The organism is Streptomyces sp. NPDC048523 (genome assembly GCF_043199815.1).
Lineage (GTDB): Bacteria > Actinomycetota > Actinomycetes > Streptomycetales > Streptomycetaceae > Streptomyces.
Genome location: NZ_JBICWQ010000002.1, coordinates 737,915 through 795,445 on the forward strand (window position 1 = coordinate 737,915; position 57,531 = coordinate 795,445).

The following is a 57,531-nucleotide window of genomic DNA, read 5'->3' on the forward strand; positions in this document are numbered from 1 at the left end:
TCGTCGCGGTCGCGGAGGCGGTCGAGGAGCCAGTCGGCGACCACGGGACCGAAGCGGCCGTGGCGGTTGCTGCCGATGACCAGGGTGACGCGGAGAGGTGCGGTGTCTGTCTGCATGAGGGACAGCCTGATACCTCGACCAAAGTTGAGGTCAAGGGCGGACCGCGGCCGGTGGGTCACCCGTTCACACGCGCACCCTGCGCCCTTCGGGTTCTCTTCCGCGACCTGCCCGCCGCACGCCGATGACCTGCTGAAACTCCGGCCGACCCGGCCCGGGGCACAGCGATCTGACACCCATTCACCGCATTTCTGACGCCCCCTCAGGGAGCGGACTCGGCCCACTGCCACTTACCTCGAAGGCACAGGGACCCTCCGAGAGCTCGAAGGAGCACCATGCGCCCCACCACCCGCCTGCTGACCGGCAGCGCGCTCGCCGTCGCCGCCGCGGGTCTCGTCTGTGCGCCCGCGTACGCCGGGGACACGGGCGGGCTCGAGGTGTTCCCGTCCTCCGTGGTGCCGGGCGGGCAGGTCACCGTGAACACGGCGGCGTGCGGGGACGGCGGTACGGCGGCGGGGGACGCCAGCGCGGTGGGCGCGGGCACCTTCACGCTGGCGCCCGGCACGCACGAGGGTGACGCGATCGGGCAGTTCCGGGTGCCGCCGAGCGCGCAGCCGGGGACGTACGAGATCGTCGCGACCTGTGCGCAGGGCGACCGGCGGGTGACCGGCGACCTGGTGGTCACGCTGACGTCCCAGCGTCAGCCGGTGTATCCCAGGGGAAGTGTGAAGACGGGGGTCGGTGGCGCTCTGGGCCCCGATCCCGTGCAGACCGCGGCCGGCGTGGCGGCTCTCGCCGTCGCCGCCGCGGGCGGTACCTGGCTCCTGCATCGCCGGGCGAGAGGCGACGGGATCTGACGGACACCCTCCGCTGTCCGTCCGCCGGTACCGCATGTCCCCTCCCCCTCCGGGTCCGACGCCCCTCGCGGCCCGGAGGGGGACGGGCCGGCCAGCCGTAGAGGAGGCTCCTGTGCGCAACCGCAGCTTGGGCAACACCGCCATAGCGGGCGTCACCGTGGTGGCCCTGTGCAGCGGCGCGTGGCTGCTGCGCAGCGGCGCCGAGACGCACCCCCCGCCGCAGCCGTCGGCCGCCGAGGCGCACACGGACGGGGACAGCGGGCGGTCCGCCGCGCCCGCCCTGCCGCCGTCCCCGCCCGACCGTGTCCGCATCCCCGCGATCCATGTGGACGCGCCGCTGACGGCCCTGGCCCTGACGGCGAGCGGCAGCCTCGACGTGCCGCCCGCCGCGAAGAAGAACCTCGCCGGCTGGTACGAGGCCGGCACCACCCCCGGTGAGACGGGCACCGCGATCGTCGCCGGTCACGTCGACAACGCCGAAGGACCCGCCGTCTTCTACGACCTCGGTGCCCTGCGCAGGGGCAGCGCGATCGAGGTGGACCGGCGCGACGGAAGCGTCGCGGTGTTCACGGTGGACGCGGTCGAGGTGTACGACGCGAAGGACTTCCCCGACGAGAAGGTGTACGGCGCCGCGAAGCGGCCCGAGCTGCGGGTGATCACCTGCGGCGGGGGCTACTCGCGCTCGACCGGCTACCGGGGGAACGTGGTGGTGTTCGCGCACCTCACGGGGAGCCGCTGACGACCGCCTCGGCGATGATGCGCGCGCAGTCCGAGGACCCGGTGCGGCTGGTGTCGACCTCGATGTCGTAGACCACGCCCTGGTGGACGCTCTCCGCCTGCTTCTCGGCCATCCCCGGGACCCGGTCGCCCCGCGCGAGCTCGCGGCCCGCGGCGACGGCGGCCTCGCAGCGCACACCGACCCACAGGACCTCCAGTTCGGCCAGGGCGTGTCGCCAGCGTTCCTGGGAGTGCGGGCCGCCGAGGAAGACGTCGTCGACGACGACCCGGGCACCCGCGCGGGCGGTCGCGGCGAGGCCCGCCATCCAGGCCGCCTCCAGCCGCGTGAAGTCCGCCCCCACGCTCACCCCGCCGTCCGCCGTGATCTCCAGGCCCGCGTCCCCCTCCTGCAGGGCCGGGGGCATCGAGTCGACGAAGTCGTCGATGCTGAAGGCCAGCCACGGTTCGGGCAGCACGGTCTGAAGGGAGCGGGCGATGGCTGTCTTGCCCGAGCTGGAGCCGCCGTTGAGCACGATCACCTGAGTCGTCACGGCGTCACGGTAGCGGCAGGGGAGCCGTTGTTCGTACGCAATATCCGCGACTTGCGCGAAGACGAGGGCCCCCAGGACGGCCGACGCGGCGGCCGGCTGCCACCGGACGGCGCCCGGTCGAGCGGATCTCGCCGGTGTTCCCGCGCCGGTCCGGCAGCCGACGTCCCCGGCGGCCGGGAGGCCGGGCAGCGGGACCGGATCGCGGTCAGCGGCCCGTCGGGCGTGATCGCGGCCCCGGACGACGGGATACATGCAGGTCCCACCCACCCGGCCCGCCCGGGGGACGGAGTCCTCACAGCGCACCCCCGCCGCGCGCCCCGAACCCTCACACCCGCCCCCGGCCCCAGCTGAGGGCAGCGTTCCTCGCGGGAAACAGAGGTGATGCGGTCGGGTAACACCCGCAACGCACGCTCGTGGACATGACCTCGAATACGCGTGTGGTGGTGATCGGCGCCGGGCTCGCGGGCGTCCGGCTCGCCCGGCGGCTCGGCGAGCTCGGCACGCCCGTGACGCTGATCGGCGAGGAGGAGCACCGCCCGTACAACCGGGTGCTCCTCGCCGAGGTGCTGGCCGGGCGGTACACCCCCGACGTGATCGCGCTCCCGACGCCGGCCGCGCTGACCCGTGCCCGGGTCACCGGCATCGACCGCGGGGCACGGACCGTCGAATGCGCGGACGGTTCGAAGATCGCATACGACCGGCTGGTCCTGGCCACCGGCTCGAACCCGGTACTACCGCCGCTGCGCGGGCTGTTCACCGCCGACCACGAGCTGCCGCGGGGCGTCCACGCCTTCCGCACCATGGACGACTGCCTGGGTCTGTCCGAGGCGGTCCGGCCGGGAGTGAAGGCGGTCGTGATCGGCGGCGGCCTCCTCGGGGTCTCCGCGGCCCGCGCGCTCGCCCAGCGCGGCGCCCAGGTCATCCTGGCCCAGCAGTCCGAGCGGCTGATGGAGCGCCAGCTCGACCCGAGCGCGTCCAAGCTCGTCCGGCGCCACCTCGGGGACCTCGGCGTCGAGGTCCACACCGATCTGCGCGTGCGTGACGTGCGCTGTGTCGGCGGCGCGGTCCGCTCGGTCGAGATGGCCGACGGATACGCGCTGGACGCCGAGATCGTGGTCCTGGCCTGCGGGGTCCACCCCCGTATCGGCCTCGCGCAGACCGCCGGCCTCGACGTCCGCAAGGGGATCGTCGTCGATGACGAACTGCGCACCTCCGACCCGCACATCCACGCGATCGGCGACTGCGCCCAGCACGACGGCAACGTCTACGGGCTCGCCACCCCGGCTCTGGAACAGGCCGACGCACTCGCCGAGTTGCTCTCCGGCCGGACGAACGCCCGCTACACCGGCACCCGTTCGCTGACCCGGCTCACGCTCGCCGGACAGACCGCCTTCGACCTGGCCGCGTTCGGCGAGACCGAGGCGCTCCCGGGCGACGACGTCGTCCAGCTCACGGACGCCACCCGCGGCACCTACCGCAAGGTCGTCGTCCGCGACGACCGCCTGGTCGGCGGGGTCCTCGTCGGCGAACTCGGCACCGTCGGCGCGCTCGCCCGCGCCTGGGAGGGAGCAGAGCCGCTGCCCTCCGCCGGCGGACCGCTGCTCCACCTGCTCACCAACGATGGAGGCTCCTGATGACCGCCAGCCCGGAGGCCATGGAGGCCACCCCCACGATCGTGCTCGTCGGCCACGGCATGGTCGGCCAGCGCTTCCTCGAAGCACTCGCCGAGCGCGGCATGACCGCCACGCACCGGGTGGTCGTGCTGTGCGAGGAGCCGCGTCCCGCGTACGACCGCGTCGCGCTCACCTCGTACTTCTCGGGCAAGACGCCCGAGGAACTGTCCGTGACGGACATGGAGTTCATCGAGACGCACGGCATCGAGCTGTACGTCGGTGACCCGGCCGTCGCGGTCGACCGCGAGGCGAAGAAGGTCACCGCGAGGTCCGGGCAGGTCTTCGCGTACGAGACCCTGGTCCTCGCCACCGGCTCCTACCCCTTCGTGCCGCCGGTCCCGAACAAGGACGCCAAGGGCTGCTTCGTCTACCGCACGATCGAGGACCTCCTCGCCATCGAGGAGTACGCGAAGACCCGCACCACCGGTGCCGTGGTCGGTGGCGGTCTGCTCGGTCTGGAGGCGGCCGGTGCGCTGAAGGGTCTCGGACTGACCTCCCACATCGTGGAGTTCGCGCCGCGGCTGATGCCGGTGCAGGTCGACGAGGGCGGCGGCGCGGCCCTGCTGCGCACCATCGAGGAGATGGGCCTGAGCGTCCACACCGGAGTGGGCACGCAGGAGATCGTGGTCGACGAGGCCGGTGCCGTCACCGGCATGAAGCTCTCCGACGGCAGCGAACTCGCCACCGAGCTGGTGGTGTTCAGCGCCGGTGTCCGGCCCCGCGACCAGCTGGCCCGCGACTGCGGCCTCACGGTCGGCGAGCGCGGCGGCATCGCGGTCGACGAGCAGTGCCGTACCGTCGCCGACCCGCACGTCTTCGCGATCGGCGAGTGCGCGCTGGCCGCCGACGGCCGGGTGTACGGCCTGGTGGCCCCCGGTTACGAGCAGGCCGAGACGGCGGCGGCGACCATCGCCTCCGACGAGGCCGCCTTCCTGGGCGCCGACCTCTCCACCAAGCTGAAGCTGCTCGGCGTGGACGTGGCGTCCTTCGGTGACGCGCACGGGGCGACCGCGGACTGCCTGGACGTCGTCTACTCCGACTCCCGCGCGGGCCTGTACAAGAAGCTGGTCATCGGCCGGGACGGCACGCTGCTCGGCGGCATCCTGGTCGGCGACGCGGAAGCGTACGGCACGCTGAAGGCGTTCACAGGTTCGGTCCCGCCGGTCAAGCCCGAGTCGCTGGTCCTGCCGGCCGGGGCCGGGGAGTCCGTCCAGCTCGGCCCGACCGCGCTGCCGGACGACGCGATCATCTGCTCCTGCAACAACGTCCGCAAGGGCACCATCCGCGCCGCGGTCACCGACCACCAGTGCACCACCGTGCCCGAGGTGAAGAAGTGCACCAAGGCCGGTACCACGTGCGGCAGTTGCGTCAAGGTGCTCGGCCAGCTGGTCACCGCGGAGCTGGAGGCGTCCGGCGTCGAGGTCGACAAGGGCCTGTGCGGCTGCTTCTCGCAGACCCGCGAGGAGCTCTACGAGATCGTCCTCGCCCTGCGCATCAACACCTACCAGGACCTGCTGGACCGCTACGGCCGCGACGGTGCCAAGGGCGGCGACGGGTGCGAGATCTGCAAGCCGGCGGTCGGTTCGATCATCGCCTCCCTCGCCCCGACGATCGGCGCGAGCAACTACGTCCTGGACGGCGAGCAGGCCTCCCTCCAGGACTCCAACGACCACTTCCTCGCCAACATCCAGAAGAACGGCTCCTACTCGGTCGTCCCCCGCATCCCCGGCGGTGAGATCACCCCGGAGGGCCTCATCGTGATCGGTGAGATCGCCCGCGACTTCGGTCTCTACACGAAGATCACCGGCGGTCAGCGGATCGACATGTTCGGCGCCCGCGTCGAGCAACTCCCCCTCATCTGGACCCGGTTGGTGGACGCGGGCTTCGAGTCGGGCCACGCCTACGGCAAGTCGCTGCGCACGGTGAAGTCCTGCGTCGGCCAGACCTGGTGCCGCTACGGCGTCCAGGACTCGGTCCGCATGGCGATCGACCTGGAGCTGCGCTACCGCGGTCTGCGCTCCCCGCACAAGCTCAAGTCGGCGGTCTCCGGCTGCGCCCGCGAGTGCGCCGAGGCCCAGTCGAAGGACTTCGGCGTGATCGCCACGGCGAGCGGCTGGAACCTCTACGTCGGCGGCAACGGCGGCGCGACCCCGCGCCACGCGGACCTGCTGGCCCAGGACCTCACCGACGCCGAACTGATCAAGCTGATCGACCGGTTCCTGATGTTCTACATCCGCACGGCGGACCGGCTGGAGCGCACCTCGACCTGGCTGGAGCGCATCCCCGGCGGCCTGGACCACGTCCGTGACGTGGTCGTGGAGGACTCCCTCGGCATCTGCGAGGAGTTGGAGTCCCTGATGACGGCCCACGTGGCGCACTACGCCGACGAGTGGGCCACCACCATCAACGACCCCGAGAAGCTCGCCCGGTTCGTGTCCTTCGTGAACGCCCCGGACACCCCCGACCCGGTCGTCGGCTTCGTCCCGGAGCGCGAGCAGATCAAGCCCGACCTGCCGCTGCTGACCATCGGCCACCGTCCCCTGGAAGGAAGCGCCCAGCGATGACCCTGGCACTCGAGACCACCGACCTCAAGGTCGAACTCCAGCTGAACGGCGACTGGTTCGCGGTCTGCGAGCTGGCCCGCCTGCTCCCCGGCCGCGGAGTGGCGGCCCTGCTGCCCGACGGCCGGCAGGCGGCCCTGTTCCGCGACCGCGCGGGCAATCTGTACGCCATCGACAACCGCGACCCCTTCGGCGGCGCGGCGGTCCTCTCCCGCGGCCTGACCGGCACCCACCAGGGCCGCCCGTTCGTGGCCTCACCGCTGCTGAAGCAGCGGTTCGACCTGGAGACCGGGCAGTGCCTGGACGACGAGTCGGTCAGGATCACGACGTACGAGGTGCGGGCGGCGTAACCGGGCGGAGTTCGCTCCCGCCCGTATGAACACGGAAGGGGCGGTCACCTTCGGGTGACCGCCCCTGTTCTCATGCTCCGTGCCGTCTCCGTCCCCTCAGGACGGCGGCGTCTCCCGGACCATGAGCGGGCCGACGATCGCGTCCAACTCCGCGTCCGTGAGGGGGCCGCCGGTGCCCAGGCCCTCCCAGCGTTCCATTTCCCGGAGGCGTTCGACCGGGACGTGGTAGGCGCTGAAGAAGTGGACCATGAGCTGGAAGACCTTGAAGTCGTCCCCCATCTCCCGCATCACCCAGCGCGCGGCCTCGGAGGCCGGACGGCCTTCCTCGCCGAGCCGGCGCAGGCCGGCCACGATCGCGGTTCGGTCGGTCACCTTCTGAACACCACCTTCACCGCTGTGTACTCGCCGGGCGAACCGACGGTCGACTCGATCTCCACCTTGGTGAAGCCGTACTTTACGGCCATCTTCCCGGTGAAGGTCGCCCGGGCGGCGTCCTCCGGGGAGAGCATGTTCTGGATGCCGGCGTTGAAGCTGTCGAGGTTGTCCCGAAGCCCGCTGTTCCAGGTGCCCCGGACCCCTTCGGCGTCCTTGGCCAGGGCGTTCATGGCGTTGACGAACATCTCGCCGCCGGTGGGCGCCGTCGCCTCCGTGCCGTCCTTGACGACCTCGACAGCGGTGTTGAGGATGCCCTTGCTGTCGATGGAGGCGAGGATCGCGGTGCCGTTCTCGTAGATCTCGGAGTACTCGCCGCAGGTGTTGTGCACCAGGACGTCGAGGTCGGTCGCGTAGTAGGTGTGGTCGGCCTCCACCTCGAAGTTGAACACCTCGGCCGGACCCGGCAGTTCGGAGACGCCGTCCACGGCGACCGTCGTACCGTCCCGCTTCTCCAGCCGATCGCCCGGCTCGAGATCGCCCGCGTCGACCCAGCCCTTGCCCTTGACCTGGAAGGGGTGGCCGGGCGTTGCCCGCACGTGGCGGCCGCCGGCGTCGATCCGCACCAGGCCGTCGGCGGTGCGGTGGAAGAGCTGGGTGACCCTGCGCAGGGTCTGCTTGCCCGTGACCGGATCGGCGGCCCAGACCCGGTCCCCGACCTTGATGTCCTCGATCTTCTTGGTGCCGTCGGCCGTGGCGATGGGTGTGCCCGGCGGGAAGCACTGCCCGGCGGCGGCCGCCTTCGCGGCCCGGCCGGTCTTGGTGAGGTTGGCCAGCGCGTCGGCGGTCAGACCGGAGCCGCGCAGGTCGTAGATGGCCTGGTCCAGGCCGATACCGGTCCGCATGGCCGCGCGCAGTGCGACGACGTACCGCGAGGCGACCTTCAGCAGGGGCGGCACCACGATGCTGCCGATCGCCCAGGCACAGTCGCCGCCGGTGCCTCCCGAACCGGTGAAGACCAGGCGGGCGCAGCCGACGAAGTCCTGGACCATGCCGTAGGCGACGGTCTTGAGGATCTCGGCGGTCAGCTTCCAGCCGTCCACGTGGATCTGGTCGTCGTAGGTGAAGTCGATCGGCTTGCTGTCGAGGTAGTCGGCGGTGTAGCTGCCGATGCACTCGACGGCGGTGGCATGGGGCAGCGGGCAGGTCAGGACCAGGTAGATCATGGTCCCGGTGATGTGATGCGTGACGTTGATCTCGCAGCCGACGTCGCTGCCGCTGTGCGTGCCGGTGCACATGCCGTCCGAGGAGATGGTGTCCTGGACCCCGTACGGCTGGGCGATCACGCCCTGCGCGCCGGCCGGTCCGGTCTCGCTCATCCGGACGGTCTCGCTCTGCGCGTTCGCCGCAGTCTCCGCCCGGGTGGCGGCGGCCTCGGCCTCGGTGGCGGCCTCCTGGGCGCGGGCCGCGGAGGCTTCGGCGGCGGTGGCGTCCGCTTCGGCCCGGTCGGCGACACCACTGGCGGTGGTGGCGTCGGCTTCGGCCTCGCTGGCGGCGGAGCGCGCGGAGGCGGCGTCGGTCTCGGCGGCGTCCGCCGAGGCCCGGGCGTCGTCCGCGTAGCCGCTCGCGGCGGTGGCGGCGCCGGCGGCGGCTGCCGCGTCGGCGGTGGCCTGCTGGTCGTACGCGACGGTGTTCGCCTCGGACTTGACGGCCGCCTTGGCGTCGGCGGCCGCGTCGGCCGCCGAGGCGCGGGCCTGGGCGAGCGACTTGGTGGCCTTGGCCGCCGACTCGGCAGCGGCGGCGGCGGCCACCGCGGCGGCCTTGGCGTCGGCACTGGCCTGGGCGGCGAGCGCGGCGGCCTCGGTGGACGCCTTCGCCGCCTGGGCGGCCTTGGCCTGGGCCAGTGCCGCCTGCTGCTCGGAGGCCGTCTTCGCGGCCTGCCCGGACAGGACGGCCAGGCCGGCCGAGGAGTCGGTCTCCTGGTACGGGGAGCCCAGTTCGATGGCGTCGTTGGCGGGCTTGATCACCTGGGCCGCCGCGTCGCGCGCGGCCAGTGCGGCCTGCGCGGTGGCGTAGGCGAAGCCGGCGGTCTGGACAGCTGTGGCGGCGGCCGCGTTGGCCTCCACACGGGCGATGGCCGCGTTCGCCTTGGCCTCGGCGGCCTTCGCCTTCGCCGTGTCGGCGAGGGCCTTGGCGACACGGACGTTCTCCGCTGCCGCACCCGAGGCGGCGATAGCGTCGGCGGCGGCCGCGTGGGCCTTCTGCACCGCCGCGTGGGTGATCGCCACGTCGCGCTGCGCCGCGTCGGACGCGGCCTTGGCACGGGCGGCCGCCGCGTCGGCGCGGATCGAGGCCTCGCGGGCGTTCGCGGCCGCCGTGGTGGCGTCGTTGGCCGCGGAGCGTGCCGCGCGGGCGGCGTCCCCGGCCTCGTTGGCGGCGGTACGGGCCCGGGTCGCGGCGGCACGGGAAGCGGAGGCCGCGTCGGTGCCCTCGTCGGCGGCGGCACGGGACTCCGCGGCGTCCGCCCGGGCGGACAGGGCGTCCTCGGTGTCCTCGGCGTTGACCGCGTTGTCCCGGGCAACGGTGGCCCGGCGTTCGGCGGCCAGCGCCTCGTCCTTCTTCGCGGACGCGGTGCCGCCGGCGGTCTGCGCGGCGCTCAGCTTGTCCGCCGCGACCTGCCGCTGGGTCTGGGCCCGCTGGTTGGCGTCGGCGGCCTTGGCCCGCTCGGAGGCGGCGATGTCCTTCTGCGCCTTGGCCTTGTCGCGTTCGGCCTCGGCGGTGGCCCGCTTGGCCCTGGCATCGGCGGCCGCGGCCTTCGCGGTGGCCTCGGCGGCCTCCGCCTTCACCCGGGCGGCCTTGGCCTTGGCCGCGTTCTCGGCGGCCTTGGTGGCCTGTACGGCGGCACCGTCGGCGGCGGCCTTCGCCTGGGCGGCGGCCTCCTCGGCGGCGGCACGCCGGAACTCGGCGGCGGAGGCGTGCGCCTGGGTCTTGGCCAGCGCCATCAGCGTCTTGCTGTCGGCGGCCGATGCGCGGGTCGCGTTGGACGCCGTTTCGGTGGCCTTGGCGACGGCTGTCGCGGCGGCGGCCGAGGCCTTGGTGACCTGGACGGCCTGCTGCCCGTAGAGCAGCCCCCGGCCGCGCGGCAGACCGGCCGCGTCGGCGACGGCATAGGCGTCGGTCTGCGCGGCGGTGGCCTTGGCGGCCTGCGTCTGGGCGGACTGGGCGGCCCGTGAGGCCACGTACAGCCGGCCGAGCGCCATGGCCTGGGCCTTGACGATATCGGCGGCGACCTTGGTGAACTCGGCGGCGTCCGGGTAACTGCTGTTGGTGGTGGGCTGCTTGAGCCAGTAGGCCTGCCAGTCGGCGAGCCGGCTCGCGATGGTCGACTGGCCGAGCGCCTCGCCGAGCGCCTGGGTGGCGACCTGGAGGTCACCGTTGGCGGCGGCCTCGGCGGCGAGGATGCGGTCGCGCTGTGTCTTCTGGCCGGAGATCTCGGCCTGCCACTCGGTGGACGCGACGACGGTCTCGGCGGTCAGGACCTTGTGCGGGTCGATCGGGTTGCTGGTGGTGCACGAGGCGAAGCGCGCCTTCAGCGCCTCCACGTCGATCCGGAACTCGACCGAGTCCGGGTCGGGGGCGGTGGTGGGGAAGCCGCCGTTCTGCAGGAAGATCCGGGCGTCGTCGGCGTACATGGGGTGCATGAACTGCATCTCCCACTTCCACGCCGACCAGTCGTCGTAGTCCTCGTAACGGTCCTCGGAATAACGGCTGTTGACGATGCCGGTGACCGCGTCCACCGAGTCCTGCCCGGCCACGGGCGCCTGGTTCGTGTGGAAGAGGTCGTACTCGGACTGCCAGAACTGGTCGGCGATCCAGCCGGAGAGGCCGGTGGTGGCGAAGGGGTTGTCCTTCTGCTCGATCCACTGGAAGCCGGTGTACGTGTAGCTGGCGGGCGGGGTGACGTTGAGGGAGGTCTCCCAGACCTTGTGCCGGTCGTAGAGCTCGTCCATCTTCGCGGACGCGGTCGCCTTGTCCTTGTCGTAGGCGACGGCCAGCGGGGGTGCGGGGGTCTTGTAGTACTCCGGATCACCGGCCGTCAGGAGGTCGGCGTCCGTGCCGGCCAGACCGGTGCGGGCGACCGCTTTCATCTCCTGCCCGCCCCGGCGCTGCATGATGTTCATCAGGCACTGGGCGTCGCGGATCTTGACGGCCTGGTCGAAGTCGTAGCCGGTCGCCGGATCGACACCGGTGGCGGCGGCCGGGCGGGTGGGCGTGGGCGCGGCGGGCTGCGCGGTGGAGCCCAGGAGCGCGACGGAGCAGACGACCGCGGTGGTCGACAGGAACCTCTTCAGCAGAGGGTGCCCGCGGCGGGCACGTGACTGTGCCGGGGGCGCGTTGGTACGCATCGTCAGTGGTCAGCCTTCTGGGGTGGGCCGGACCGGGGTCACGCCCGGGGCGAGCGCCGCGGGTGCGGGCTCGGCAGGGCGGGTTGCCGGGGTCGGCCGGGAGGATGAGGGACTACAGGCGTGCCGAACGGTGATCGGCGTGAAGCGCCGTTCTAGAAGAGGGTGTTGAAGGCGTTCCAGCCGCTGGTGCCGATCTGGACGCGGGCGGCGAAGGGCGCGGTGGAGGTGCCGGTGCCTTTGAAGAGCCAGAGGGCCCCTGCCGTGTCACGCGCGATGAGGTCGGCCTTGCCGTCGCCGTCGTTGTCGCCGGTGGAGACGAGCGCGTTGTACGCCTGCCAGCCGCTGCCGACGCTGACGCGGGTGCCGAAGACGGCGTCGGCGGTGGCGTTACCGGTGCCGGGGTAGAGGTAGAGGGCCCCGGCGGGCGTACGGGCCAGAAGGTCGTTCTTGCCGTCGCCGGTGTAGTCGCCGTACCCGGCGAGGATGTCGAGGGCGTTCCAGCCGCTGGTGCCCGCCCGGACCTTGGCGGCGAGGGTGCCGTCGGCCTTGCCCTGGTAGAGCCACAGGGCGCCGGCGCTGTCGCGGGCCAGGAGGTCGGGCTGGGCGGTGCCGCCGAGGTTGCCGGGGGACATGAGGAGGTTGAACTGGTCCCAGCCGCTGCCGATGAGCCTGGTCTCGGTGGAGCGTTCGGCGGTGTAGTAGAGGGCGTTGCCCATCCGGATGTAGAGGTCGCTGCGGGAGCCGCTCTCGGAGTTGTTGGCGCGGACGATGGCGGTGGCTGCGCTGAAGCCCGCTCCGAGATCCAGAGCGGCCTTGACGCCACCGGTGCCCTTGGGCTCGTACGTCAGCAGGTGGCCGTCCGAGGTACGGCGTACCAGCAGGGGCAGCATCGGCGCGGAGCCTGCGACGGTCCGGACGTCGCCGCCGTCCGCCGCGGTGGCGGTCACCGTCGTCGGCGCGGAGCCGGCCGACCACAGCGCTGCCGTGGCGACAACCGCGGCCAGGGCGGTGGCGGTGCAGAGTCTCGCGACGGTGGTGCGGGTGGTGCGCGGTCTTCTGCGCGCGAACCGTATGGGCGTGGTCATGCCCGATCAACTCCCCGTTTTTGATGTGCACATGGACTGAAAAGGAGCCATGGCCCGTGCACTGTACGAGGCGGTCGGGGCTGCTGTGAAGAAGTTTTGGACGAGACATGGGGAGATCGTGACGAGCGCGGCGGCACCCCACCTCGGGGTCCACCGGCGGAAATCCCCTGGAGGGCGCCGGGCCCCCGTGCTTGCATGGGCGCCATGGTGTCCACCGACCGTCTTCTCGCCTTCGCGGCCATGTCCTTCCTGCTGATCGTGGTGCCCGGACCCAGCGTGCTGTTCGTGATCGGCCGGGCGCTCGCGCAGGGCCGGCGGGCTGCCCTGACCACGGTGGCCGGGAACACGGTCGGCGCGTACGTGCTGGTGCTCGCCGTTGCGTTCGGGGTCGGCTCGGTCGTGGAGCGCTCGGTGCTGGTCTTCACCACGCTCAAGCTCGCCGGTGCCGCCTACCTCGTGTACCTGGGCGTCAAGGCGTGGCGCGGACGCGGCTCGCTGCGCGCGGCGTTCGCCGAGGACGTGAAGGCGGCCGCGGAGAGGCACGGCGGTCTGCGTACCTTCGGGGAAGGGTTCGCGGTCGGCGTGACCAACCCCAAGACCATCGTGTTCTTCGCCGCCGTACTGCCGCAGTTCGTCGACCGCGGCCAGGGACATGTGACCGCGCAGATGCTGCTGCTCGGGCTGGTGTTCAACGTCATCGCGCTGGTCTCCGACGCCGTGTGGGGGCTGGTCGCGGCGACCGCGCGGGGCTGGTTCGCCCGCTCGCCGCGCCGCCTGTCCCTGGTGGGCGGGGTCGGCGGACTGACGATGATCGGGCTGGGTGTGACGGTGGCGGTGACCGGCCGCAAGGACTGAAGGGAAGGGGCCTGAGAGCTCAGACCTTCAGGGCGTCGTAGGTCACCCCCGTGAGCTCCTCCGAGGCGGCCCAAAGGCGTCACCACCGTCTGACATGTAATGGTCACGGAATGAACACTTCATCTCCACAAACGCCACACCAGGAATACGGTCATCCCCTCACGTAACGCCTCCAGGGGGACGACATGGCCAACCCGTACAACACCCAGCCCGCACCGCAGTGGCAGCCGGCGCCTCCGTCCGTTTCCCGGCCCGCCCCCAAGTGGGCCCGCAAGCGGTACGTCCTGCCCGCCCTCGCGCTCGCCCTCTTCCTCGGCGTCGGCATAGGCAGCGGCGGCGGCGACCAGAACAAGACGGCGACCGACGCGAAGCCCGCCGCCGCCAAACCGCAGCCGACGGTGACCGTGACGACGACCGCAACGGCCACGGCGACCCCCGAGCCGGAACCGGCGCCGACCGTGACCGCCACCAAGACGGTCAAGGTCACCCGGACGGTCACGGCACAGGCCGAGGCGGACCCCGGCTCCGGGTCCGACCAGGGCTCGGACAGCGTCTCCTACGCCAACTGCTCCGAGGCCCGCGCCGCCGGCGCCGCCCCCATCCACCGCGGTGAGCCGGGGTACGCCTCCCACCTGGACCGGGACAACGACGGGGTGGCCTGCGACAGCTGAACCATGGGCGACGGTCCTGCGGAGAGTTACCTTCCGGTCACGTCACGTTCGCATCACGGGTTTCTCATGTCGCCGACACGGCATCCGCTCCTCACTAGGTTCGTCACCTCATATCCGACTGATCGTCACTTCTTGATCATGTGCACGGATATCACCATGAACCCGGAAGGACCTGCTGTGAAACTGCTCCGCAAGCCCGGCGCCGTCGTCGTCGCCGCGCTGGCGCTGGCCGTGCTGCCGGGCGCCGCCTCGGCACACGGCGGTGACCACCCGTTCGAGAACTGCTCGGAGGCGTACGCCGCCGGCTACGCGAACATCCCGGAGGGCGACGAGCACTACGGCAGCCATCTCGACCGGGACGGCGACGGCATCGCCTGCGACCGGCCGCCCGCGGGCTTCAAGGCCCACGACGACAAGGCGGCCGCCGAGGACACCGGCAAGAAGGGCACGCACCTCGCCGAGACCGGCGGCGGGGGCGACACCACCGTGTACCTCGCCGCCGCGGGCTCGGCCGTCCTGCTCACCGGCGGTGCGCTGGTGTCGTCGGCCCGCAGGCGCCGCGCCACCCGCTGAGGCGCGGACACGGGAGAGGGGGGCACCCCCGCACAGGGCGCCCCCCTCTCTTCGTGATCCGGAACCGCCGCCCATCGGATGAGGGTCGGGGACGGGCGGCGGATCCGGGGTTCAGTGGCCGTCAGAAGCGGCCGGCGGCCTACCGGTGGTCGCTTCCGTTCGCCGTGATCGCCGCGCGTCCCGCCTCCAGGCGGGCGACCGGGATACGGAACGGCGAGCAGGAGACGTAGTCCAGACCCACCTCGTGGAAGAAGTGGACCGACTCCGGGTCACCGCCGTGCTCACCGCAGACGCCGAGCTTGAGGTCGGGGCGGGTCTTGCGGCCCGCCTCGGCGGCCAGCTTGACCAGGGAACCGACGCCGTCCTTGTCGATCGTCTCGAAGGGGCTGACGCCGAAGATGCCCTTCTCCAGGTACGCCGTGAAGAAGCTCGCCTCCACGTCGTCCCGGCTGAAGCCCCACACCGTCTGAGTGAGGTCGTTCGTGCCGAAGGAGAAGAACTCCGCCGCCTCCGCGATCTGACCGGCGGTCAGGGCGGCGCGCGGGAGCTCGATCATCGTCCCGATCGACAGCTTCAGCTCCACACCCGTCGCCGCCTCGACCTCCGCGACGACCTGGTCGGCCTCCTCGCGGACGATCTCCAGCTCCTGGACCGTCCCCACCAGCGGGATCATGATCTCCGCGCGCGGGTCCCCCTTGGCGTTCTTGCGTTCGGCCGCCGCCTCCGCGATCGCCCGGACCTGCATGGTGAACAGGCCGGGGATGACCAGGCCGAGGCGTACGCCGCGCAGGCCCAGCATCGGGTTCTGCTCGTGCAGGCGGTGCACCGCCTGGAGCAGGCGCAGTTCGTTCTCGTGCGGCTCCTGACGGGACTCCGCCAGGGCCACGCGGACCGACAGCTCGGTGATGTCCGGGAGGAACTCGTGCAGCGGCGGGTCGAGGAGCCGTACCGTCACCGGCAGCCCGTCCATCGCCGAGAACAGCTCGACGAAGTCCTGCTTCTGCAGCGGGAGCAGCGCCTTCAGCGACTCCTCGCGCTCGGCCTCCGTGTCGGCCAGGATGAGGCGCTCGACCAGCTCGCGGCGGTCTCCGAGGAACATGTGCTCGGTACGGCAGAGCCCGATGCCCTGCGCTCCGAAGCGACGGGCGCGCATCGCGTCCTCGGCGTTGTCCGCGTTGGCCCGGACCCTGAGGCGGCGCTTGCGGTCCGCGAACGCCATGATCCGGTGGACCGCCTCCACCAGCTCGTCGGCGTCGTTGGCACCGGCGTGCATACGGCCCTCGAAGTACTCCACGACGGGAGAGGGCACGACCGGGACCTCACCGAGGTACACCTTGCCGCTGGAGCCGTCGATGGAGATGAGGTCGCCCTCCTCCACCACGTGTCCGCCCGGCACGGTCATCCGGCGCCGCTTGGTGTCGACCTCCAGCTCCTCGGCGCCGCAGACACAGGTCTTGCCCATGCCGCGCGCGACGACGGCCGCGTGGGAGGTCTTGCCGCCGCGGGAGGTCAGGATGCCCTCGGCCGCGATCATGCCGTCCAGGTCGTCGGGGTTGGTCTCCCGGCGGACCAGGATGACCTTCTCGCCCGAACGCGACCACTTGACGGCGGTGTACGAGTCGAAGACCGCCTTGCCGACGGCCGCGCCCGGCGAGGCCGCGATGCCCCGGCCGACCTGCGCGACCTTGGTGTTCTCGTCGAAGCGCGGGAACATCAGCTGGGCGAGCTGGGCGCCGGTGACCCGCTGGAGCGCCTCGGCCTCGTCGATCAAGCCCTGGTCCACCAGCTGGGTGGCGATCCGGAAGGCGGCGCCCGCCGTGCGCTTGCCGACCCGGGTCTGGAGCATCCACAGCTGACCGCGCTCGATGGTGAACTCGATGTCGCACAGGTCCTTGTAGTGGTTCTCCAGCGTCGCCATGATCTGCATCAGCTGGTCGTACGACTTCTTGTCGATCTGCTCCAGCTCCGCGAGCGGGACGGTGTTGCGGATGCCGGCGACCACGTCCTCGCCCTGGGCGTTCTGGAGGTAGTCGCCGTAGACGCCCTGGTGGCCGGAGGCGGGGTCGCGGGTGAAGGCGACACCGGTGCCGGAGTCCGGGCCGAGGTTGCCGAAGACCATCGAGCAGACGTTCACGGCCGTGCCCAGGTCGTGCGGGATGCGCTCCTGACGGCGGTAGAGCTTGGCGCGGTCGGTGTTCCAGGAGTCGAAGACCGCGTGGATGGCGAGGTCCATCTGCTCGCGCGGGTCCTGCGGGAAGTCCCGGCCCGCCTCCTTCTTGACGATCTTCTTGAAGGCGGTGACCAGCTTCTTGAGGTCGGCGGCCTCCAGGTCGGTGTCGACCGTGACCTTCTTGGCCTCCTTGGCCTTCTCGAGGGCCTCCTCGAAGAGGTCGCCGTCGACGCCGAGGACGGTCTTGCCGAACATCTGGATGAGGCGCCGGTAGGAGTCCCAGGCGAAGCGGTCGTCGCCGGACTGCTGGGCGAGACCCTGGACCGACTTGTCGGAGAGCCCGATGTTGAGGACCGTGTCCATCATTCCCGGCATGGAGAACTTCGCGCCCGAGCGGACCGAGACGAGCAGGGGGTCGTCGGGCTGGCCGAGCTTCTTGCCCATGCGCTGCTCCAGCGCGTCGAGGTGCGCACTCACCTCGTCACGCAGTGCCGCCGGCTCCTCGCCGCTGTCGAGGTAGACCTTGCAGGCTTCGGTCGTGATGGTGAAGCCGGGGGGAACAGGGAGTCCCAGGTTGGTCATCTCGGCGAGGTTCGCGCCCTTGCCACCCAGGAGGTCCTTGAGGTCCTTGTTTCCCTCGGTGAAGTCGTAAACGAACTTCGCTACGTGGGGTTCTTTGTTTTCCGACACGGGTCCGACTCCCTCGAGGACGCGGTGGCTGCCCTGACGGCGAGGAACATACCCAGATCGAAGGCTTCTGGGTACGTCTGCTCGGGCGTCATACGCCCGTAACCAGTCGTCTGCCAGCGGATCGAAAGTCAAAGCTTGGCAAGCGACGGAGCTCCAGTGTTTTCACTTCTTGAACGCACCGACCCTCACAACCCCCTTGAGGCGCTCACCTGAGCGAGTATTCGCACGCTTGATTTCGATCGATGAACGATCAAGGGGTGGCACTCAGTGCCACCCCTTGGAGAAGTGCAGTCGCTCATGATCCGCTCATCCGAGCGCGATCCTTCTCAAGGGTGGCGAGAATCACGCTGCCACAGGCGCGCGGATTTCACCATGCGGACGGCTCTGCGGACAGCAACACGGACGTCATACGCCCAGGGCCAGCAACCGCTCCTCGACCCGCTCGGGTGCGTACAGATGCTCCACGACCAGGGCGCCCGCCCCCACCAGCCCGGCCCGCTCCCCGAGCCGTGAGGTGACGACCTCGAGGCGGGCGGTGGAGCGCGGCAGCGCCCGCTGGTACAGCAGCTCCCGGACCCCCGTGAGGAAGGGGGTTCCGGCCAGGTCCCCGGCGATCATCAGAACCCCGGGGTTCAGCAGGGTCACGACCGTCGCCAGGACGTCGCCGACCTGCCGCCCCGCCTCGCGCGCGAGCGCCGCAGCCTCGGGATGCCCGGACGCCAGCAGGTCCCGCACATCCGATCCGGAGGCCGCCGGCACCCCGGCCGCCGCCAGCCGGCGGGCCACGGCACCGCCGCTCGCGACGGCGGCGAGGCAGCCGTAGGACCCGCACCGGCACAGCGCCTCCGCGCCCGCCGGCACCCGGATGTGGCCCAGGTCGCCGGCGCCGCCGTCGATGCCCCGGTAGAGCGAGCCGTCGACCACGACTCCGGCGCCGATGCCGGTCGAGACCTTGACCAGCACGAACCCCGAGCAGTCCGGATACGCCGTGCGCTGTTCGCCGTAGGCCATGAGGTTGGCGTCGTTGTCGACGAGCACGGGGAGGGGGCCGGCCCCGGTGTGCTCGCTGAAGGCTCCGGCCAGGCGGCCTCTTATGTCGTAGCCGTCCCAGCCGGGCATGATCGGCGGCTGGACCACCCGGCCGCTCTCCCTGTCGACGGGGCCCGGCACGGCGAGCCCGATCCCGCAGACCTCCTCGGCCCGGTGCCCCGCCTTCTCCACCAGCTCGGCGAACCAGCGGCCCAGCTCGCCGAGCACGGCGTCCGGGCCGTCCTCGATGGCCAGGGTGCCGCTGTGCTCGGCGAATATCTCGCCGGTCAGGGACAGCACGGCCGCGCGGGCGTGCCGGGTCTCCAGGTCGGCGGCGAGGACGACCGCGTGGGCGTCGTCGAACTCCAGCGTGATGGAGGGGCGGCCGCCCAGCGGGGAGTCCACCGGGCCCCCGGCGCCCTCGCGCAGCCAGCCCGCGCGGAAGAGCCGGTCCAGGCGCTGGCCGACGGTCGCCCGGGACAGTCCGGTGGCCTGCTGGAGCGCTCCGCGCGTGACGGCTCGCCCGCTGCGGACCAGTTCGAGCAGATCTCCGGCACCGGTCTGACTCCGTCCGGTCATGCGCACCCCCTTGTGTTTCTCAACTCTGCATTACATTCTGGGTTTTGCGTGTTAAATAGACGTAACCCTACGGTAGCCCTGACCGAACCGGTCAGCCATACGTCTTTCGGGGAGCCCCGAGTGGATCGCACTGCCCAGCTCATCACCCGTTCCGCGGAACGCTCGATCGCATACGATCCGCCGGGTTCGTCACATCCGCTGCACGTCGGGGCGGCGAGGGTGCTGAACGGCAACTGGACCGGCGCCTCCACGGTCCCCTCGCGCGGTCTGTACCCGCACCAGTGGTCCTGGGACTCCGGGTTCATCGCGATCGGCCTGCGCCACCTCTCGCCGCTGCGGGCGCAGACCGAGCTGGAGACCCTGCTGGCGGCCCAGTGGGGCGACGGACGGATCCCGCACATCGTCTTCAACCCCTCCGTCCCGCTCGACGCGTACTTCCCGAGCCCCGACTTCTGGCGCTCCTCGAGCGCGGGGCACACCGCGGGCGCCCCGCGCACCGTACAGACGTCCGGCATCGTGCAGCCACCGGTGCACGCCCTGGCCGCGTGGCTGGTGCACCGCGCCGACCCCGGACTGTCCCGGGCGCGCGGCTTCCTCGCCCGGGTGTACCCGCGCCTGGCCGCCTGGCACCGCTATCTCCTGCACCGCCGGGACCTGGGCGGAGGGGGCCTCGCGTCCGTCGTGCACCCCTGGGAACAGGGTATGGACAACAGCCCGGCCTGGGACCTCCCGCTCTCCCGCGTCACACCGGCCCCGGCCCGCTCCTTCCGCCGCGCCGACCTGGACCACGGGGCCGCAGAGGACCGGCCCACGGACCTGGACTACGGACGGTACGTGCGGCTGGCGACGGACTACCGGGACGCCGGATACGCCGACGGCGGCGGCAAGTTCGCCGTCGAGGACCCCGCGTTCAACGCCCTGCTCATCGCCTCCGAGCACGCCCTCGCCCGGATCGCCGCCGAACTGGGCGCCCCCGGCACGGCCCGGCACGCGCGCGCGGAGCGGCTCACGGCGGCGCTGGTCGAGCGGCTGTGGGACCCGGCGAGCGGGATGTTCCTGTGCCGGGACCTGCGGGCGCCCGCCGCGGACGGGCGTGGCGCCCTGATCCCCGAGCGCACGGTCTCCGGCCTGATCCCGCTCCTGCTCCCCGACCTCCCGCGGGACCTCGTCGCGATGCTCGTGGGGACGGTCTGCGGCCCCCACTTCGGGCTGGGCACCAGCACCCGCCTGCTCCCCAGCTACGACCTCCTCGGCGAGGCCTTCGACCCGCACCGCTACTGGCGCGGCCCGGCCTGGTTCAACACCGCCTGGCTGCTGGAGCGAGGGCTGCGCACCCACGGCAGGCGCCGACAGGCCGACACGCTGCGGGAGTCGGTCCTCGAACTCGCCGGGGCCACCGACTTCGCGGAGTACGTCGACCCGTACACCGGCGAGGCCTGCGGGGCGACCGGCTTCAGCTGGACCGCCGCGCTCGCGCTCGACCTGCTGCACAGCGACACCGCGGTCACGCTCGGCACCACGGTCACGGCGGACATGGAACTCAAGGGACTCAAGGGACTCAAGGGAGGGGACCGGCGATGACGGACCGGCATCATCTGCTTGTGCACGGTGGGACGTTCGCTGCCGTGGGTGACGGCGGGGACATCAGCGGTGTCCGGAACGGCAGCTCACCGGACGGGTTGTTCGTACGGGACGCCCGGCACCTGAGCCGCTGGCAGCTGACGGTCGACGGCGCGGTCCCGGAGGCTCTGTCGCCGGTCGCCGACGGGGACACCGCGCGCTGTGTCCTGGTCCCGCGGGGCGGCCGTCAGGAACCCCCCGCGTACACCCTGTTCCGCGAACAGGCGGTGGGGGACGGCTCGTTCGTCGAGTGTCTCCGGGTCACCAGCAACCGCCCGGTCCCGACGACGGTCCGGCTCGCGGTCACCGCGGACGCCGACTTCGCCGACCAGTTCGAACTCCGCTCCGACCACCGCACCTACCCGAAGACCGGCGCGACCCGTTTCCGCGAAGTCCGCGAGGACGGCGTGGAGTTCAGCTACCAGCGCCGCGAATGGCGGTCCTCCACGACGGTGACGGCCGAGCCCGTCCCGGACGGTGTCGAGGAGACCGGCACCGGGGCCAGGCGTCTGGTCTGGACGCTGGACCTGGAGCCGCACGGCACGGCCGAGCTGACCCTGCGCGTGATGGCCCGCCCGCACGGCGACCGGCGGGCCCGCCGGGTGCCGAGTTCCCCCGCCGCCCTGAACCGCGAACTCCTCGCGATGGAGGGCGAGTTCGTGGAGGGCGTCGCCTTCCCGACCGGCTGGCCGGAGCTGGCGGCCGCCTGTGCCCGCGGTCTCGCGGACCTCGCCTCGCTCCAGGTCCCGGCGACCGGCCCGGACGGTGAGGAACTGCGGGTCCCGGCCGCCGGAGCCCCCTGGTTCCTCACCCTCCTCGGCCGTGACGCCCTTCTCACCGCGCTCTTCGCCCTGCCCTACCGCCCCCAGCTCGCCGCCGCGACCCTCCCCGCGCTCGCCGCGACCCAGGCCACCGAGACCGGCGCGGCCTCCGTGGCCCAGCCCGGCAAGATCGTGCACGAGGTACGGCACGGGGAGCTCGCGCACTTCGAGCAGGTGCCGTACGGCCGCTACTACGGCTCGGTCGACGCCACTCCCCTGTTCCTCGTCCTGCTCGGCGCGTACGTGGAGCACACCGGGGACGTCGCGCTCGCCCGGCGCCTGGAGCCGCACGCTCGCGCCGCGATCGGCTGGATGCTCGACCACGGCGGCCTCACCTCGCGCGGTTACCTCGTCTACCGCTCCGACCAGGGCGGCCTCGCCAACCAGAACTGGAAGGACTCCCCCGGCGCGATCTGCGGCGCCGACGGAACACGGGCGAGCGGGCCGGTGATGGCGGCGGGCGCCCAGGGCTACGCGTACGACGCGCTGCGCCGGACCGCGTCGGTCGCGCGCACGGTGTGGGGCGACGAGACGTACGCGGCGCTCCTCGAACAGGCCGCGGCGGATCTGCGGGACCGGTTCCAGCGGGACTTCTGGATGCCGGACCGCTCGTTCCCGGCGCTCGCCCTGGACGGGGAGGGCCGGCAGGTCGACGCGCTGGCCTCCGACGCCGGGCATCTGCTGTGGTCGGGCCTGCTCGACAAGGAGTACGGCGAGCTGGTGGGGCGGCGGCTGCTGGCCCCGGACTTCTTCTCCGGGTGGGGGGTGCGGACACTGGCGGCCGGACAGGCGGCGTACCACCCGTTGTCGTACCACCGGGGATCGGTGTGGCCGCACGACAACGCGCTGATCACGCTGGGGCTCGCCCGCTACGGCCTGCACGACGAGGCGCGGGCGGTGGCGCACGGGCTGGTGGACGCGGCGACGGCGACCGGCCACCGCTTGCCGGAGGTGCTGGCGGGGTACGGACGGGACACCCACGGCGAGCCGGTGCCGTACCCGCACGCGTGCGTGCGGGAGTCCCGGTCCGCCGCGGCCCCGCTGGCCCTGCTGACGGCGGTGGGGGGCGCGTGAGCGAGGGGATGGGCCGAGGGCCGGCATCTGACCGTTGACCAAGCGTTGGCCCGGAGTTTGCCCTGACCGGTGAACTCCGGACCTGACCCCTCCGTACCGGACTGTGGCGGATCCGAGACCCCATATCGGATCCGCCTTCTCCCAGGAGCCGTACGGAAGGACCCTCGGGTGTCCGAGACCCTTGCAGAGAGCACGTCACCCGAGGCCGAGGCGACGGGTACGGACGGTCCGCCGGCCGGGAAGCCGTCCTGGCGGGCCGCGCACCCCACCGCCGTACGCAACATCCGCTGGGCCCTCAACATCCTCGCCGCCCTTCTCGTCCTCGGAGCCCTGCTCCTGCCGAACAAGCTCACCCATCTGCACCTGCGGGAGTTCGCGCGGATTCCGGCGGAGGCGATCCTCGGGGCGGCCGTGGCGCTCGCGCTGCCGCGTCGGCCTCGCCTGGTGGTGGCCGTGGTGTCCGGTGCGGCGCTCGGCGTGATGACGATCCTGAACCTGCTCGACATGGGGTTCAACGACTACCTCGGGCGGCCCTTCAATCCCGTCCTCGACTGGGAGCTGCTCGACGACGCGCAGTCGTACGTCGCGGACTCGATGGGCCGGGCCGTGGCGGTCGGAGCCGTGATCGGCGTCATCGTCCTCGTGCTCCTGCTGCTGTCCCTCATGACGCTGGCGATGGTCAGACTGAGCGGCCTGCTGGTCCTGGACCGCCGGACCGCCACCCGCGGAACCCTCCTCGCCGCCACTGTCTGGGTCACCTGCTCCGCTCTCGGCCTCCAGATCGCCGGCGTCCCGCTGGCCTCCCAGCACACCGCCGCGCTCACCGCGCGCGAGGGCCAGCAGGTGCTGCAGACCGTGCGGGACGAGGCGGCCTTCGCGAAGGTGGCCAAGGTCGACGCCTTCGGGAACACGCCGGGCTCCCAGCTGGTGCCCGACCTGCGGGGCAAGGACATGATCTTCACCTTCATCGAGAGCTACGGCCGCAGCGCCGTCGAGGACCCGGCCATCGCGCCCGGCGTCGACAAGACCCTCGACACCAGCACCGCGGCCCTCGCGAAGGCCGGCTTCCACGCGAAGAGCGGCTGGCTGACCTCGGCGACGTACGGCGGCAGCAGCTGGCTCGGCCACTCGACGACCCTGTCCGGCCTCTGGATCGACAACCAGCAGCGCTACCGCACGGTCATGGCCAGCGACCACCTCAGCCTCACCAAGGCCTTCAAGAAGACCGGCGACTGGGACACGGTCGGGGTGATGCCGGGCGTCCAGAAGGGCTGGCCCGAGCAGAAGTACTACGACCTCGACAAGGTCTACAACGCCTTCCAACTCGGTTACAAGGGACCAAAGTTCAGCTGGTCGACGATGCCCGACCAGTACGCCCTGGAGGCCTACCAGCGCCAGGTCCACGGCAAGAAGCGCGACAAGCCGCTCATGTCCGAGATCATCCTGACCTCCAGCCACCAGCCATGGGCACCCATCCCGAAGATGGTCGACTGGAACGACCTGGGCGACGGCTCGGTCTTCAAGGCCATCCAGAAGGCGGGCAACAAAGCCTCCGACATCATCGCCGACCCCACCCGCTCCAAGCAGGAGTACGGCAAGTCCATCTCGTACTCGGTCACTGCACTGACCCAGTGGCTGGAGCGCTACGGCAGCGACGACACGGTCCTCGTCTTCCTCGGCGACCACCAGCCGATCGCCCGGGTCAGCGGTGAGAACGCCAGCCGTGACGTGCCGATCTCGATCGTCGCCAAGGACCCGAAGGTGCTCGACAGGATCGCGTCCTGGAACTGGACGGACGGCCTGAAGCCGGCCCACAACGCCCCGGTCTGGAAGATGAGCTCCTTCCGAGACCGCTTCCTGACGGCGTACGGCTCGACGCGGCATCCGTCGAAGGGGTGACGCGGGCTTGGCGGGGCACCTGTCGGGGTGCCGGGTCAGGTTGTCGGGCGGCTATCGGCCGGTGGGGGCTGGTCGCGCAGTTCCCCGCGCCCCTAAGGGGTTGCAGTCACCTGCGCCGGGACGGGGCCGGGGTGGGGGCGCTACCCCCCACCGGCGCCGCACGGGCCGCCGCAGGCGTTCAGGGGCGCGGGGAACTGCGCACAAACGCCCGCCCCCACCTAGCCGCAGCCGAAAGCCGCTCAGCCCCCCGACGTGTCCAGCTCCGCATCCTCGCCGACCCCCGCGCAGTCGTACGGGTCCTTCAGCCAACCGTCCGGCAGCACCACCCGGTTGTTGCCCGATGTACGGCCACGCGGCCCGTCGGCACCCGTCGGCCACGGCTGGTCGAGGTCCAGCTCGTCCAGGCCGGACCGCAGTTCCGACAGCAACGACGTGATCGCCAGCCGCTTGCGCATCTCACTGCCGACCGCGAAGCCCTTCAGATACCAGGCCACGTGCTTGCGGAAGTCGATGACACCGCGGGACTCGTCACCGATCCACTCGCCGAGGAGCGTGGCGTGGCGGACCATCACATCCGCCACCTCTCGCAGCGAAGGCCGCGCGATGTCCTCCGGACGCCCTTCGAACGCCGCCACGAGGTCCGCGAACAGCCACGGCCGCCCCAGACACCCCCGCCCCACGACGACCCCGTCGCAGCCGGTGGACGCCACCATCCGCAACGCGTCCGACGCCGACCAGATGTCCCCGTTGCCGAGGACGGGAATCTCCGGCACGTGTTCCTTCAGACGGGCGATCGCGTCCCAGTCGGCGGTGCCGCCGTAGTGCTGGGCGGCGGTACGGCCGTGCAGAGCGATCGCCGTCACGCCCTCCTCGACCGCGATCCGCCCCGCGTCCAGATACGTGAGGTGATCGTCGTCGATCCCCTTGCGCATCTTCATCGTGACCGGCAGGTCCCCCGCCCCGCTCACGGCCTCCCGCAGGATCGCCCGGAGCAGCGGTCGCTTGAAGGGGAGCGCGGATCCGCCGCCCTTGCGCGTCACCTTCGGCACCGGGCAGCCGAAGTTCAGGTCGATGTGGTCGGCGAGACCCTCCTCCGCGATCATGCGGACGGCCTTGCCTACGGTCGCGGGGTCGACGCCGTACAGCTGGATCGAGCGAGGCTTCTCGCTCTCGTCGAAGTGGATCAGCTGCATGGTCTTCTCGTTGCGCTCGACCAGCGCCCGGGTCGTGATCATCTCGCTGACGAACAACCCTTTGCCCCCGCTGAACTCCCGGCACAGGGTGCGGAAGGGAGCATTCGTGATCCCGGCCATCGGGGCCAGAACCACGGGCGGTTGGGCGGTGTGCGGGCCGATCCGCAGGGGCGTCTTCTCGGTGAGCGCGGTCGTGGACATTCCCCCATTGTCACGCACCGCGCGAACGCCTCGTACATCGATCATGTAGTGACCATTAGTTAGACGCACTATTGATACCGGCGTACGATGGAGCGCATGCCCGAGCTCAGTCCTCGCCGACGCATGCTGGTGCTCGCGATCTGCTGCATGAGCCTCCTGATCGTGAGCCTCGACACCACCGCCCTCAACGTCGCCCTGCCCGCCATGCAGCGCGGCCTGGACGCGAGCACGGCGGGCCTCCAGTGGACGATCGACGCGTACACGCTGGTCCTCGCCTCGCTGCTGATGCTGGCCGGCTCCACGGGAGACCGGATCGGCCGCAAGCGGGTCTTCATGGCCGGCCTGATCGTCTTCACGATCGGCTCCGCGCTGTGCTCGGCCGCGCCGAACCTGCAGGCGCTGGTCGCCTTCCGGATGGTGCAGGCGGTGGGCGGTTCGATGCTCAACCCGGTCGCGATGTCGATCATCACCAACACGTTCACGGACCCGCGCGAGCGGGCGCGGGCGATCGGCGTGTGGGGCGCCGTCGTCGGCATCTCCATGGCCGCGGGGCCGCTGGTCGGCGGGGTGCTCGTGGACTCGGTCGGCTGGCGCTCGATCTTCTGGGTCAACCTGCCGGTGGGGCTCGCGGCCCTGCTGCTCACCCTGCGGTACGTCCCCGAGTCCCGGGCGCCCAGGGCCCGCCGCCCCGACCCGGTCGGACAGCTCCTGGTGATCGCGCTGTTCGGCTCGCTGACGTACGCGATCATCGAGGCGCCGTCCTCGGGGTTCTCGTACGTCCTGCCCTTCGCCGTCGTCGCCGTCGTCGCGCTGGTGGGACTGCTCTGGTACGAGCCCCGGCGTGACGAGCCCCTCATCGACCTGCGGTTCTTCCGGTCCGCGCCGTTCAGCGGGGCCACCGTGATCGCGATCAGCGCGTTCGCGGGTCTCGGCGGGTTCCTGTTCCTGTCGACGCTGTACCTGCAGAACGTCCGCGGGCTGGACGCGCTGCACGCCGGCCTGTGGATGCTGCCGATGGCGGTGCCGATGTTCCTGTGCGCACCGCTGGCCGGGCGGCTGGTGGGGAGCCGGGGGCCGCGGCTGCCGTTGGTGGTCGCCGGGATCGCCATGACGGTGAGCGGGGTGCTCTTCGCGGCCTTCGACGCGGAGACGTCCGACCTGACGCTGTTCCTCGGGTACCTGTTGTTCGGCATCGGGTTCGGGTTCGTCAACGCGCCGATCACGAACACGGCGGTGTCGGGGATGCCGCGGGCCCAGGCGGGGGTTGCCGCCGCGGTCGCGTCCACGAGCCGTCAGCTGGGACAGACGCTGGGTGTCGCGGTGATCGGGGCGGTGCTGGCTGCCGGGGTGAGCTCCTCGTCGTACAAGGAGAAGTTCGTGTCCGCCGCGGTGCCGGGGTGGTGGATTCTGGCCGCGTGCGGCGTCGCGGTGTTGGTACTCGGGGCGGTGACTACTGGGCCGTGGGCCCGGCGTTCTGCTGAGCGGACGGCTGAGCGGCTGGAGTCGGTCGAGGTTCGCGAGGCGGCGGGGGTCAGCGCGTAGTTCTGCGGCGGCTAGCCGGTGGGGGCTTGTCGCGCCCGCGCGGCGGTAGCCGCACATCGACACAGCCCCGCGCCCCTACGTGGGTCGGCTCAACGCAGTCGATTCAGCACCGTTCGCTCCACAGCAGGTACAAACCTCTGACCCGCCAGCGCCAGCACGATCGCCGCCGCCACCCCCGCCCACGCCAGCGGCCCCAGCGGTGTGCAGCCGAACAGCTGGCTCACGCCCGGGATTTCCACTACGGCGAACAACGCCACCGCCGAGCCCAGGGACGTGAAGCGGACCAGGGGGCTCTCCCGGCGGTCCGCCAGTGTCTGGGCCAGCTGTGTGCCCACCACCGCGCACAGTGCCATCGTCGTCGAGCGGCGGGCCGTGCCCGGGGTGAAGCGGCCGATCAGCCAGGCCACGGTGGCGCCCAGGCAGGTGGTGATCGCGCGGTTGCGGATCTGGCGGGTCAGAGCGGCGCCCAGGATCGTGTCGACCGAGGGCTCGTCCTCCGTCGGCTTCTCCGTCGGCGTCACCGCCACGGCCATCGCCGGGAACAGGTCGGTGAAGAGGTTCACCAGGAGCATCTGGCGGGTGGACAGGGGCGCGGCACCCGACAGGAGGGTGCCGAGGATGCCGAAGCCCACCTCGCCCGCGTTGCCGCCGATCAGGATCGCGATGGCGTCGGCGACGCTGTGCCACAGGGCGCGGCCCTCGCGGACGGCCTCGATGAGGACGGTGAGGTCGTCGCCGGTCAGGACGAGGTCGGCAGCGTTGCGGGCGGCGGCCGAGCCGCGGGCGCTGATGCCGACGCCGATGTCGGCGGCGCGGATGGCGGCCGCGTCGTTGGCGCCGTCGCCGACCATGCCGACGACCCGGCCCGCGTCCCTGAGGGCCTCCACGACCTGGAGTTTCTGCTCGGGCGCGACCCGGGCCACGACATCGGCGTCGCGCAGCATCCGGGAGCGGGCCGAGCGGTCGGCGGCGGCCAGTTCGTCGCCGGTGACGACCGTGGCGTCCTCGGGCCAGCCGAGGTCGGTGGCGATGGCGTGGGCGGTCTGCGGGTGGTCGCCGGTCAGCACGACGGGCCGTACGCCGGCCTCGCGCAGCCCGCGTACGAGGGCCGGGGAGGTCTCCCGGGCGACGTCGGCGAGGGCGAGGAGACCCACGAACTCCAGGTCCTGCAAGGGCTCTTCGAGGACGGCCTTCTCGTCACCGTGACCGTCGCCGTCGCCGTCGCTGCCGAGGGGACGCCGGGCCACCGCCAGGACGCGCAGGCCGTCGGCCGCCAGGGAGTGGGCCAGGTCGGAGGCGTCGGCGGGCAGGTCGGCGCAGGCGGGCAGGACGGTCTCCGGGGCCCCCTTGAGCACCAGGACCGGGGAGCCGTCGCCCGGGTGTCCGACGGCGGCGGCGTAACCGCGGCCGGCCTCGAAGGGCAGGCCCTCCAGCTGGGTCCACTCCTCGTCGGGGGCGGCCGCGTCCAGGACGGCCTCGTCGGTGGCGTGGGCCGGGCGCTGCCCGGAGTCGCCGTCGAGCTGCGGACAGGCGCGGGCCGCGATCCGCAGCGGGCCGTCCGCGCCGGGCTCGTCGAGGCGGTGGACCGTGCCCTCCGCGTCGGCGACCCGGACCAGGCGCAGCCGGTTCTCGGTGAGCGTGCCGGTCTTGTCGAAGCAGATGGTGTCCATGCGGCCCAGGGCTTCCAGGGTGCGCGGGGCGCGGACCAGGACGCCGTGCGCGCTGAGCCTGCGGGCGGCCGCCAGCTGCGCGACCGTGGCCACCAGCGGCAGCCCTTCCGGTACGGCGGCCACCGCGACCGCGACCCCGCCGCTGACCGCCTGCCGCAGGGGCGTGCCGCGTACCAGGGCGAGCCCGGTGACCGCGGCGCCGCCCGCCATCGTCAACGGCATTGCCTTGCGGGTCAGTTCCTGGAGCCGGGCCTGGACTCCGGCGGCGGCCGGGGTGCGGGCGGCGAGCGTGACGGCGCGGGCGGCCTCGGTACGGTCGCCGGTGTCCACGACGACCGCGCGGGCGTTTCCGGCCACCACGGTCGTCCCCTCGAAGACCATGCAGTGCCGTTCGGCGACGGGGGCACGCGGACTCGGGTCGGTGCACTTGTCCACCGGGAGGGACTCGCCGGTCAGCGCGGACTCGTCGACCTCCAGGCCGTCCTCCCACAGCAGCCGGGCGTCGGCGGGCACGACGTCGTCCAGCGTGAGCTCGATGACGTCACCCGGGCTCAGCTTGGCGGCGTCGACGACACGCGGTTCCGCGTCCTCCTCCGCGACCCGGGCCTTCTGCTTCTGCTGGGCGAGCAGCCCGGACAGGGCCCGCTCGGCCCGCAGCCGCTGGAGTCCTCCGACGAGGGCGTTCAGGTCGAGGGCGCCGACCACCAGCAGGGCGTCCATCGCGGAGCCGAGAATCGCGGACGCGGCCGAGCCGACCGCCAGGACGGGGGTGAGCGGGTCGTCCAGCTCCCCGCGCACCGCCCGGGCGAGCTGCGCCGACCACCGGACGGGGGCCAGCACGGGCAGTCGTACGACGGTGTCGGCGGCGGTGCGGACCCGTTCGGTCGTCTGCTCGACGAGCGTCGGCTCCGGGGGTGCCTCCTGTTCGAGCCGGTCGCGTACGTCGTCCGGGTCCAGGGCGTGCCAGGCGACCCGGGGACGCGGGTGCGGGGGGCTCGCGCCGGCCACGCGGAGGGCGGCGCGGGTGCCGGTGAAGAGGGCGGCGGCCGCGGCGGCGTCGACGGGTGCGTGCCGGAGGCCGGGGAGTGGCGTACGGCGTCGGCCGCGGCCTGACTCGCCGACGGCGACGAGGAGTCCGGACAGGGCGGCACCCGAGCGGGCCAGGGTCTGGGAGCGGCGGCCGACCGCACGGGCCTCCGGTACGGCGGTCAACAGCCGCCAGACGTCGGGCAGTCCGTGCGGGGCGAGCACGTCCGCGCCCCAGGCGACCGCGCAGCCGCCGTCGGTGAGCGAGACCGCCACGTCACCGCGGAGGAGTCCGGCGACGACGTCGGCGTCCTGGGGGCGGGCGATCGTGAGAACACCACCGCCGTTCCCGTCACCTTCGTCTTCGCTGTCGTCGTCGCGGAGTTGGTCGACGATGTCCCGCAACGGCCGCCCGGCGTCCACGACTTGGTCGGCGAGACCGGTGAAGTCGGCCAGGGCGGGGTCGTCCACGACGACGACGCGGAGTCCGGCGCGCCGGGCCGCGTCCAGCACGGGTTCGGCCCAGGGGTCGGCGCCCGCGCCCGGGGTGCGCAGGGCGCTCGGGTGCAGCAGGACGGTGCCGACGGTCTCCAGCTGCCGCAGCCGGTCCGGGTCGCGCACCAGGACGCCGGAGCGGGACAGGGCTGTGCTCAGTACGGCGTGGAAGGCGGCGGGGCCATAGCGCGCGGCCTTGGGGGAGCCCGCGAGGACGGCTTCGGCGGCCTCGGTCACGTCGTGTTTGACGAGGAGCGCGGCGACGGCGCCCGCGATGCTGCCGGCGGCGGCGTTGCCCGCGTACTCCTGGGCGGGTGAGGGGCGCGGGGGCGGGCGCAGGGCGAGGTCGGCGGGCAGGCTGTCCCGGTCCGGGACGCACAGGTCGTCGTGGACGGCTTCGAAGGTGGCCGTCCGTACGACCGCCTCCGTCAGCTGGCAGGTGCGCAGGGTTCCGTCGAGCAGCAGGGAGGTGGGGCTCTGGCCGGCGCCGTGCACGGCAGCGTTCACGACGGCCAGCGTCACGTCCATGCGGGCGCTCCCGAGCCGTCCGCGCAGCCAGCCCCTGAAGCGGGGGTTCTCCCGCAGCAGGGTCGCGACCGCGGTCACCGGCCGCGGTGAGGCGGGCAGCCGCAGCGCGGACCCGGTGAACGCGGCGGCGACTCCGACGGCGTCGGCGGCGAGCGCGAGGGCGGCGGTGCGTATGGAGCCGGGGTCACCGGGGTGGGCGAGCTCCTCGACATCCTGGCCGTCCGCCACCAGGCCGTACCGCTCGGCGAGCGCCGAGACCCGCTCCGTGACCCGCTCGGTGGCCGCTTCCTCCACCGCGGTCACGACGAGCCGCCCGAGGCCCTGGTCCCAGTAGGCGAGAGCGACGTCGGGATGCTCGGCGAGCGCGACGGCGAGGCGGCGGGCGCGGTGTCCGGTGGCGTGTTCGGTGGCCGGTTCGGTGGCGGCACCCTGTGCTCCGTGTCCCGCGTCCGCCTCCGTGCGCAGTGGCACATGGACCCGTTGGCCCGCCCGCCAGTGCTGGGGCGCGCCGGGCAGGGCCGCTCGGGCGGCCCGCGTCGCGCGGGCCGCGAAGTCCGCGGTGCGTACGCCGGCCCGGGCCGTTCCGGCCACCGCCCCCGCGGCCACGCCGACCGCGGCGGGAGTGCCCCGGGCGAGCAGGCGGGGGCCGGCCAAAACGAGGCCCGCGGCGGCCGTCGTGAGTCCTCGGTTCATCGCGCGTCCTCAGTCGCCGGAACGGGTACGGCCTGCCGTGGAGCCCCCAGGGCCGCGTCGGCCGGGCGGCTCCGCCGCCGTCTCATGGGGAGGGAGCCGGTCGGAGGGCGTTGCCGGGGACGAGACCGGCTGCCTGCCCGGTGAGGTGCGCGGTGTGCCGTGGGACGACGCCAGTACCCGGGGTGTGGGCCGGCCGGCGTCCTCCGGCTCCTGCTGCTCCCCCGGCCTGGGCTGCGTCAGCCACGCCACCGCCGCCCCGGTGACCGCGACGGGCCACTCGACGATGCCCGCGACACCGAGCACCCCGGCCCCGGCGTACACCGCGAGCCGTCGGCCACGCGGCGACACCGCGCCGACCCGGTCCAGCGCTCCCTCCGCCACCCGGCCCACCGTCCCGGCCCCGGGAACCCTTCCCAGTACCGACACGGCCGCCCGCAGCGGCTGCGGAAGCTGCTGTGCGGGTGCCGGTGACCCTGACTCTGCTGTCTGCTGCGACGACTTCTGCTCGGCCATGACGCGCCTCGCCTGTGGGGGGGGCTTCTCTTCCGACCGACCGGGTTCCCGCACTCCGCACACTCATCCCCACCGGCGACAACAGGTCAGGCGCGGGGGTCGACGGCGTCATAGGAGAGGGCGCGCCGAGATCTCGCTCACGCCGTGCGGGCGGGGCTCCGCTCCAGGGCGATCGCGTGCAGCCTCTCCAGCCGCCGCCGGGACTCCGCGTCCGCCGGGGCGTAGGTCACCAGGCGCGGGCCGGCCTCGGGGCCGAGCCAGAGGTCGGTGTGGTCGACGCTGACATGGCCGACGTAGCGATTCATGAATTCCTTGCGGCGGCTGCGGTGTTCGATGACCTCGTGCCGGTCCCAGACCTCGCGGAACTCCTGGGACTCCGTGCGCAGCCGCTTCAGGAGCATCTGACAGCCGGGCTCGGTGAGGTGGCCGGCCATGGTGGCGCGGAAGCGGGCAGCCATCAGCCGCTGCACCTCCGGCAGGTGGACGATCGAGGAGCGCCAGTCGTCGTTGGTGTAGGAGAGGATCATGCAGTTGCGGTCCTCGGGCGGCACCGCGTCCAGGTCGCACAGCAGCAGGCCGTAGGTGCGGTTGTGGGCGAGGATGTCGTACCGGCTGTTCTGCACACAGGCCGGGAGCGGCTCCAGTTGCTCCAGGATCTCCCGCAATCCCGGTGTGATGGACGGGCAGACGGTGGCCGGGGCCGGATCGACCGCCCCGGCGAGCTGGAAGAGGTGCGAGCGCTCGCTCGGGTCCAGCAGCAGCGCCCGGGCGACGGCGTCCAGGACCTGCACGGAGACCTGGATGTCCCGGGCCTGTTCCAGCCAGGTGTACCAGGTGACGCCGACCGCGGAGAGCTGGGCGACCTCCTCCCGGCGCAGGCCCGGGGTGCGGCGCCTGCGGCCGCGGGGCAGACCGACCTGCTCGGGGGTGATGTGCTCACGCCGGTGGCGCAGGAAGGCGGCGAGCTCATGGCGCCGGATCGACGAGAGGGACGAGAAGGACGACAGGGGCGCGGTCTCCGGTACGGCTGTCTCCTGGGCCATGGTGGTCATGCCTCCAGCCTGCCCGCACCGGGACCCTGTTGCCAGGTGGTTCTTCTACCAGGATAAGAAGACTCTGGTACCCGTCTGGGGGCGGGCGCAGGCTCATGGGTGTGACGACCGAAACCACCACTCCACGCCCTGTCCGCGCCGCAGCGCCGTCCGAGCTGGGCAGCCTCGGACTGTTCACGGTGCTGCTCGCCGCGGCACTGCCTCTCATCGACTTCTTCATCGTCAACGTCGCCCTGCCCAGCATCGGCGCCGACCTGTCCGCGAGCGAGTCGGTCCTCGAACTCGTCGTGGCGGGTTACGGGTTGGCGTACGCCGTCCTGCTCGTCCTCGGCGGCCGGCTCGGCGACCTGTTCGGGCGGCGCCGGCTGTTCCTGGGCGGCATGCTGGCGTTCGGGCTGACCTCCCTGGCGTGCGGGCTCGCACCGACCGCGTGGACGCTGGTCGCGGCGCGCGTCGCGCAGGGCGCCGCGTCGGCCGCGATGCTGCCGCAGGTCCTCGCCACCATCCAGTCGGCGACGGCCGGGCCCCGCCGGGCGCGGGCGATGGGCCTCTACGGCGCCACCGCCGGCCTCGCGATGGTGGCGGGGCAGATCCTCGGCGGGGTCCTGGTGGCGGCCGACATCGCGGGCACGAGCTGGCGGGCGGCGTTCCTGGTGAACGTCCCGGTCGTCCTGGCCGGCCTGGTCCTCGCGGCCCGTACGGTCCCCGAGACCCGCTCCCCCCGCCCGGAACCGGTGGACGGCCCGGGCACGGTCCTGCTGGCCGCGACCCTGCTGGCGCTGCTCGCCCCGCTGACCGAGGGCCGGGCGGCGGGCTGGCCGCTGTGGACGTGGCTGTCGCTGGCGGCGTTCCCCTTGCTGGCGGGGGCGTTCTTCGCGGTGGAGCGCAGGGCGGACCGCAAGGGCCGTACGCCGCTCGTCCCCCCGAGCCTGTTCGAGCTGGTGTCCCTGCGCCGCGGGCTGCTGCTGATCCTGCCCTTCTCCATGGGCTTCGCCGGCTTCATGTTCGTGATCGCGGTCGCCCTCCAGGAGGGAGCGGGCCGCAGCCCTGTGCAGGCGGGCCTCGCGCTGGTGCCGCTCGCGGTGACGTTCCTGTGCACGTCGATCGCCGGGCCGCGGCTGATCTCCCGTTACGGCACCCGGGTGGTGACCGCGGGCGCGCTGATCCAGGCGGTCGGCCTGGGCCTGATGATCGTGGCGGCCCGCTCCTCGTGGCCGGACCTCGGTCTGCTGCCTCTCCTGCCGGGCGGCGCGATCGCCGGAGTCGGCCAGGCCCTCCAACTGCCCGTCATCTTCAGGATCGTCCTGTCCGAGGTGCCGCCCGCGCGGGCCGGAGTGGGCAGTGGCGTGATGGTCACCACCCAGCAGTCCGCCCTGGCCCTGGGCGTGGCCACGCTGGGCAGTCTCTTCCTGGCCCTGGTGCCGGGCATGGGCATGCGGGACGCCCTGGTCACGACGCTCCTCGTCCAGCTGGCCGGGGTGGCCCTGACCGGCGCACTGAGCCTGCGGCTGCCGCGGACGATCGACTGACCGGGCCGCCGACCGGGCCCGGGCCCGGCGAACGCCCCGTGAAGATACTGCTGTTGCCCCTGCTGTTGATGTTGTTCTTGCTGCACACTCCTAGCCGGAGGCGAGGCACATGGTGCAGATCGGCACGAGCAACACGAGCAAGGTGAGCCGCTGGGACCAGCACGGCCGCGAGCACGTCGTCCAGGTGCAGCGCAAGGGCGCGCAACGCACGATCAGCTGTGACACCTGCGGTTGGCGCAAGGCAGCCCAGTTCCTGCCCTGGCTGAAGGCGGAGGAACATCTGGCGGAGGCCCACCAGGCGACGGTGGACCCGTCGAAGACGTAAAGAGGGCGGTGGTGGCGGTCATGCCTCGAGGCCCCGTACCAGAAGGTCCACCAGCGCCGCGAACTCCTCTTCGGCGCCCGGCTTTTCCCACTCACCGGCATAGCCGGGATCGTGGAAGCGGGCCGTGGCCTGGAAGAGGGCCCGGGCCGCGGTGGCCGGGGCGGTGACGGTGAAGGTGCCCGCGTCGATGCCGTCCTGGACGATGCGGGTCAGCTGGTCGGTCAGCTCGGTGAGGTGCTCGGTGACCGCCACGCCGTTCTCACCGGCCAGGACCGAGTAGGTGGCGAAGAGTTCCGGATCGTCGCCCGCCTTGCGGCGCTTGGCCTCGAAGAGCGCGGCGAGCCAGTCCCGCAGCCGGGCCTCCGGGTCACGGTCCGCGTCGGTGATCGCGGCCAGTATGCCCGTCGCCCGGTCCAGCCACCGCTTCGTCACGGCCTCCCGCAGCGCCGCCTTCGTCCGGAAGTGCCGGTAGACGCTGCCATGGCTGACGCCGAGCGCGCGTGCCACGTCGACCACGGTGGCCTTGGCCGGGCCGTGGCGGCGCAGCACCTCCTCGGTGGCTTCGAGGATGCGCTCGGCGGTCAGGATCTCGGTGGTCGGGGGCATGCCTAGACCGTACCCGGCACGGTGTTCACCGCTCACCGCTCACCGCTCATCGCTCGCTGTCGAGCATGGCCATCTGCGGCGTCGGGTACCGCTCGCCGGCCGCCGCGTCCGCCGGTACGGCGTCCTCGATGGCGGCCAGGTCGGCGGCGTCCAGGGTCACGTCCAGGGCGCCCAGCGCCTCACCGAGCCGCTCGCGGGTCCGCGCGCCGACCAGCGGCACGATGTCGTCGCCCCGGGAGGCCACCCAGGCGATGGCGATCTGCGCGACCGTGACGCCCTTCTGTTCGGCGATCTTGCGCAGGGACTCGACCAGGGCGAGGTTGTGCTGGAGGTTCTCGCCCTGGAAGCGGGGCGAGTGGGCGCGGAAGTCGTTCGTGGCGAGTTGCCGCTCTGCCGTGAGGTGGCCGGAGATCAGCCCGCGGGAGAGCACGCCGTACGCGGTGACGGAGATGCCGAGCTCGCGCAGGACGGGGAGGATCTCCCGCTCGGGGCCGCGGGAGATGAGCGCGTACTCGATCTGGAGGTCGGCGATCGGGGCGGTGGCGGCGGCCCGGCGGATGGTCTCCGGTCCGACCTCGCTCAGCCCGATGTGGCGGACGTACCCCTTCTCGACGAGTTCCGCGATCGCGCCGACGGTCTCCTCGATCGGCACCTGCGGGTCGAGCCGGGCGGGGCGGTAGACGTCGATGTGGTCGACGCCGAGGCGCTGGAGGGAGTACGCGGCCCATGTCTTCACGGCGGCCGGGCGGGCGTCGTAGCCGTGCCACGCGCCGTCCGGGCCGCGCTGGGCGCCGAACTTCACACTGAGCAGCGCGTTCTCGCGCAGGGCGGCGGGAGCGGTGCGCAGTGCCTCGCTGATCAGCAGCTCGTTGGGGCCCATGCCGTAGAAGTCGCCGGTGTCCAGCAGGGTGACGCCGGCCTCCAGAGCGGCGTGGATGGTGGCGATCGACTCGGCACGATCCGCCTCGCCGTACATACCGGACATGCCCATGCAGCCGAGGCCGAGGGCGGAGACCTGGGGACCGGTGGTGCCGAGGGTTCGGGTTGGCATCGTCATGGCGACCACCCTGCCATGACAGCTGACAGATTTCAATATCTGTCAGCTGTCATCCGGGACGGCAATGGACGCAACCAGTTCCCTGGACACACAGGCACTCCGGCTCCGCACCCGGAGGTCTGATGACGCGGCCAAGCGACTGGGAAGAAGAACGATTGACGGGGCAACCAACTCCGGCCGGAATTGCCTGAATTGCACCTTCGGTTGCAGAGGTCTACCGTCATAAAGACGGCTGCTGCACACCGCTGCTACATAGTCGGCGGCAACGCCAGGGGGATCGTGCACATTTGAACGTCCTGGCGGAGGTGTGCCATGACGAACTCCAACGACGGCGCGGGACGCGTGATCGCGGGGCGCTACAGGCTGCTGCGCAGGATCGGCACCGGCGGTATGGGCCGAGTCTGGCTCGCCTACGATCTCCGGCTGGCCTGCGAGGTCGCTGTCAAGGAGATCTCCCTGCCGGAAAACCTTCCGGAGGCGGACCTCACCGCCCGCGTGGCCCGGGCCCGGCAGGAGGCCCGTCTGGCCGCCCGACTGCGCGACCACCCTCACGTGGCGACGGTGCACGACGTCGTCGAGGAGGACGGCCTGCCGTGGATCGTGATGGCTTACGTGCCGGGCGCGACGGACTTGCAGGAACACGTACGGCAGCACGGCCCCTACGACACCGTGGAGACGGCCCGGATCGGTCTGGCCGTTCTAGACGCGCTCATGGCGGGCCATCGGCTCGGGGTACTCCACCGCGACGTCAAACCGGCCAACATCCTGCTGACGAGGCCCGGGCAACACACCTCCGCACACGAGAGCTCCGGCCAGATCCTGCTCGCTGACTACGGCATTGCACTAAGGGCCGATTCCGGCGAGCCCCGCCTCACTTCCGTCTCCAAGGTCGTCGGCACCAGCGGGTTCCTGGCTCCGGAACGGGCGCGCGGCGCGCAGCCGAGCCCGGCCTCGGATCTGTTCTCCCTCGGTGCCACGCTCTATTTCGCCGTCACGGGCAAAGGCCCTTTCGACCGCGACTCGGAGGCCTCCACCCTGACAGCCCTCCTCTTCGAGGAGCCGGCGCCGCCCGAGGGAGCCGGGGAACTCACCGCAGTCCTGACCGGCCTGCTGGCCAAGGAGCCGGAACAACGAATGGACGGCCCGGAGGCGGCCCGCAGGCTGGCTGAAGTGGCGGCGACAACCCACAGGCCGGACCGGATCCAGAAGACGCATCCCCCGACGACACCTGTCCCCACGCCAGTTACGACACCGACGAAAACAGAAGCGATCATCCAGCGCGACGCATCCGGGCATGGCCCCGGGCACCTGCCCGACCCTGGGCCCGAGCCCGACTCACCCTTCAAGAGGACCCGTAAGACGGTAATCATCCTCGTCGCCGCAGCGGTGCTGCTTGTCGGCGGCGGGGTGTGGGCGGGCTCAGCACTGCTCGGCGGCTCGGAGAAGCCGGTATCGAAGGCGATCACGACGATCCCCACCAGACCGACCTCGGTACGGCCCTATGGGCAGAACGTCGACCTGACCAGGGAACTACAGCCTGGGGAATGTGTCTCCACCGTCTGGGGTCAGGGGAAGCTGAAAGGCGAGCCCAATTCCGTCGGAGTCGTCGACTGTCTCAATGAGCGCGACTCCGTGGACGGGCAGGTGATCAAAACAGATGCGGCCGCATCCCTGGGCGACGCGAAGAAGAACGGCCTCGGGCGGTGCCGGAGCCTCCTCGCCGGCACCGTGAAGGCCATGCCCGATGTCCAGCCGTACGCACTCATACCGAGCAAGGACGGGTGGGACACCGGCATGCACCGGACGGCGTGCCTCGTCTTCAACAAGACGGTCACGCTGTACGGCCCGGTCGGCGACTTCCGCAGGGTGAGCGAGGAGATCTATCTGACCAACAGCGGAATCGGGGACTGCTTCAGCAAGAAGAAGACGGGAGACAACAGCAGGCTTTATCTCGCCGACTGCGGCACCCCGCACGACGAGCAGGTCGTCGGCTTCGTGAAGGCACCCGCTGGCCTGGACCAGAAAGAGGGCCGGGACGAAGCGTACAAACTTTGCGCGAACAAGTACCAGTCGATCAGCAAGCCCGCCGGGACGGAACTGCAGGGCTGGACGAACGACAGTGACTGGCAGGGCGGCTTCCGCTATGTGATGTGCACCGTCTACCGCCCCGACGGCAAAAAGCTGACGGGAGACACCACGTCTCCCGTCAGCCTCATGTCACCGGCCGCTGCCTAGGCTCCGATCAGCCGGCCCGCCAGGTAGCCCTCGATCTGGTCGAGGGACACGCGCTCCTGCTTCATGGAGTCCCGCTCGCGGACCGTCACCGCGTTGTCCTCGAGGGTGTCGAAGTCGACCGTCACGCAGTACGGCGTACCGATCTCGTCCTGGCGCCGGTAGCGGCGGCCGATCGCGCCGGCGTCGTCGAACTCGATGTTCCAGTTCTGGCGCAGCGTCTGGGCGAGGCCCTTGGCCTTCGGGGAGAGCTCCGGGTTGCGGGACAGCGGCAGCACCGCGACCTTCACCGGGGCCAGGCGGTGGTCGAGGCGCAGCACCGTGCGCTTCTCCAGCTTGCCCTTGGCGTTGGGCGCCTCGTCCTCGACGTAGGCGTCGAGCAGGAACGCCAGCATCGCGCGGCCGACACCGGCAGCGGGCTCGATGACGTACGGCGTCCAGCGCTCGCCGGCCTCCTGGTCGTAGAAGAAGAGGTCCTGGCCGGAGGCCTTGGAGTGGGCGGTGAGGTCGTAGTCGGTGCGGTTGGCCACGCCCTCCAGCTCACCCCACTCGTTGCCGCCGAACTGGAAGCGGTACTCGATGTCGGCGGTGCGCTTGGAGTAGTGGGAGAGCTTCTCCGCCGGGTGGTCGTACCAGCGCATGTTCTCCTCGCGGAGACCGAGGCCGGTGTACCAGTTCCAGCGCTGCTCCATCCAGTACTCCTGCCACTTCTCGTCCTCGCCCGGCTTGACGAAGAACTCCATCTCCATCTGCTCGAACTCGCGGGTGCGGAAGATGAAGTTGCCGGGCGTGATCTCGTTGCGGAAGGACTTGCCCATCTGCGCGATGCCGAACGGCGGCTTCTTGCGCGAAGCGGTCTGCACCTGGGCGAAGTTGGTGAAGATTCCCTGCGCGGTCTCGGGACGCAGGTAGGCGATGGAGCCGGTGTCCTGGGTCGGGCCGAGGTGGGTGGAGAGCAGACCCGAGAACTGCTTGGGCTCGGTGAACTGGCCCTTGTTGCCGCAGTTGGGGCAGTTCACGTCGGCGAGGCCGTTCTCCGGGGCGTGCCCCTTCTTGGCCTCGTAGGCCTCTTCCAGGTGGTCCGCGCGGAACCGCTTGTGGCAGGAGGTGCACTCGGTCAGCGGGTCCGAGAAGGTGGCCACGTGACCGGACGCGACCCAGACCTCGGGCGCCAGGATCACGGACGAGTCGATACCGACCACGTCCTCGCGGGACGTCACCATGTAGCGCCACCACTGACGCTTCAGGTTCTCCTTGAGCTCGACACCCAGCGGTCCGTAGTCCCAGGCGGCCTTCTGACCGCCGTAGATCTCACTGCAGGGGAATACGAAGCCACGGCGCTTGCTCAGGCTGACGATGGTGTCGATCTTGTCGGCGGCCACGGTGCTCTCTTCATTACGGGACGGCAGCGAATGCCTCAGGTTACCGGCGCGGCCACCCCTCGTATCAAATCGGTTCACGGCCCGGGCTTTGTTGACAACCGTTTCCATATTTGATGAAAATGACTGTCATGAACGTACGACGTCGCCTCATACCCGTGGTCGCTGCCGCCGGTGCTCTCGCCGCCCTCTCCGCGTGCTCCACCGACAGCGCCGCCGCCGGCAGCACCGGCAAGTTCGACGTCGTCGCGTCCTTCTACCCGATGGCCTTCCTCGCCGAGCAGATCGGCGGGGACCATGTGAGCGTCACCAGTCTCACCCAGCCCGGCCAGGAGCCGCACGACCTGGAGATCAGCGCCAAGCAGACCGTGGCGCTGGAGAAGTCCGACGCGGTGCTCTACCTCAAGAACCTCCAGCCCGCCGTCGACAAGGCGGTGGACCAGTCCGGGGTCACCACCAAGATCGACGCCTCCTCCCTCACCGAGCTGGAGAAGCACGGCAACGAGGTCGGCGGCCACGCGGCCGAGCACGACGACCACGCCGACGAGGAACTGAGCGGCCTCGACCCGCACATCTGGCTCGACCCGGTGCGTTACTCCCAGGTCGCCGAGGGCGTCGGCAAGGCCTTCGAGAAGGCCGACCCGGACCACGCGGCCGACTACAAGGCCAACACCGCGGCACTGGTGAAGAAGCTCGACGCCCTGAACACGAAGTTCGAGACCGGGCTGAAGAACACCGGCACCAAGGTCTTCATCACCACCCACGCCGCCTTCGGCTACCTCGCCGAGCGCTACGGCCTCACCGAGGAGGCCATCAACGGCCTCGACCCGGAGTCGGAGCCGAGCGCCAACCGCGTCAGGGACCTTGAGAAGATGGCGAAGGCCGACGGCGTCACGACCGTGTTCTACGAGACGCTCGTCAGCGACAGGACCGCGAAGACCATCGCCTCCGACGCCGGGCTGAAGACGGACGTCCTCGACCCGATCGAGGGCATCACCAAGAAGTCCCGCGGCAAGGACTACTTCGCGGTACAGGAAGCCAACCTCAAGGCGCTGCAGAGCGCCCTGGGAGCGAAATGACACCGGAGGACGGCATGAGCGAGCCCGTCATCGCGCTGCGCGGAGTCCGCGCCGACCTGGGCTCGCGGCCCGTCCTGCGCGGCATCGACCTCACCGTGCACCGCGGTGAGGTAGTCGCGCTGCTCGGCGCCAACGGCTCCGGCAAGTCCACCGCGATCCGCACGATCATCGGCCAAGTGCCCGCGTCCGCAGGGGAGATCGAGCTCTTCGGCACCCCGCGCGGGCGCTTCAGGGACTGGGCCCGGGTCGGGTACGTCCCGCAGCGCACCACCGCCGCGGGCGGCGTCCCCGCGACCGTCACCGAGATCGTCTCCTCCGGGCGCCTGTCCCGCGCCCGCTTCGGCGTGCTCCGCAAGGCGGACAAGGAAGCCGTGCGCCGGGCCCTGGAGCTGGTCGGCATGGCGGACCGCGCGAAGGACTCCGTCAACGCCCTCTCCGGGGGCCAGCACCAGCGCGTACTGATCGCCCGCGCGCTCGCCGCCGAACCCGAACTGCTGATCATGGACGAGCCGATGGCGGGCGTGGACCTGGCCAGCCAGGAGGTGCTGGCGCGGACGCTAGGGGAGCAGGTCGCCCAGGGCACCTCGGTCCTGCTCGTGCTGCACGAACTGGGCCCGCTGGAGCCCCTGATCGACCGGGCTGTCGTCCTGCGCGACGGGTGCGTCCAGCACGACGGCCCGCCCCCGCGCGCGGTCGGCCAGCACGCCCTGCCGGGCCACGACCACGTCCACCCCCACGACCACGAGCCGATCCGTACGGGACTGCTGAGCTGATGGACTTCCTCGACTACGCCTTCATGCAGCGGGCCCTGCTCGCCGCCGTCCTGGTCGGCATCACCGCCCCCGCCGTCGGCATCTACCTCGTCCAGCGCCGCCAGGCCCTGATGGGCGACGGCATCGGCCATGTCGCCATGACCGGCGTCGGCCTCGGCTTCCTGCTCTCCTGGTCGCCGGTGTGGATGGCGACCGTGGTCTCGGTCCTCGGCGCGGTCCTCATGGAGCTGATCCGCTGGTACGGCAGGACCCGGGGCGACATCGCCCTCGCGATGCTCTTCTACGGCGGTATGGCCGGCGGCGTGATGTTCATCAACCTCGCACCCGGCGGCTCGAACGCCAACCTGACGTCGTACCTGTTCGGTTCGCTGTCCACGGTCTCCGAGTCGGACGTGACGGCGATCTGCGTGCTGGCCGCGTTCGTGGTGCTCGTCACCCTGGGGCTGCGCCGGCAGCTCTTCGCGGTCAGCCAGGACGAGGAGTTCGCACGGGTCACCGGTCTCCCGGTGCGGGCACTCAACCTGCTGACGGCGGTCACGGCCGCGGTGACGGTGACCGTCGCGATGCGCGTGGTCGGCCTGCTGCTGGTCAGCGCGCTGATGGTGGTGCCGGTGGCGGCGGCGCAGCAACTCACCCGGAGCTTCGCGGCCACCTTCGCGATCGCGGTGGCGATCGGCGTGACGGTGACGATCGGCGGCACCGTGACCTCGTACTACCAGGACGTCCCGCCCGGCGCGACGATCGTGCTGCTGACCATCGGAGCCTTCATCGTGCTGACGGGTCTCGCGACGCCGCTGGCCAGGCGACGGGCCCGGGCGGCCGCCGCCGCGCAGCCCGCCCCGGACCCCGCGGAGTGTGTGATTCCGGCCAGTCGGGAGGCGGACGGTACGGTCGGCGTCTGACCGGGCACAGGCCGGGCTGGCACAATGGCCCGGCAGGTGCCGAACGAAGGAGGAACCCGTGACGACCGCAGGACCGCCCGTGAAGGGCCGCGCCACCCGGCAGCGGGCCGCCGTGGCGGCGGCCCTCGACGAGGTCGACGAGTTCCGCAGCGCGCAGGAACTGCACGACATGCTCAAGCACAAGGGCGACGCCGTCGGTCTGACCACGGTCTACCGCACCCTCCAGAACCTCGCCGACGCGGGCGAGGTCGACGTTCTGCGTACCTCCGACGGCGAGTCCGTCTACCGCCGCTGCTCCAGCGGCGACCACCATCACCACCTGGTCTGCCGGGTCTGCGGCAAGGCGGTGGAGGTCGAGGGACCGGCCGTCGAGAAGTGGGCCGACGCCATCGCCGCCGAGCACGGATACGTCAACGTGGCGCACACCGTGGAGATCTTCGGCACCTGCGCGGACTGCGCGGCCGCCCAGGCCTGACCCCACAGGGAAATCACAGCCGAGTCGAGGGTTAACCCTTGTCTCGGCCTCCTTTGCATGACATGGACGGGTCAACAGTGCCACGCTCCCCCCAGCTCTCACGCAGTTCCCGCACGGCACCTCCACCCCGTCGTAGCAGTAGGAGTACGAGTGAGACCCTCCCCACGAAGATCAGCCGCCGCCGCGTCCCTGGTGGCCGCGGCCTCCCTCCTCGCCATAGGCATCCAGACAGTCCCCGCCGCCGCCGGGCCCGCCTCCCCCCACCTCGGTCCGCCACGCACCGGAGGTCTGGAAGCCAAGCTCTCCCCCGCCCAGCGCACCGCACTGATCAAGAGCGCGTCCGGCAGGGCCGGGGCGACCGCCGACTCCCTCGGCCTCGGCGCCAAGGAGAAACTGGTCGTCAAGGACGTCGTCAAGGACAACGACGGCACCCTCCACACCCGCTACGAGCGCACCTACGACGGTCTGCCCGTCCTCGGCGGCGACCTGGTCGTGCACACGCCCCCGGCCGCACAGGCGACGGGCACGCTCGGCGCGACCTTCAACAACAACCGCCGTACCGTCTCGGTGAAGTCCACCGCCGCCACCTTCGGCAAGGCGGCCGCCGAGACGAAGGCCCTCAGGACGGCCAAGGCGCTCGACGCCGACAAGCCCGCCGCACAGAGCGCCCGCAAGGTGATCTGGGCCGGCTCGGGCACCCCGAAGCTCGCCTGGGAGACAGTGGTCTCCGGCTTCCAGGACGACGGCACCCCCAGCAAGCTGCACGTGATCACCGACGCCACCACCGGCGCCGAGCTCTCCCGCTACGAGGGCGTCGAGACCGGCACCGGAAACAGCCAGTACAGCGGCACGGTCACCATGGGCACCACGCTCTCCGGTTCGACGTACCAGCTGTACGACACCTCGCGCGGCGGCCACAAGACGTACAGCCTCAACAACGGCACCTCGGGCACCGGCACCCTGATGACCGACGCCGACGACGTCTGGGGCACCGGCTCCGGCTCCAACACCCAGACCGCCGGGGTGGACGCCCACTACGGCGCCCAGACCACCTGGGACTTCTACAAGAACACCTTCGGCCGCAGCGGCATCAAGAACGACGGGGTCGCCGCCTACAGCCGCGTCCACTACAGCTCGGCGTACGTCAACGCCTTCTGGGACGACGACTGCTTCTGCATGACCTACGGCGACGGCACCAGCAGCACCCACGCGCTGACCTCGCTGGACGTGGCCGGTCACGAGATGAGCCACGGTGTCACCTCCAACACGGCGGGGCTCAACTACACCGGTGAGTCGGGGGGCCTCAATGAAGCCACCTCCGACATCTTCGGCACCGGCGTGGAGTTCTACGCCAACAACTCCTCCGACGTGGGCGACTACCTCATCGGCGAGAAGATCGACATCAACGGCGACGGCACGCCGCTGCGGTACATGGACAAGCCGAGCAAGGACGGCGGCTCGGCGGACAGCTGGTACTCGGGGGTCGGCAACCTCGACGTGCACTACTCGTCCGGTCCCGCGAACCACATGTTCTACCTGCTCTCCGAGGGTAGCGGCACCAAGACCATCAACGGGGTCACGTACAACAGCACGACCTCGGACGGGGTCGCCGTCGCCGGGATCGGCCGGGCCGCCGCCCTGCAGATCTGGTACAAGGCGCTGACGACGTACATGACGTCCAGCACCAACTACGCCGGCGCACGCACCGCCGCCCTGAACGCGGCCGCCGCCCTCTACGGCACCAGCTCCGCGCAGTACGCCGGCGTCGGCAACGCCTTCGCGGGCATCAACGTCGGCAGCCACATCACCGTGCCGTCGACCGGCGTGACGGTGACCAACCCGGGCAGCCAGACCACCACGGTCGGGACGGCCGTGAGCCTCCAGGTCAGCGCGAGCAGCACCAACAGCGGCTCACTGACCTACGCGGCCTCCGGACTGCCCACCGGTCTGTCGATCAGCGGCTCCACCGGCGTGATCTCCGGCACCCCGACCACGGCCGGCAGCTACAGCACCACGGTCACGGTGACCGACAGCACCGGAGCCACCGGGACCGCGTCCTTCACCTGGACGGTGAACTCGTCGGGCGGCGGCAGCTGCACCTCGAGCCAGCTCCTCGGCAACCAGGGCTTCGAGTCGGGCAGCACCACCTGGACCACGAGCAGCGGAGTGATCACCAACTCCAGCAGCCAGGCCGCCCGCACCGGCTCCTACAAGGCCTGGCTGGACGGCTACGGCTCCACCCACACCGACACGCTCTCCCAGTCGGTGACGGTCCCGAGCGCCTGCACGGGGACGAAGTTCACCTTCTACCTGCACGTCGACACGGCGGAGACCAGCACCAGCACGCAGTACGACAAGCTGACGGTGACCGCCGGGTCGACGACCCTGGCCACGTACTCCAACCTGAACGCGGCCTCCGGGTACGTCCAGAAGTCCTTCAGCCTGGCGGGCTTCGCCGGTCAGACGGTCGCCCTGAAGTTCACGGGCGTCGAGGACTCCTCGCTCCAGACCAGCTTCGTGATCGACGACACGGCGGTGACGACGAGCTGATCCCCTGAACGACGACGACGGGGCGGGTCGGAGGTCAGTCCTCCGGCTCGCCCTTCATCGCTTCCTCCATCTTGAGAAGCTCCTCGTTCGGGACGGCCCCGCCGAAGCGGCGGTCCCGGGAGGCGAACTCGACACACGCCCGCCACAGGTCGCGGCGGTCGAAGTCGGGCCACAGGACGTCCTGGAAGACCATCTCGGCGTAGGCGCTCTGCCAGAGCAGGTAGTTGGAGGTGCGCTGTTCGCCACTGGGCCGCAGGAACAGGTCCACGTCGGGCATGTCCGGGTAGTACAGGTACTTCGCGAGGGTCTTCTCGTTGACCTTGGACGGGTCGAGGCGGCCCGCCTTCACGTCCTCGGCGAGGGCCTGGGCGGCATCGGCGATCTCGGCCCGGCCGCCGTAGTTCATGCAGAAGTACAGGGTGAGCTTGTCGTTGCCCTTGGTCTGCTCCTGGGCGACCTGGAGCTCCTTGGCTACGGACTTCCACAGCTTGGGCATCCGCCCCACCCAGCGGACGCGGATGCCCAGCTCGTCGAGCTGGTCACGCGTCTTGCGGATGAAGTCGCGGTTGAAGTTCATGAGGAAGCGGACCTCGTCGGGCGAGCGCTTCCAGTTCTCGGTGGAGAAGGCGTAGAGCGAGATGTTCTTCACGCCGGCCTCGATCGCGCCCTGGAGCACGTCCAGGACCCGCTCGGCGCCGACCTTGTGCCCTTCCGTCCTGGGCAGCCCGCGCTCCTTGGCCCACCGCCCGTTCCCGTCCATGACGATCGCCACATGCTCGGGGATCAGCTCACCGGGGAGCTTGGGCGCGCGGGCACCGGAGGGGTGCGGCTCCGGCGCCCGGTACTCGCGCCGCCGGCGCCCCAGGATCCCGTTTACGGCCATGGTGCTTCTCGTCTCCTCAGTGGTGCTCTACGACTTTTCCACGTACCGAAGGGAGCGCAGCCCGCGCTCCATGTGCCAGTGCAGGTAGGCGGACACCAGCCCGCTGCCCTCCCGGACGTATCGCGGCTCGCTCGCGTCCGCGGTCTCCCAGTCTCCCGTAAGCAGCGCGGCGAGCAGTTCCAGGGTCTGCGGCGACGGTACGACGCTGCCGGGCACCCGGCAGTCCACGCAGACCGAGCCGCCGGCGGCCACGGAGAAGAAGCGGTTCGGGCCGGTCATGCCGCATCGCGCGCAGTCGCTGAAGCTGGGCGCGTAGCCGTTCACGGCGAGGGAGCGCAGCAGGAAGGCGTCGAGGACGAGGTGGGGCGCGTGCTCGCCCCGGGCGAGGGTGCGCAGGGCGCCGACGAGCAGCAGGTACTGCTGCACGGCCGGCTCGCCCTCGTGGTCGGTGAACCGCTCGGCGGTCTCCAGCATGGCCGTCCCGGCGGTGTACCGGGCGTAGTCGGAGACGATGCCGCCACCGTACGGCGCGATGGTCTCGCTCTGTGTGCACAGCGGCAGCCCGCGGCCGATCAGCTCGCTGCCCCGCGCGAAGAACTGCACGTCGACGTGGGAGAAGGGCTCAAGCCGCGCCCCGAATTTCGACTTGGTCCGCCGCACGCCCCTGGCCACGGCCCGCACCCTTCCGTGCCCGCGCGTGAGCAGCGTGATGATCCGGTCCGCCTCGCCGAGCTTCTGCGTCCGCAGCACGACCCCGTCGTCCCGGAAGAGACTCATCGCACGCCTCCGCACCGGGTGCGCGGCGCGACGCCGTCGTGGCGGAACAGACTCATGGACCCATTCTCCCCTACGCGGGAACCGTGGTCGGCGGAGTCCGCGGCGACGAATGGCTGCCCTGGGGTAAACCCCCCTGGGAATACGGCAGTTGCCCGGATGGGGTCGGGGCGGATGATCCGCGAGGCTCCTGGCATGAAGCAGATGACGAAGAGCCTCGCCCTGATCGCCGCCGCCTCCGGTGTCGTCCTCGGCGTCCTGACACCGCTCAGCGCGTCCGCCGCCGGGGGTCTCCGGTGGACCGAGTGCGAGGGCGGCGGCCTCGATCCGCGCCAGCGGTGCGCGACCGTCTCCGTGCCCATGGACTACGCCGACCCGGACGGCCCGAAGATCGAGATCGCCGTCTCCCGCATTCCCGCCGAGAACCCGGAGGCCCGGCGCGGTGCCCTGCTGCTCGTCCCCGGCGGGCCCGGCGGCGACAGCATGAACGACCCCTCCGGGAAGGGGCAGAAGCTGCCGGAGAAGGTGCGGGAGGCCTACGACCTGATCGGGTTCGCGCCGCGCGGGATGGCGCCCTCGACGGCCGTCGACTGCGGGCTCGAACACCGGGACCTGGCCCGCACGACCCTGCTGCCCTGGGCCGCCCCGGACGGCTCGGTCGACGCGAACATGGCCGCGGGCAAGCGCGTCGCCGAGGCCTGCGCCCGCAACGGCGGCGAGCTCGTCCGGCACATCAGCACCCTCAACGAGGCCCGTGACCTCGACCGCGTCCGCACCGCGCTCGGCGAGCGCAAGGTGTCCATATGGGGCGTGTCCTACGGCACCTATGTCACCGACGCCTACCTCCAGCTGTTCCCGCGGCGCACCGACCGTGTCGTCCTGGACAGCAACGACAACCCGGACCCGGTGCTGGGGGAGCGCGCCTGGCTCGCCGCGTTCGAGAGGGGTGCCGAGGACAACTTCCCCGAGTTCGCCGCGTGGGCCTCGGCACCCGGCAACCCGGACCGCCTCGCCGACACCGCCGCCGAGGTCCGCCCCCTGTTCCTGGAGCTCGCCGCCCGCCTGGACCGCGAGCCGATCCCCTGGCCGGGCGCCAACCCCGAGGAGCTGAACGGCAACGTCCTGCGCCAGACGATGCTCGACTCCTTCTACGACCCCGACGACTACCCGGCCCTCGCCAAGCTGATCCTCGCCGCCCGGAAGGGCACGGTGCCGCCCGCGCCGGCGGGCCCGCCCGAGGCCGTCCTCCAGAACGTCGCCGCGGTCGGCGCCGCCACCATCTGCAACGACGTCGACTGGCCGGGCGACCCGGCGCTCTACCGCGAGGGCGTGGCCAGGAGCCGGGCCGCATTCCCGCTGACCGGGGGCATGCCGAGGAACGCCATGCCGTGCACCGCCTGGCCGTGGGAGCCGAGGGAGGCACCCGTGCACGTCGGCGACCGCGGCCCGTCGAACATCCTGATGGTGCAGAACGAACGGGACGTGGCCACCCCGCTCAGCGGTGCCCTCAAGCTCCGTGAGGCGCTCGGCCGGCGTGCCGTGATGGTCACCAACGACTCCACCGGCCATGACGCCTACCTCGACAACGGCACCGCGTGCGGCGACGCCACGGTGTCCCGCTTCCTGGCCACCGGGAAGCGGCCCGCGAAGGACCTCTACTGCCGCTGACCGCACCTTCGGTACCGGTGGGCCAGCGCGTGGAACGCCTCCTTCGGTTCCCAGTGCCAGGGTGAACGCGGGTCGTCGGGGCGGTCCTTGATCGCCTTGGCGATGCCGTAGCTCGCCATGTCGAGATCGTGAAGCGGGTCGTCGGGGCGGTGCGGGGCGTCGGCGGTGAGGAACTCGAAGGCCATCGCGGCGTAGAGGCCCATCGACTCGAAGACATCGAGGAGTCGGGTGAGGTAGACGGCCTGGGTGTGCTCGCTGCGGACGACGTGCCCCTTGATCTCCGGCGGGTCCTTGTCGTAGTCGACGATGTCCCAGCCCATGCCGCCGGCCTCGGGGGCACCGACGAAGGTGCAGGTGCCGAACTCGGTGATGGCGACGGGCTTGCCGAAGCGCTGGTACTGCCTCAACTCGCGTACGTAGTCCCGTGGTCGGCGGAAGTACGAGTAGTAGTCGATGCCGACCACGTCGAACAGGTTCCAGTCGACCTCGTCGTCCTGGGCGGCGGCGTAGCTGAGGCGGCCCTGGAAGACCGAGCGGCCGACCTTGGCCGCCCTCGCGGTGAAGCGGGCCAGTTCGCGCTGCATCCGCACCGGGTCGTAGGTGCCGTTCCTCAGGTTCTCGATCCGCTCCAGGGCCGTGTCCCCCGGCAGGATGCCCGGCACGAACAGCCAGAACTCGCAGCCCACGCTGAGCTCGACGCTCGCGCCCTGCCGGCGCAGCCGTTCCGCGAACCGGCCGCACTCCGCCAGGTGGTCGAGGATGTCCCGCTGCGGGACGTCCCCGAGGGTCGGCTGGAGCCAGACGTGCAGTCCGTGTTCGGCCACCTGGGCGGCGGTGGCGGTGAGGCGTTCGACACCGTCGCCGGTGACGTCGACGGTGTCGGCGTGCAGGTCCTCGCGGATGGCCCGGATGTCCCGGCGCATCCGGGCGGTGCTCCAGGCGGTGCCGGGCGTCTCGCCCGCGCCGACGGTGTAGACGACACCGTGGCGCTTCAGTCCGCGCCCGGTCGCCTCCGCGCGGCCGGCCGGCAGCACCGCCGCCGCCCCCAGCGCCGCCGCTCCCGTCAGGAACTGTGCCCGGCTGATCCCCGTTGTCTTCTCCATGCCGCCACTGTGTCGGCCGCGGGCGGGCCTGTCCGTCGGCCGATGGTCTACGGCGGTGCAACCAAGGGATGACCGCGGGCGTCGATCACTGAAGAGATCGGCTTCCGTCCCCGAGCGAAGGAGAGACAGATCTTAGGCTCCGGAAAACTGTCCCGCCGCGCCCTCCTGGCCGCCGGCACGGCCACCGTCCTGACCGGCACGACCGCGTACGCCGCCGAGGACGCCGTCGCCACCCGGCTGCGCGCACTGGAGGAGCGGTACGACGCCCGGCTCGGCGTCTTCGCGCACCACCTCACGGCCAGGCGGTCCGTCCGGTACCGCGCCGACGAGCGCTTCCCGATGTGCTCCGTATTCAAGGCCCTCGCGGCCGCCGCCGTCCTGCGCGACCTCGACCGCGACGGGGAGGTGCTCGCCCGGCGGATCCACTACACCGAGGACGACCTGGTGATCCCGGGCTCGGACCAGACCGAGGCACACCTCGCCGAGGGCATGACGATCGCCGAGCTCGCCGAAGTGGCCATCACCTACAGCGACAACACGGCCGGCAACCTCCTCCTGCGCGAACTCGGCGGCCCCACCGCGATCACCCGTTTCGCCCGCTCCCTCGGCGACCGGATCACCCGCCTCGACCGCTGGGAGCCCGAGCTGAACACCGCCGAGCCGTGGCGGCGCACGGACACGACGAGCCCGTACGCCATCGGCCGCACCTACGGCCGGCTGGTCCTCGGCGACGCGCTGGACCAGCGGGACCGGGAACTGCTCACGCACTGGCTGCTGAACAACAAGACCAGCGTCGACCGCTTCCACGCCGGCCTGCCGAAGACGTGGACCATCGCCGACAAGACGGGCGGCGGCTCCTACGGCACCAACAACGACGTCGGTGTCGTCTGGACGGAGGCCGGTGACCCGATCGTCCTGTCCGTGCTGTCGACGATGCCCGCGCAGGACGCCGTACGGGTCGACGCGCTGATCGCCGACGCAGCCGCAGTGATCGCCGGCGCCCTGGGCTGACCGGTCAGAACCGCCGGACGTACCGCCGCTGCCAGGGGGTCTCCACCGCTCGGCGGTCGTAGTGCTCGCGCACGTACGCGACCGCCTCCCGCGGGGGCACCCCGTCCAGAACCGCCAGGCAGGCCAGGGCCGTTCCGGTGCGGCCCCGGCCGCCCCCGCAGGCGATCTCGACCCGTTCGGCGGCCGACCGTTCCCAGGCGTCGACCAGAGCCTCGCGGGCCTCCCCGTGGTCCGCCGGCAGGCGGAAGTCCGGCCAGCGGACCCAGCGGGAGGCCCAGGGGACCTCCGGCGGAGTACCGCCGAGCAGATAGACGCCGTACGACGGTGCCGGCGCGGCCGGATCCAGCGGGTGCCTCAGGCCGCGACCGCGCACCAGGCGTCCGGACGGCAGCCGCAGGACGCCCGGGTCGTGTTCGTCCCAGCCCTGGTCCCAGTTCTCGTCCCACCCCTTCATGACCCCATTCGAACCCGTCATCGAGGACCGGGCAACCGAATCCGCCCCCACCGTGGTCTGGTGGGCGAGGGAGGGTGCCAGAAGATGCAGGCCGAACAAGAGGACCGGTTCCAGGAATTCGTCAGAGCCAGGTGGTCGCACCTCGTGCGGACCGCCTATCTGCTCACCGGCGACGCCCATCACGCCGAGGACCTGACGCAGACGGCGCTGGCGAAGGCGTACCGCTCCTGGCGGCGCGTGGCGGGCAGCGACAACCCGGAGGCGTACGTCCGCCGGATGCTCGTCACCTGCAACAGTGACCGCTTCCGCAAGCGGCGCGTCAAGGAGTCGCTGACCGACGCGCCACCGGAGCTGGCGGGTCGCGACGAGGCCGTGGCCCGGGTCGACGAACGCGGGGTGCTGATGGCCGCCCTGGCCCAACTGCCGCCCAGGCAGCGGGCCGTGGTGGTGATGCGCTACTGGGAGGACCTGTCGGAGGCGGAGGCCGCCGAGGTGCTCGGCTGCTCGCAGGGCACCGTCAAGAGCCAGGCGTCCAAGGGACTGGCGAAGTTGCGTACGTATCCGGGGCTCGCGCAGGTCATGGACCGCGCACCGCAGGGAGGCACCAAATGAGCGAAGAGGAGCGGGACTTCGAGGAGCGACTGCGGGAGCTGCTCTCCGAGGACGCGTACACGATCCGGCCCTCGCCGGTGCCGTATCCGCGGATCCGCCGCCAGGGCGTGGTCGAGCGACGACGCCGGGTGGCGGTGACCGGGGCGGCCCTGGTGGCCCTGGCCGCGGTGCCGGTGGGGGCGTTCGCGGTGGGCGGCGCGGGAACGGGGACGGCCGACACGGCGACGACACCCACGGCGTCGGCGAGCGCCACACCGGCACCCACCCCCTCCCCCACACCCAGCGGGCCGGCGGGACCGGCCACTGCGGGGCAGCTCCGGGACGGGATCACGCTGGAGCAGGCAGCGTCGGGCCTCGACAAGTGCCTCGCCTATGACCGCGACCGTGTGGCCCACGGCGGCACCGCGTCCTCGGACCTGGGCAAGCCCGACGAGTACCGGATCATCCTGGCGCTGAACAGCACCGGTGACCTCAACTCGCCCGGCGACGGCATCTTCGTGGTCGCCGTGAAGGAGGAGCCGCAGGAGACCCGGCTGGTCTGCAACATCAAGGGCGGCGAGGCCTCCGGACTGGGCATCAGTGTCGGCAGCGACCGGCAACCGGACTCCCCGCCGGTGCTGGCCGACACGAACAACAACAAGCTCTACCAGCAGTCCTTCATGGACAAGGGCAACTGGAAGCTGCCGTTCGGCTGGGGCTTCATCGGCACGGTCGAACCGAGCGTGGCCAAGGTGACCGTCTCCTACGGCGGCGCCAGTAGCGAAGCCGTCCTCGACCACGGCTGGTTCGTCGCCTCCGGCACCCTGACCGAACAGGTCACCAGGAACCCGCACATCAAGGGCTACGACAAGACCGGCCGGCTGATCTACGACTCCGCCGAGGACACGTCGTACCAGCAAGTGCAGTAGCGAAGCGCATCGGGCTCGAGGGGCGCCGTACAGGGGTCGGCGCCCCTTCACTGGTCGCGGGTCTCCGTGGTTCCCGGAGTCACCACGCCCGACTCGTACGCCACGATGACCAGTTGGGCCCGGTCCCGCGCCCCCAGCTTCCCCATGATCCGGCTGACGTGGGTCTTCGCGGTGAGGGGACTCAGGCCCAGTGCGCCCGCGATCTCGGTGTTGTTGAGGCCCCGCGCGACCAGGGCCAGCACCTCGCGCTCCCGGTCGGAGAGGCACTCGGGCCCACCTCCCGGCGCCGGCATCGAGGGGCTGCGCAGGAACCGCTCGATCAGCCGCCCTGTCGGTCCCGGGGACAGCAGCGCCTCGCCGGCCGCCACCGTGCGGATGGCGTCGAGGAGTTCGGCCGGCCGGGTGTCCTTCACCAGGAAGCCGGAGGCCCCCGCGCGCAGCGCCTCGACGATGTTCTCGTCGGTGTCGTAGGTGGTCAGGACGAGCACCCGCACCCCGGCGAGCTCCTCGTCGGCCGCGATGAGCCGGGTCGCCTCGATGCCGTCGAGGTCGGGCATGCGGATGTCCATGACCACCAGGTCGGGCCGCACCGCGCGGACCGCCTCCACGGCCTCCCGTCCGCTGCCCGCCTGTGCGACGACCTCCGTGTCCCGCGCCGACTCGACGAGCATGGCGAACGCGGCCCGCACCAGGGTCTGGTCGTCGGCGAGCAGCACGCGGATGGTCATACGGTTCCCTCCCCCACGGTGAGCGGCAGCGCCGCCGTCACCTCGAACCCGCCGTCCGGGCGTGGTCCGGCGTCGAGTGTGCCACCGACGCTGCGGGCCCGCTCCCGCATGCCGACCAGTCCGAAGCCGGGGCTGCCGCCCGGGACGGGCCCGGTGCCGTCGTCGGTCACCGACACCCGCAGGGCGCCCGGTTCGTCGTACAGCCTCAGGCGTACGGCGGGGGTGGGGCCCGCGTGCCGGACCGCGTTGGTGAGCGCCTCCTGGACGATCCGGTAGGCGGCGGCGCCGACGGCGGGCGGTGGGTCCGTGCGGATTGTCAGGTCCTGTTCGACGCGGGCGCCCGCGAGGCGTGCCGCCGCGACGAGGTCGGGCAGACCGTCGAGGCCGGGCAGCGGGCCACGGGTGTCCGCGGGGCCGTGGTCGCGCAGCACCTCCAGCGTCGTACGGAGTTCACCGCGCGCGGTGCGGCAGGTCTCGGAGATGTCGTCGAGCGCGGTGGCGACCGCCTCCCGGTCCAGGCGCTCGGGGTCGGCGGCCAGGACGTGCGCGGCGACGGAGGTCTGCACGCCGATCAGGGTGATGCTGTGCGCGAGCAGGTCGTGCAGGTCACGGGCGATGCGCAGCCGTTCCTCGGCGACCCGGCGGCGGGCCTCCTCCTCCCGGGTGCGTTCGGCGCGGACGGCGCGTTCGACGATGGAGGCGACGTACTGGCGGTAGTAGCGGACGTCGATGCCGCAGAAGAGGACCGCGATGATCCAGCCGGAGGTCCGCAGCAGTTCGACGGCCTGATGGGCGCTGACGGTGAGCATGACGCTCGTGGAGACGCCGAGGACGATGGCGCCCGTCAGGACCGTCCGCAGGGGGCGGCCGGTGACAGCGACGGTGTAGAGGGCGACGTAGGCGACCGGGGTGGGGGCGAGGTGGTTGTACTCGAGGGCGTGGTACGGCACGATCACCGCCACCACCACGGCCAGCACGAGCAGCGGGCGGCGCCGCCGCCACACGATCGGCACATGGGCGGCCAGCAGCAGCGTCCATCCGAGGGCGTCCGGGCGGCGGGCCTCGTGGGTGAACAGCGCTCCGCACACGGCCGCCACCGCCAGCGCGACGGCGAGGAGCGCGTCGTTGCGGGTGCCGTGCGGGGCGGTCCGCGGGTCGCGGTTGACCGCCGCCATGACGCGGTCCCCCGGGCGGGGTCTCGTGGTTTCCTGCACGGTGTCATCCTCGGGGCGGAAGGCGCCCTTCCGGGAGGGAAGGGCGCCCATGAGTGACCTCGTCACACCGGTTCCGGCTGACGCTCGGCCTGGACCGGCGGCTCGGGCGCCCGGGACAGCGACCCCGGCCACCACACCTTCCGCCGCAGCGCGACGGCCGCGCTGGTGACCAGGTAGGTCCGTACGAGGAAGGTGTCGAGGAGCACGCCCACCGCGATCACGAAGCCCAGCTCCACGAGTTGGACCAGCGGCATGTTGGTGAGCACCGCGAAGGTGGCCGCGAGGACGAGTCCGGCGGAGGCGATGACCCCGCCCGTGGTCCGCAGCGCGGTGAGGGCGGCGGTGACCGGTTCGGCGCCGGCCAGGGACTCCTCGCGCATGCGGTGCATCAGGAAGATGCCGTAGTCGACACCGAGGGCGACCAGGAACACGAAGGACAGCAGCCCGAGCCCCGGATCGGTGCCCTCGAACCCGAACACCGGCCCGAAGACCAGCCCGCCGATGCCGAGGGCCGCGGCCCACACGGCGACCACGGCGGCCACGAGGAGGAGCGGCGCGACGAGGGACCGTAGCAGGACGATCAGGATGAGCAGCACGGAGACGAGGACGATCGGCACGACGATTGTCCGGTCCCGGGCGTTGGTGTCCTTCAGGTCGAGCTGCTGTGCGCTGGGCCCGCCGACGTAGGAGCCGTCGAGTCCGTCCCGCAGGGCCTTGATGGTCGCGGTCTCCCCGGCGGACTGGGGAGCGTTCCTCGCGGTGACGGAGATCTCGGTCCAGCCGTCTCCGGTACGGCCCTTGCGCGCGCTGTCGACACCCGCGGTGCCGCGGGCCGTGGCGAGAGTCGCGTCGGCGCGGTCGGCCGGGGTGATGACGGTGATGGGCTGGGTGCCCCGCTCCGGATAGGCCTCGGCGAGCGTCTCCATGGCGGCGACGGCGTCGGGCCTGCTGGTGAAGGAGTCCTCCTGCTTGAGGCTGCCGGGCAGGTTCAGCACGCCCAGCGCGAGCGCCCCGAGCAGCACGGCCCCGCCGGCCAGCACGGTGAGCGGCCGCCGCCCGGCCGAGCTGCCCATCGCGGCGAACAGCGACCGGCGGACCTTGGGGGTGCTGCCGTAGCGGGGCACGAGCGGCCAGAACACCCGGCGGCCGAGCAGCACCAGGACCGCGGGCAGCAGCGTCATCATCGCGGCGAGCGCGACCAGCACCCCGACCGTCCCCAACGGGCCCATTCCGCGGCTGCTGTTGAGGTCGGCGGCGAGCAGGCACAGCAGTCCCGCGGCCACGGTCCCGGAGGAGGCGAGCACGGCGGGGCCGCAGCCCTTCAGCGCGGCCGCCATGGCGTCGTACGGCCGCTCGGCGCGCCGTAGCTCCTCGCGGTACCGGGAGACGAGCAGCAGCGCGTAGTCGGTGCCGGCGCCGAACACGAGGATCGTCATGATGCCGCCGCTCTGACCGGTGACGGCGGTCCCGAACCCCTGGTGGAGGCCGTAGGCGACGGCCCGCGCCAGGAACTCCGACATGCCCGCGACCCCGAGCGGCACCAGCCACAGCAGCGGGCTGCGGTAGATGACGATCAGCAGCAGGGCGACCACCGCGGCGGTGGTGTAGAGCAGCGGGCCGCCGAGGGAGTCGTAGACCTCGCCGGCGTCGGTGGCGAGGGCCCCTTCCCCGCCGACCTCGACGCCGAGCCCCTTCCCGCCCTTCGCGATGTCCCGCATCTCGTTGACGAGGAGGTCGCGGGCCTTC

General features: G+C 71.7%; 45 protein-coding genes (2 of these 45 only partly in view). 24 read left to right on the forward strand and 21 right to left on the reverse strand.

The genetic code is table 11. The features are described from left to right. A protein-coding gene (locus tag ACGFWE_RS12335) for an NADPH-dependent FMN reductase (RefSeq protein WP_393599692.1) crosses the window boundary here: on the reverse strand, positions 1–116 show its 5' end (the start). It extends 466 nt beyond the left edge of the window; only the first 116 of its 582 coding nucleotides appear in the window; its start codon is at positions 114–116; the stop codon falls past the left edge of the window. Between the two features lie 276 nt (positions 117–392). Here ACGFWE_RS12335 and ACGFWE_RS12340 point away from each other — a divergent pair, with 276 nt between their 5' ends. After that, on the forward strand, positions 393–914 hold the full coding sequence (locus ACGFWE_RS12340) for a hypothetical protein (RefSeq protein ID WP_352383688.1): 522 nt from the start codon (positions 393–395) through the stop codon (positions 912–914). Positions 915–1,026: 112 nt separating this feature from the next. Beyond that, positions 1,027–1,653: a class F sortase gene (locus ACGFWE_RS12345; protein ID WP_393599694.1), complete on the forward strand. Its 627-nt coding sequence runs from the start codon at positions 1,027–1,029 to the stop codon at positions 1,651–1,653. Here ACGFWE_RS12345 and cpt read toward each other — a convergent pair. After that, entirely contained in the window at positions 1,637–2,182 is a 546-nt protein-coding gene (gene cpt / locus ACGFWE_RS12350; RefSeq protein ID WP_352383691.1) for a chloramphenicol phosphotransferase CPT, read from the reverse strand. The two genes, ACGFWE_RS12345 and cpt, sit on opposite strands and share 17 nt — an antisense overlap. 419 nt (positions 2,183–2,601) lie before the next feature. On the opposite strand from cpt, the gene ACGFWE_RS12355 reads away from it, so the two are divergent. From ACGFWE_RS12355 to nirD, 3 genes are read left to right on the forward strand one after another with little or no spacing between them, the layout of a single operon-like run. Continuing rightward, positions 2,602–3,816, forward strand: coding sequence for an FAD-dependent oxidoreductase (locus ACGFWE_RS12355; protein WP_352383693.1), 1,215 nt, complete (start codon positions 2,602–2,604; stop codon positions 3,814–3,816). Beyond that, complete coding sequence (gene nirB, locus ACGFWE_RS12360; RefSeq protein ID WP_352383695.1) at positions 3,816–6,419, forward strand: nitrite reductase large subunit NirB; 2,604 nt, start codon at positions 3,816–3,818, stop codon at positions 6,417–6,419. The genes ACGFWE_RS12355 and nirB overlap by 1 nt, the downstream gene beginning before the upstream one ends. After that, positions 6,416–6,766: a nitrite reductase small subunit NirD gene (gene nirD, locus ACGFWE_RS12365; RefSeq protein WP_352383697.1), complete on the forward strand. Its 351-nt coding sequence runs from the start codon at positions 6,416–6,418 to the stop codon at positions 6,764–6,766. The genes nirB and nirD overlap by 4 nt, the downstream gene beginning before the upstream one ends. A 96-nt stretch (positions 6,767–6,862) precedes the next feature. Here nirD and ACGFWE_RS12370 read toward each other — a convergent pair whose 3' ends face one another. The 3 genes from ACGFWE_RS12370 to ACGFWE_RS12380 all read right to left on the reverse strand — a co-directional run bounded on the left by ACGFWE_RS12370 (position 6,863) and on the right by ACGFWE_RS12380 (position 12,629). Further along, positions 6,863–7,138, reverse strand: coding sequence for a hypothetical protein (locus tag ACGFWE_RS12370; protein WP_352383699.1), 276 nt, complete (start codon positions 7,136–7,138; stop codon positions 6,863–6,865). Beyond that, a complete protein-coding gene (locus tag ACGFWE_RS12375; RefSeq protein ID WP_393599698.1) occupies positions 7,135–11,544 on the reverse strand; it encodes a Hint domain-containing protein in 4,410 nt (1,469 codons plus the stop codon). Before ACGFWE_RS12375 ends, ACGFWE_RS12370 begins: the two co-directional genes overlap by 4 nt. A 152-nt stretch (positions 11,545–11,696) precedes the next feature. Next, entirely contained in the window at positions 11,697–12,629 is a 933-nt protein-coding gene (locus tag ACGFWE_RS12380; protein ID WP_352383703.1) for an FG-GAP-like repeat-containing protein, read from the reverse strand. A 204-nt stretch (positions 12,630–12,833) separates the two neighbouring features. On the opposite strand from ACGFWE_RS12380, the gene ACGFWE_RS12385 reads away from it, so the two are divergent. The 3 genes from ACGFWE_RS12385 (at position 12,834) to ACGFWE_RS12395 (ending at position 14,728) form a co-directional block, all read left to right on the forward strand. After that, positions 12,834–13,484 carry a LysE family translocator gene (locus ACGFWE_RS12385; protein WP_393599700.1) on the forward strand — a complete coding sequence of 217 codons (651 nt, stop codon included), beginning with the start codon at positions 12,834–12,836 and terminating at the stop codon, positions 13,482–13,484. Positions 13,485–13,669: 185 nt separating this feature from the next. Beyond that, complete coding sequence (locus tag ACGFWE_RS12390; RefSeq protein WP_393599702.1) at positions 13,670–14,155, forward strand: excalibur calcium-binding domain-containing protein; 486 nt, start codon at positions 13,670–13,672, stop codon at positions 14,153–14,155. Positions 14,156–14,332: 177 nt separating this feature from the next. Further along, the gene (locus ACGFWE_RS12395) at positions 14,333–14,728 is read left to right on the forward strand and encodes an excalibur calcium-binding domain-containing protein (protein WP_393599704.1); all 396 of its coding nucleotides are present in this window, start codon (positions 14,333–14,335) and stop codon (positions 14,726–14,728) included. Positions 14,729–14,867: 139 nt separating this feature from the next. Here the strand turns inward: ACGFWE_RS12395 and ppdK are convergent, their stop codons facing one another. Together ppdK and ACGFWE_RS12405 are read right to left on the reverse strand one after the other, a co-directional pair. Next, entirely contained in the window at positions 14,868–17,588 is a 2,721-nt protein-coding gene (ppdK, locus tag ACGFWE_RS12400; RefSeq protein ID WP_393599706.1) for a pyruvate, phosphate dikinase, read from the reverse strand. A gap of 405 nt (positions 17,589–17,993) precedes the next feature. Next, on the reverse strand, positions 17,994–19,196 hold the full coding sequence (locus tag ACGFWE_RS12405; RefSeq protein ID WP_393599708.1) for an ROK family protein: 1,203 nt from the start codon (positions 19,194–19,196) through the stop codon (positions 17,994–17,996). 120 nt (positions 19,197–19,316) lie between these two features. Here ACGFWE_RS12405 and ACGFWE_RS12410 point away from each other — a divergent pair, with 120 nt between their 5' ends. From ACGFWE_RS12410 to ACGFWE_RS12420, 3 genes are all read left to right on the forward strand, one after another. Then, the gene (locus ACGFWE_RS12410; RefSeq protein ID WP_393599710.1) at positions 19,317–20,777 is read left to right on the forward strand and encodes a hypothetical protein; all 1,461 of its coding nucleotides are present in this window, start codon (positions 19,317–19,319) and stop codon (positions 20,775–20,777) included. After that, positions 20,774–22,711 (forward strand): glycogen debranching N-terminal domain-containing protein, encoded by a 1,938-nt coding sequence (locus ACGFWE_RS12415; protein ID WP_352383716.1) that lies wholly within the window; start codon positions 20,774–20,776, stop codon positions 22,709–22,711. The genes ACGFWE_RS12410 and ACGFWE_RS12415 overlap by 4 nt, the downstream gene beginning before the upstream one ends. Positions 22,712–22,879: 168 nt before the next feature. Then, positions 22,880–24,610 carry a CDP-alcohol phosphatidyltransferase gene (locus tag ACGFWE_RS12420; protein ID WP_393599712.1) on the forward strand — a complete coding sequence of 577 codons (1,731 nt, stop codon included), beginning with the start codon at positions 22,880–22,882 and terminating at the stop codon, positions 24,608–24,610. A 239-nt stretch (positions 24,611–24,849) separates the two neighbouring features. Here the strand turns inward: ACGFWE_RS12420 and dusB are convergent, their stop codons facing one another. Further along, entirely contained in the window at positions 24,850–26,004 is a 1,155-nt protein-coding gene (dusB, locus tag ACGFWE_RS12425; protein WP_393599713.1) for a tRNA dihydrouridine synthase DusB, read from the reverse strand. 96 nt (positions 26,005–26,100) lie between these two features. Here dusB and ACGFWE_RS12430 point away from each other — a divergent pair, with 96 nt between their 5' ends. Next, positions 26,101–27,546, forward strand: a complete 1,446-nt coding sequence (locus ACGFWE_RS12430) for an MFS transporter (RefSeq protein ID WP_393599714.1) — start codon at positions 26,101–26,103, stop codon at positions 27,544–27,546. Between the two features lie 89 nt (positions 27,547–27,635). On the opposite strand, the gene ACGFWE_RS12435 is transcribed toward ACGFWE_RS12430, so the two are convergent. From ACGFWE_RS12435 to ACGFWE_RS12445, 3 genes are all read right to left on the reverse strand, one after another. Further along, entirely contained in the window at positions 27,636–31,958 is a 4,323-nt protein-coding gene (locus ACGFWE_RS12435) for an HAD-IC family P-type ATPase (RefSeq protein ID WP_393599716.1), read from the reverse strand. Between the two features lie 9 nt (positions 31,959–31,967). After that, on the reverse strand, positions 31,968–32,471 hold the full coding sequence (locus ACGFWE_RS12440) for a hypothetical protein (RefSeq protein WP_352383726.1): 504 nt from the start codon (positions 32,469–32,471) through the stop codon (positions 31,968–31,970). A gap of 137 nt (positions 32,472–32,608) precedes the next feature. Continuing rightward, entirely contained in the window at positions 32,609–33,523 is a 915-nt protein-coding gene (locus ACGFWE_RS12445; RefSeq protein WP_393599718.1) for a helix-turn-helix transcriptional regulator, read from the reverse strand. A gap of 95 nt (positions 33,524–33,618) precedes the next feature. Here ACGFWE_RS12445 and ACGFWE_RS12450 point away from each other — a divergent pair, with 95 nt between their 5' ends. Both ACGFWE_RS12450 and ACGFWE_RS12455 read left to right on the forward strand, forming a co-directional pair. After that, positions 33,619–35,052: an MFS transporter gene (locus ACGFWE_RS12450; protein WP_352383730.1), complete on the forward strand. Its 1,434-nt coding sequence runs from the start codon at positions 33,619–33,621 to the stop codon at positions 35,050–35,052. 109 nt (positions 35,053–35,161) lie between these two features. Next, positions 35,162–35,377 (forward strand): hypothetical protein, encoded by a 216-nt coding sequence (locus tag ACGFWE_RS12455; protein ID WP_352383732.1) that lies wholly within the window; start codon positions 35,162–35,164, stop codon positions 35,375–35,377. A gap of 18 nt (positions 35,378–35,395) precedes the next feature. Here the strand turns inward: ACGFWE_RS12455 and ACGFWE_RS12460 are convergent, their stop codons facing one another. Both ACGFWE_RS12460 and ACGFWE_RS12465 read right to left on the reverse strand, forming a co-directional pair. Next, the gene (locus tag ACGFWE_RS12460) at positions 35,396–35,983 is read right to left on the reverse strand and encodes a TetR family transcriptional regulator (RefSeq protein WP_393599721.1); all 588 of its coding nucleotides are present in this window, start codon (positions 35,981–35,983) and stop codon (positions 35,396–35,398) included. Positions 35,984–36,029: 46 nt separating this feature from the next. Then, complete coding sequence (locus tag ACGFWE_RS12465; protein WP_393599723.1) at positions 36,030–37,040, reverse strand: aldo/keto reductase; 1,011 nt, start codon at positions 37,038–37,040, stop codon at positions 36,030–36,032. A 312-nt stretch (positions 37,041–37,352) separates the two neighbouring features. Between ACGFWE_RS12465 and ACGFWE_RS12470 the strand changes: the two genes are divergently transcribed. Further along, positions 37,353–39,275, forward strand: a complete 1,923-nt coding sequence (locus ACGFWE_RS12470; protein ID WP_393599724.1) for a protein kinase — start codon at positions 37,353–37,355, stop codon at positions 39,273–39,275. On the opposite strand, the gene ACGFWE_RS12475 is transcribed toward ACGFWE_RS12470, so the two are convergent. Beyond that, entirely contained in the window at positions 39,272–40,654 is a 1,383-nt protein-coding gene (locus ACGFWE_RS12475; RefSeq protein ID WP_352383740.1) for a glycine--tRNA ligase, read from the reverse strand. The genes ACGFWE_RS12470 and ACGFWE_RS12475 overlap by 4 nt on opposite strands. A 128-nt stretch (positions 40,655–40,782) precedes the next feature. Between ACGFWE_RS12475 and ACGFWE_RS12480 the strand changes: the two genes are divergently transcribed. The 5 genes from ACGFWE_RS12480 to ACGFWE_RS12500 all read left to right on the forward strand — a co-directional run bounded on the left by ACGFWE_RS12480 (position 40,783) and on the right by ACGFWE_RS12500 (position 46,430). Then, positions 40,783–41,730, forward strand: coding sequence for a metal ABC transporter substrate-binding protein (locus ACGFWE_RS12480; RefSeq protein ID WP_352383742.1), 948 nt, complete (start codon positions 40,783–40,785; stop codon positions 41,728–41,730). Continuing rightward, positions 41,727–42,503 (forward strand): metal ABC transporter ATP-binding protein, encoded by a 777-nt coding sequence (locus ACGFWE_RS12485; protein ID WP_352383744.1) that lies wholly within the window; start codon positions 41,727–41,729, stop codon positions 42,501–42,503. The genes ACGFWE_RS12480 and ACGFWE_RS12485 overlap by 4 nt, the downstream gene beginning before the upstream one ends. After that, a complete protein-coding gene (locus ACGFWE_RS12490; protein ID WP_393599727.1) occupies positions 42,503–43,405 on the forward strand; it encodes a metal ABC transporter permease in 903 nt (300 codons plus the stop codon). Before ACGFWE_RS12485 ends, ACGFWE_RS12490 begins: the two co-directional genes overlap by 1 nt. 58 nt (positions 43,406–43,463) lie before the next feature. After that, the gene (locus ACGFWE_RS12495) at positions 43,464–43,880 is read left to right on the forward strand and encodes a Fur family transcriptional regulator (protein ID WP_123989037.1); all 417 of its coding nucleotides are present in this window, start codon (positions 43,464–43,466) and stop codon (positions 43,878–43,880) included. A gap of 150 nt (positions 43,881–44,030) precedes the next feature. Further along, a complete protein-coding gene (locus ACGFWE_RS12500; RefSeq protein WP_393599729.1) occupies positions 44,031–46,430 on the forward strand; it encodes a M4 family metallopeptidase in 2,400 nt (799 codons plus the stop codon). 34 nt (positions 46,431–46,464) lie between these two features. Here the strand turns inward: ACGFWE_RS12500 and ACGFWE_RS12505 are convergent, their stop codons facing one another. Beyond that, positions 46,465–47,313: an isoprenyl transferase gene (locus ACGFWE_RS12505; protein ID WP_352383751.1), complete on the reverse strand. Its 849-nt coding sequence runs from the start codon at positions 47,311–47,313 to the stop codon at positions 46,465–46,467. Between the two features lie 27 nt (positions 47,314–47,340). Next, complete coding sequence (gene recO / locus ACGFWE_RS12510; RefSeq protein WP_020116258.1) at positions 47,341–48,090, reverse strand: DNA repair protein RecO; 750 nt, start codon at positions 48,088–48,090, stop codon at positions 47,341–47,343. A 192-nt stretch (positions 48,091–48,282) separates the two neighbouring features. Here recO and ACGFWE_RS12515 point away from each other — a divergent pair, with 192 nt between their 5' ends. Continuing rightward, positions 48,283–49,755 (forward strand): alpha/beta hydrolase, encoded by a 1,473-nt coding sequence (locus tag ACGFWE_RS12515; protein ID WP_352383753.1) that lies wholly within the window; start codon positions 48,283–48,285, stop codon positions 49,753–49,755. Here ACGFWE_RS12515 and ACGFWE_RS12520 read toward each other — a convergent pair. After that, entirely contained in the window at positions 49,743–50,858 is a 1,116-nt protein-coding gene (locus ACGFWE_RS12520; protein WP_393599732.1) for an abortive phage infection protein, read from the reverse strand. The genes ACGFWE_RS12515 and ACGFWE_RS12520 overlap by 13 nt on opposite strands. 96 nt (positions 50,859–50,954) lie before the next feature. Between ACGFWE_RS12520 and bla the strand changes: the two genes are divergently transcribed. Beyond that, entirely contained in the window at positions 50,955–51,869 is a 915-nt protein-coding gene (gene bla, locus ACGFWE_RS12525; RefSeq protein WP_393600202.1) for a class A beta-lactamase, read from the forward strand. A 4-nt stretch (positions 51,870–51,873) separates the two neighbouring features. Here the strand turns inward: bla and ACGFWE_RS12530 are convergent, their stop codons facing one another. Next, positions 51,874–52,323, reverse strand: coding sequence for a protein phosphatase (locus tag ACGFWE_RS12530; protein ID WP_352383757.1), 450 nt, complete (start codon positions 52,321–52,323; stop codon positions 51,874–51,876). Between the two features lie 84 nt (positions 52,324–52,407). Between ACGFWE_RS12530 and ACGFWE_RS12535 the strand changes: the two genes are divergently transcribed. Continuing rightward, on the forward strand, positions 52,408–52,935 hold the full coding sequence (locus ACGFWE_RS12535; protein ID WP_352383759.1) for a SigE family RNA polymerase sigma factor: 528 nt from the start codon (positions 52,408–52,410) through the stop codon (positions 52,933–52,935). Beyond that, complete coding sequence (locus ACGFWE_RS12540; protein ID WP_393599734.1) at positions 52,932–53,843, forward strand: hypothetical protein; 912 nt, start codon at positions 52,932–52,934, stop codon at positions 53,841–53,843. Before ACGFWE_RS12535 ends, ACGFWE_RS12540 begins: the two co-directional genes overlap by 4 nt. Positions 53,844–53,890: 47 nt before the next feature. Here the strand turns inward: ACGFWE_RS12540 and ACGFWE_RS12545 are convergent, their stop codons facing one another. The 3 genes in view from ACGFWE_RS12545 to ACGFWE_RS12555 are tightly spaced (at most 11 nt apart) and all read right to left on the reverse strand, a layout consistent with a single transcriptional unit that may run on beyond the window. Further along, the gene (locus ACGFWE_RS12545) at positions 53,891–54,571 is read right to left on the reverse strand and encodes a response regulator (protein ID WP_393599736.1); all 681 of its coding nucleotides are present in this window, start codon (positions 54,569–54,571) and stop codon (positions 53,891–53,893) included. Continuing rightward, a complete protein-coding gene (locus tag ACGFWE_RS12550) occupies positions 54,568–55,836 on the reverse strand; it encodes a sensor histidine kinase (protein ID WP_352383765.1) in 1,269 nt (422 codons plus the stop codon). Before ACGFWE_RS12550 ends, ACGFWE_RS12545 begins: the two co-directional genes overlap by 4 nt. A gap of 11 nt (positions 55,837–55,847) precedes the next feature. Continuing rightward, positions 55,848–57,531: the 3' portion of an MMPL family transporter gene (locus ACGFWE_RS12555; protein WP_393599739.1), read on the reverse strand. Its footprint extends 392 nt past the window's final position; 1,684 of the gene's 2,076 nt are visible here — the last part of the coding sequence; the start codon falls outside the window, past its right edge; its stop codon occupies positions 55,848–55,850.

Coding starts and splice junctions, on each gene's coding strand:
- ACGFWE_RS12340 (WP_352383688.1), top strand. CDS start 393: ATGCGCCCCACCACCCGCCTGCTGACCGGCAGCGCGCTCGCCGTCGCC.
- ACGFWE_RS12355 (WP_352383693.1), top strand. CDS start 2,602: ATGACCTCGAATACGCGTGTGGTGGTGATCGGCGCCGGGCTCGCGGGC.
- nirB (WP_352383695.1), top strand. CDS start 3,816: ATGACCGCCAGCCCGGAGGCCATGGAGGCCACCCCCACGATCGTGCTC.
- nirD (WP_352383697.1), top strand. CDS start 6,416: ATGACCCTGGCACTCGAGACCACCGACCTCAAGGTCGAACTCCAGCTG.
- ACGFWE_RS12375 (WP_393599698.1), bottom strand. CDS start 11,544: ATGCGTACCAACGCGCCCCCGGCACAGTCACGTGCCCGCCGCGGGCAC.
- ACGFWE_RS12380 (WP_352383703.1), bottom strand. CDS start 12,629: ATGACCACGCCCATACGGTTCGCGCGCAGAAGACCGCGCACCACCCGC.
- ACGFWE_RS12385 (WP_393599700.1), top strand. CDS start 12,834: ATGGTGTCCACCGACCGTCTTCTCGCCTTCGCGGCCATGTCCTTCCTG.
- ACGFWE_RS12390 (WP_393599702.1), top strand. CDS start 13,670: ATGGCCAACCCGTACAACACCCAGCCCGCACCGCAGTGGCAGCCGGCG.
- ACGFWE_RS12405 (WP_393599708.1), bottom strand. CDS start 19,196: ATGACCGGACGGAGTCAGACCGGTGCCGGAGATCTGCTCGAACTGGTC.
- ACGFWE_RS12415 (WP_352383716.1), top strand. CDS start 20,774: ATGACGGACCGGCATCATCTGCTTGTGCACGGTGGGACGTTCGCTGCC.
- dusB (WP_393599713.1), bottom strand. CDS start 26,004: ATGTCCACGACCGCGCTCACCGAGAAGACGCCCCTGCGGATCGGCCCG.
- ACGFWE_RS12430 (WP_393599714.1), top strand. CDS start 26,101: ATGCCCGAGCTCAGTCCTCGCCGACGCATGCTGGTGCTCGCGATCTGC.
- ACGFWE_RS12435 (WP_393599716.1), bottom strand. CDS start 31,958: ATGAACCGAGGACTCACGACGGCCGCCGCGGGCCTCGTTTTGGCCGGC.
- ACGFWE_RS12440 (WP_352383726.1), bottom strand. CDS start 32,471: ATGGCCGAGCAGAAGTCGTCGCAGCAGACAGCAGAGTCAGGGTCACCG.
- ACGFWE_RS12445 (WP_393599718.1), bottom strand. CDS start 33,523: ATGACCACCATGGCCCAGGAGACAGCCGTACCGGAGACCGCGCCCCTG.
- ACGFWE_RS12450 (WP_352383730.1), top strand. CDS start 33,619: ATGGGTGTGACGACCGAAACCACCACTCCACGCCCTGTCCGCGCCGCA.
- ACGFWE_RS12455 (WP_352383732.1), top strand. CDS start 35,162: ATGGTGCAGATCGGCACGAGCAACACGAGCAAGGTGAGCCGCTGGGAC.
- ACGFWE_RS12460 (WP_393599721.1), bottom strand. CDS start 35,983: ATGCCCCCGACCACCGAGATCCTGACCGCCGAGCGCATCCTCGAAGCC.
- ACGFWE_RS12465 (WP_393599723.1), bottom strand. CDS start 37,040: ATGACGATGCCAACCCGAACCCTCGGCACCACCGGTCCCCAGGTCTCC.
- ACGFWE_RS12470 (WP_393599724.1), top strand. CDS start 37,353: ATGACGAACTCCAACGACGGCGCGGGACGCGTGATCGCGGGGCGCTAC.
- ACGFWE_RS12480 (WP_352383742.1), top strand. CDS start 40,783: ATGAACGTACGACGTCGCCTCATACCCGTGGTCGCTGCCGCCGGTGCT.
- ACGFWE_RS12485 (WP_352383744.1), top strand. CDS start 41,727: ATGACACCGGAGGACGGCATGAGCGAGCCCGTCATCGCGCTGCGCGGA.
- ACGFWE_RS12490 (WP_393599727.1), top strand. CDS start 42,503: ATGGACTTCCTCGACTACGCCTTCATGCAGCGGGCCCTGCTCGCCGCC.
- ACGFWE_RS12505 (WP_352383751.1), bottom strand. CDS start 47,313: ATGGCCGTAAACGGGATCCTGGGGCGCCGGCGGCGCGAGTACCGGGCG.
- recO (WP_020116258.1), bottom strand. CDS start 48,090: ATGAGTCTCTTCCGGGACGACGGGGTCGTGCTGCGGACGCAGAAGCTC.
- ACGFWE_RS12515 (WP_352383753.1), top strand. CDS start 48,283: ATGAAGCAGATGACGAAGAGCCTCGCCCTGATCGCCGCCGCCTCCGGT.
- ACGFWE_RS12520 (WP_393599732.1), bottom strand. CDS start 50,858: ATGGAGAAGACAACGGGGATCAGCCGGGCACAGTTCCTGACGGGAGCG.
- ACGFWE_RS12530 (WP_352383757.1), bottom strand. CDS start 52,323: ATGAAGGGGTGGGACGAGAACTGGGACCAGGGCTGGGACGAACACGAC.
- ACGFWE_RS12535 (WP_352383759.1), top strand. CDS start 52,408: ATGCAGGCCGAACAAGAGGACCGGTTCCAGGAATTCGTCAGAGCCAGG.
- ACGFWE_RS12540 (WP_393599734.1), top strand. CDS start 52,932: ATGAGCGAAGAGGAGCGGGACTTCGAGGAGCGACTGCGGGAGCTGCTC.
- ACGFWE_RS12545 (WP_393599736.1), bottom strand. CDS start 54,571: ATGACCATCCGCGTGCTGCTCGCCGACGACCAGACCCTGGTGCGGGCC.
- ACGFWE_RS12550 (WP_352383765.1), bottom strand. CDS start 55,836: ATGGGCGCCCTTCCCTCCCGGAAGGGCGCCTTCCGCCCCGAGGATGAC.